This is a genomic window from Aeromonas sp. 2692-1, from assembly GCF_013085505.1.
GTDB lineage: Bacteria > Pseudomonadota > Gammaproteobacteria > Enterobacterales > Aeromonadaceae > Aeromonas > Aeromonas hydrophila.
The window spans coordinates 1,810,001-1,867,060 of record NZ_CP038513.1 but is presented as its reverse complement, the minus strand read 5'-3'; the positions used below and the strand labels follow the sequence as shown (position 1 = coordinate 1,867,060).

Annotated in this window: 45 protein-coding genes, 2 rRNA genes, 4 pseudogenes and 1 riboswitch (1 of these 52 running past the window's edge); of the genes and pseudogenes, 22 read left to right on the top strand and 29 right to left on the bottom strand. The window is 61.9% G+C overall.

Going from position 1 to position 57,060, the window contains the following annotated elements; translation table 11 throughout:
* Window positions 1-4 precede the first annotated feature (4 nt).
* Window positions 5-1,516, bottom strand: coding sequence for an NAD(P)H-hydrate dehydratase (locus E5E97_RS09085; protein WP_171280187.1), 1,512 nt, complete (start codon window positions 1,514-1,516; stop codon window positions 5-7).
* Between the two features lie 174 nt (window positions 1,517-1,690).
* Between E5E97_RS09085 and queG the strand changes: the two genes are divergently transcribed.
* Window positions 1,691-2,818: a tRNA epoxyqueuosine(34) reductase QueG gene (gene queG / locus E5E97_RS09080; protein ID WP_162902017.1), complete on the top strand. Its 1,128-nt coding sequence runs from the start codon at window positions 1,691-1,693 to the stop codon at window positions 2,816-2,818.
* Between the two features lie 83 nt (window positions 2,819-2,901).
* A complete protein-coding gene (gene ppgK, locus E5E97_RS09075; RefSeq protein WP_011704857.1) occupies window positions 2,902-3,660 on the top strand; it encodes a polyphosphate--glucose phosphotransferase in 759 nt (252 codons plus the stop codon).
* A 106-nt stretch (window positions 3,661-3,766) separates the two neighbouring features.
* Here the strand turns inward: ppgK and E5E97_RS09070 are convergent, their stop codons facing one another.
* Window positions 3,767-4,222: a hypothetical protein gene (locus E5E97_RS09070; protein WP_162902018.1), complete on the bottom strand. Its 456-nt coding sequence runs from the start codon at window positions 4,220-4,222 to the stop codon at window positions 3,767-3,769.
* A 471-nt stretch (window positions 4,223-4,693) separates the two neighbouring features.
* Between E5E97_RS09070 and metN the strand changes: the two genes are divergently transcribed.
* The 5 genes and pseudogenes from metN to E5E97_RS23500 all read left to right on the top strand — a co-directional run.
* Window positions 4,694-5,737, top strand: a complete 1,044-nt coding sequence (gene metN, locus E5E97_RS09065; RefSeq protein ID WP_011704855.1) for a methionine ABC transporter ATP-binding protein MetN — start codon at window positions 4,694-4,696, stop codon at window positions 5,735-5,737.
* Window positions 5,718-6,371 carry a methionine ABC transporter permease gene (locus tag E5E97_RS09060; protein ID WP_118881832.1) on the top strand — a complete coding sequence of 218 codons (654 nt, stop codon included), beginning with the start codon at window positions 5,718-5,720 and terminating at the stop codon, window positions 6,369-6,371. The genes metN and E5E97_RS09060 overlap by 20 nt, the downstream gene beginning before the upstream one ends.
* A gap of 25 nt (window positions 6,372-6,396) precedes the next feature.
* Window positions 6,397-7,197: a methionine ABC transporter substrate-binding lipoprotein MetQ gene (gene metQ / locus E5E97_RS09055; RefSeq protein WP_171280186.1), complete on the top strand. Its 801-nt coding sequence runs from the start codon at window positions 6,397-6,399 to the stop codon at window positions 7,195-7,197.
* Window positions 7,198-7,293: 96 nt separating this feature from the next.
* Window positions 7,294-7,794, top strand: coding sequence for a transcription/translation regulatory transformer protein RfaH (gene rfaH / locus E5E97_RS09050; RefSeq protein WP_016349600.1), 501 nt, complete (start codon window positions 7,294-7,296; stop codon window positions 7,792-7,794).
* A 34-nt stretch (window positions 7,795-7,828) separates the two neighbouring features.
* A pseudogene (locus tag E5E97_RS23500) lies at window positions 7,829-7,900 on the top strand (transcription/translation regulatory transformer protein RfaH); the annotation flags it as partial.
* A 119-nt stretch (window positions 7,901-8,019) separates the two neighbouring features.
* On the opposite strand, the gene E5E97_RS09045 reads toward E5E97_RS23500, so the two are convergent.
* The 6 genes and pseudogenes from E5E97_RS09045 to arcB all read right to left on the bottom strand — a co-directional run bounded on the left by E5E97_RS09045 (window position 8,020) and on the right by arcB (window position 19,894).
* Window positions 8,020-9,996, bottom strand: coding sequence for a methyl-accepting chemotaxis protein (locus tag E5E97_RS09045; protein WP_171280185.1), 1,977 nt, complete (start codon window positions 9,994-9,996; stop codon window positions 8,020-8,022).
* Window positions 9,997-10,034: 38 nt separating this feature from the next.
* A complete protein-coding gene (locus E5E97_RS09040; protein ID WP_168966419.1) occupies window positions 10,035-11,246 on the bottom strand; it encodes an EAL domain-containing protein in 1,212 nt (403 codons plus the stop codon).
* Window positions 11,227-15,503 (bottom strand): annotated as a pseudogene (locus E5E97_RS09035) (transporter substrate-binding domain-containing protein). The gene E5E97_RS09040 and the pseudogene E5E97_RS09035 overlap by 20 nt, the downstream one beginning before the upstream one ends.
* Window positions 15,504-15,652: 149 nt before the next feature.
* On the bottom strand, window positions 15,653-15,856 hold the full coding sequence (locus tag E5E97_RS09030) for a hypothetical protein (protein WP_011704847.1): 204 nt from the start codon (window positions 15,854-15,856) through the stop codon (window positions 15,653-15,655).
* A gap of 320 nt (window positions 15,857-16,176) precedes the next feature.
* Entirely contained in the window at window positions 16,177-17,553 is a 1,377-nt protein-coding gene (dgt, locus tag E5E97_RS09025) for a dGTPase (RefSeq protein ID WP_171280184.1), read from the bottom strand.
* Between the two features lie 28 nt (window positions 17,554-17,581).
* The gene (gene arcB, locus E5E97_RS09020) at window positions 17,582-19,894 is read right to left on the bottom strand and encodes an aerobic respiration two-component sensor histidine kinase ArcB (protein WP_171280183.1); all 2,313 of its coding nucleotides are present in this window, start codon (window positions 19,892-19,894) and stop codon (window positions 17,582-17,584) included.
* 207 nt (window positions 19,895-20,101) lie between these two features.
* On the opposite strand from arcB, the gene E5E97_RS09015 reads away from it, so the two are divergent.
* Window positions 20,102-21,100: a DUF2860 family protein gene (locus E5E97_RS09015; protein ID WP_010634959.1), complete on the top strand. Its 999-nt coding sequence runs from the start codon at window positions 20,102-20,104 to the stop codon at window positions 21,098-21,100.
* Between the two features lie 67 nt (window positions 21,101-21,167).
* Here the strand turns inward: E5E97_RS09015 and E5E97_RS09010 are convergent, their stop codons facing one another.
* The 4 genes from E5E97_RS09010 to E5E97_RS08995 form a co-directional block, all read right to left on the bottom strand.
* Complete coding sequence (locus E5E97_RS09010; RefSeq protein ID WP_043171987.1) at window positions 21,168-21,866, bottom strand: DUF3334 family protein; 699 nt, start codon at window positions 21,864-21,866, stop codon at window positions 21,168-21,170.
* A gap of 98 nt (window positions 21,867-21,964) precedes the next feature.
* Window positions 21,965-22,402 (bottom strand): HIT domain-containing protein, encoded by a 438-nt coding sequence (locus tag E5E97_RS09005; protein WP_171280182.1) that lies wholly within the window; start codon window positions 22,400-22,402, stop codon window positions 21,965-21,967.
* A 72-nt stretch (window positions 22,403-22,474) separates the two neighbouring features.
* The gene (locus E5E97_RS09000) at window positions 22,475-23,116 is read right to left on the bottom strand and encodes a DUF2057 domain-containing protein (protein ID WP_162902020.1); all 642 of its coding nucleotides are present in this window, start codon (window positions 23,114-23,116) and stop codon (window positions 22,475-22,477) included.
* Between the two features lie 72 nt (window positions 23,117-23,188).
* Entirely contained in the window at window positions 23,189-24,088 is a 900-nt protein-coding gene (locus E5E97_RS08995) for a LysR family transcriptional regulator (RefSeq protein WP_118881837.1), read from the bottom strand.
* Window positions 24,089-24,186: 98 nt separating this feature from the next.
* On the opposite strand from E5E97_RS08995, the gene E5E97_RS08990 reads away from it, so the two are divergent.
* Entirely contained in the window at window positions 24,187-24,789 is a 603-nt protein-coding gene (locus E5E97_RS08990; RefSeq protein WP_171280181.1) for a short chain dehydrogenase, read from the top strand.
* Between the two features lie 142 nt (window positions 24,790-24,931).
* Here E5E97_RS08990 and E5E97_RS08985 read toward each other — a convergent pair whose 3' ends face one another.
* The 3 genes from E5E97_RS08985 to dapA all read right to left on the bottom strand — a co-directional run bounded on the left by E5E97_RS08985 (window position 24,932) and on the right by dapA (window position 28,105).
* On the bottom strand, window positions 24,932-26,035 hold the full coding sequence (locus tag E5E97_RS08985; RefSeq protein WP_024944314.1) for a phosphoribosylaminoimidazolesuccinocarboxamide synthase: 1,104 nt from the start codon (window positions 26,033-26,035) through the stop codon (window positions 24,932-24,934).
* 65 nt (window positions 26,036-26,100) lie between these two features.
* Entirely contained in the window at window positions 26,101-27,225 is a 1,125-nt protein-coding gene (bamC, locus tag E5E97_RS08980; RefSeq protein ID WP_011704837.1) for an outer membrane protein assembly factor BamC, read from the bottom strand.
* The gene (gene dapA, locus E5E97_RS08975; RefSeq protein WP_011704836.1) at window positions 27,218-28,105 is read right to left on the bottom strand and encodes a 4-hydroxy-tetrahydrodipicolinate synthase; all 888 of its coding nucleotides are present in this window, start codon (window positions 28,103-28,105) and stop codon (window positions 27,218-27,220) included. The genes bamC and dapA overlap by 8 nt, the downstream gene beginning before the upstream one ends.
* A gap of 283 nt (window positions 28,106-28,388) precedes the next feature.
* Between dapA and E5E97_RS08970 the strand changes: the two genes are divergently transcribed.
* The 3 genes from E5E97_RS08970 to E5E97_RS08960 all read left to right on the top strand — a co-directional run bounded on the left by E5E97_RS08970 (window position 28,389) and on the right by E5E97_RS08960 (window position 30,322).
* The gene (locus tag E5E97_RS08970; protein WP_146054394.1) at window positions 28,389-28,922 is read left to right on the top strand and encodes a glycine cleavage system protein R; all 534 of its coding nucleotides are present in this window, start codon (window positions 28,389-28,391) and stop codon (window positions 28,920-28,922) included.
* 21 nt (window positions 28,923-28,943) lie between these two features.
* A complete protein-coding gene (gene bcp, locus E5E97_RS08965) occupies window positions 28,944-29,408 on the top strand; it encodes a thioredoxin-dependent thiol peroxidase (RefSeq protein WP_024944312.1) in 465 nt (154 codons plus the stop codon).
* Between the two features lie 413 nt (window positions 29,409-29,821).
* Window positions 29,822-30,322 carry a YfbU family protein gene (locus E5E97_RS08960; protein WP_171280180.1) on the top strand — a complete coding sequence of 167 codons (501 nt, stop codon included), beginning with the start codon at window positions 29,822-29,824 and terminating at the stop codon, window positions 30,320-30,322.
* 55 nt (window positions 30,323-30,377) lie between these two features.
* Here the strand turns inward: E5E97_RS08960 and yfbV are convergent, their stop codons facing one another.
* The gene (gene yfbV, locus E5E97_RS08955; protein WP_011704832.1) at window positions 30,378-30,818 is read right to left on the bottom strand and encodes a terminus macrodomain insulation protein YfbV; all 441 of its coding nucleotides are present in this window, start codon (window positions 30,816-30,818) and stop codon (window positions 30,378-30,380) included.
* Between the two features lie 302 nt (window positions 30,819-31,120).
* On the opposite strand from yfbV, the gene E5E97_RS08950 reads away from it, so the two are divergent.
* A complete protein-coding gene (locus E5E97_RS08950) occupies window positions 31,121-32,323 on the top strand; it encodes an acetate kinase (RefSeq protein WP_171280179.1) in 1,203 nt (400 codons plus the stop codon).
* A gap of 51 nt (window positions 32,324-32,374) precedes the next feature.
* Entirely contained in the window at window positions 32,375-34,546 is a 2,172-nt protein-coding gene (pta, locus tag E5E97_RS08945; RefSeq protein WP_017410280.1) for a phosphate acetyltransferase, read from the top strand.
* 405 nt (window positions 34,547-34,951) lie between these two features.
* Here the strand turns inward: pta and ilvN are convergent, their stop codons facing one another.
* From ilvN to E5E97_RS08915, 6 genes and pseudogenes are all read right to left on the bottom strand, one after another.
* Window positions 34,952-35,446: an acetolactate synthase small subunit gene (ilvN, locus tag E5E97_RS08940; RefSeq protein WP_011704829.1), complete on the bottom strand. Its 495-nt coding sequence runs from the start codon at window positions 35,444-35,446 to the stop codon at window positions 34,952-34,954.
* Window positions 35,446-37,164 carry an acetolactate synthase 3 large subunit gene (locus E5E97_RS08935; RefSeq protein ID WP_011704827.1) on the bottom strand — a complete coding sequence of 573 codons (1,719 nt, stop codon included), beginning with the start codon at window positions 37,162-37,164 and terminating at the stop codon, window positions 35,446-35,448. Before E5E97_RS08935 ends, ilvN begins: the two co-directional genes overlap by 1 nt.
* Window positions 37,165-37,553: 389 nt before the next feature.
* Window positions 37,554-37,706 carry a hypothetical protein gene (locus E5E97_RS08930; RefSeq protein WP_011704826.1) on the bottom strand — a complete coding sequence of 51 codons (153 nt, stop codon included), beginning with the start codon at window positions 37,704-37,706 and terminating at the stop codon, window positions 37,554-37,556.
* 36 nt (window positions 37,707-37,742) lie between these two features.
* Window positions 37,743-38,851 (bottom strand): annotated as a pseudogene (locus tag E5E97_RS08925) (MJ1255/VC2487 family glycosyltransferase).
* Window positions 38,848-39,351: a phosphatase PAP2 family protein gene (locus tag E5E97_RS08920; protein WP_043125038.1), complete on the bottom strand. Its 504-nt coding sequence runs from the start codon at window positions 39,349-39,351 to the stop codon at window positions 38,848-38,850. Before E5E97_RS08920 ends, E5E97_RS08925 begins: the two are co-directional and overlap by 4 nt.
* A gap of 127 nt (window positions 39,352-39,478) precedes the next feature.
* Window positions 39,479-40,102: a TetR/AcrR family transcriptional regulator gene (locus E5E97_RS08915; RefSeq protein WP_011704823.1), complete on the bottom strand. Its 624-nt coding sequence runs from the start codon at window positions 40,100-40,102 to the stop codon at window positions 39,479-39,481.
* Between the two features lie 407 nt (window positions 40,103-40,509).
* On the opposite strand from E5E97_RS08915, the gene leuA reads away from it, so the two are divergent.
* The 5 genes from leuA to E5E97_RS08890 all read left to right on the top strand — a co-directional run bounded on the left by leuA (window position 40,510) and on the right by E5E97_RS08890 (window position 46,260).
* Window positions 40,510-42,084, top strand: a complete 1,575-nt coding sequence (gene leuA / locus E5E97_RS08910) for a 2-isopropylmalate synthase (protein WP_171280178.1) — start codon at window positions 40,510-40,512, stop codon at window positions 42,082-42,084.
* Between the two features lie 2 nt (window positions 42,085-42,086).
* Window positions 42,087-43,172, top strand: a complete 1,086-nt coding sequence (gene leuB / locus E5E97_RS08905; RefSeq protein WP_216368138.1) for a 3-isopropylmalate dehydrogenase — start codon at window positions 42,087-42,089, stop codon at window positions 43,170-43,172.
* A gap of 32 nt (window positions 43,173-43,204) precedes the next feature.
* On the top strand, window positions 43,205-44,602 hold the full coding sequence (leuC, locus tag E5E97_RS08900; RefSeq protein WP_171280176.1) for a 3-isopropylmalate dehydratase large subunit: 1,398 nt from the start codon (window positions 43,205-43,207) through the stop codon (window positions 44,600-44,602).
* A 12-nt stretch (window positions 44,603-44,614) separates the two neighbouring features.
* Entirely contained in the window at window positions 44,615-45,214 is a 600-nt protein-coding gene (gene leuD / locus E5E97_RS08895) for a 3-isopropylmalate dehydratase small subunit (protein WP_118881846.1), read from the top strand.
* Between the two features lie 116 nt (window positions 45,215-45,330).
* On the top strand, window positions 45,331-46,260 hold the full coding sequence (locus E5E97_RS08890; protein ID WP_118881847.1) for a transglutaminase-like domain-containing protein: 930 nt from the start codon (window positions 45,331-45,333) through the stop codon (window positions 46,258-46,260).
* A 101-nt stretch (window positions 46,261-46,361) separates the two neighbouring features.
* Here E5E97_RS08890 and E5E97_RS08885 read toward each other — a convergent pair whose 3' ends face one another.
* Window positions 46,362-46,652: a PilZ domain-containing protein gene (locus E5E97_RS08885; RefSeq protein WP_017410271.1), complete on the bottom strand. Its 291-nt coding sequence runs from the start codon at window positions 46,650-46,652 to the stop codon at window positions 46,362-46,364.
* 91 nt (window positions 46,653-46,743) lie between these two features.
* A riboswitch (TPP riboswitch) is annotated at window positions 46,744-46,834 on the top strand.
* A gap of 51 nt (window positions 46,835-46,885) precedes the next feature.
* Between E5E97_RS08885 and thiB the strand changes: the two genes are divergently transcribed.
* The 3 genes from thiB to thiQ all read left to right on the top strand — a co-directional run bounded on the left by thiB (window position 46,886) and on the right by thiQ (window position 50,258).
* A complete protein-coding gene (thiB, locus tag E5E97_RS08880; RefSeq protein WP_171280175.1) occupies window positions 46,886-47,866 on the top strand; it encodes a thiamine ABC transporter substrate binding subunit in 981 nt (326 codons plus the stop codon).
* Entirely contained in the window at window positions 47,863-49,485 is a 1,623-nt protein-coding gene (gene thiP / locus E5E97_RS08875; protein WP_171280174.1) for a thiamine/thiamine pyrophosphate ABC transporter permease, read from the top strand. Before thiB ends, thiP begins: the two co-directional genes overlap by 4 nt.
* 65 nt (window positions 49,486-49,550) lie before the next feature.
* Window positions 49,551-50,258: a thiamine ABC transporter ATP-binding protein gene (thiQ, locus tag E5E97_RS08870; RefSeq protein ID WP_171280173.1), complete on the top strand. Its 708-nt coding sequence runs from the start codon at window positions 49,551-49,553 to the stop codon at window positions 50,256-50,258.
* Between the two features lie 67 nt (window positions 50,259-50,325).
* Here thiQ and E5E97_RS08865 read toward each other — a convergent pair whose 3' ends face one another.
* The 6 genes and pseudogenes from E5E97_RS08865 to E5E97_RS08840 form a co-directional block, all read right to left on the bottom strand.
* Window positions 50,326-51,696, bottom strand: coding sequence for a PhoH family protein (locus E5E97_RS08865; RefSeq protein WP_011704812.1), 1,371 nt, complete (start codon window positions 51,694-51,696; stop codon window positions 50,326-50,328).
* Window positions 51,697-51,904: 208 nt separating this feature from the next.
* Window positions 51,905-52,584: pseudogene (locus tag E5E97_RS08860) on the bottom strand (NrdJb).
* Window positions 52,585-52,594: 10 nt separating this feature from the next.
* Entirely contained in the window at window positions 52,595-54,742 is a 2,148-nt protein-coding gene (locus tag E5E97_RS08855) for an adenosylcobalamin-dependent ribonucleoside-diphosphate reductase (RefSeq protein ID WP_171280172.1), read from the bottom strand.
* A 208-nt stretch (window positions 54,743-54,950) separates the two neighbouring features.
* The gene (locus E5E97_RS08850) at window positions 54,951-55,403 is read right to left on the bottom strand and encodes a pullulanase (RefSeq protein ID WP_011704809.1); all 453 of its coding nucleotides are present in this window, start codon (window positions 55,401-55,403) and stop codon (window positions 54,951-54,953) included.
* Between the two features lie 288 nt (window positions 55,404-55,691).
* Window positions 55,692-55,806: ribosomal RNA gene (rrf, locus tag E5E97_RS08845) — 5S ribosomal RNA — on the bottom strand.
* 83 nt (window positions 55,807-55,889) lie between these two features.
* A 23S ribosomal RNA gene (locus tag E5E97_RS08840) occupies window positions 55,890-57,060 on the bottom strand (it continues 1,718 nt past the right edge of the window).

Below are 57,060 nucleotides of genomic sequence, written 5' to 3'. Positions count from 1 at the left end.
TTCTTTAACTTGTTATGGTGTCGGGATTTACCAGTCGACGGATAAAGGGCAGCAGGTCGGATGCCAGCATGCCCCGCTCTCCGTCTGCAGCGGCCAGATCGGCCGCTTCCCCGTGGATCACGGCGCCCAGTCGGGTTGCCTCGGCGGCAGACCAGCCCTGGGCCAAAAGGGCGGCGATTATACCAGATAACAGGTCGCCCATGCCGCCACTGGCCATGCCGGGATTGCCCTCGTCGCAGAGCGCGATCCCCTTGCCGTCGTGGATCAGCGTCCCCGCCCCCTTGAGCAGCACCACACCGCCGAAACGCTGCTGCAGACGCTGCGCCGCGGCAAAACGATCCGCGGCAATCTCGGCAATGGTGCAGCCCAACAGGCGGGCTGCCTCGCCCGGATGGGGCGTGAGCACCCAATTATCCTGATGACGGGGACATTGCGCCAGCCAATTCAATCCATCGGCATCCAATACCAGTGGCACCTGCTCGTTAACAAATGACTCAAAATGGTGCCGACCCCACTCATCCCGACCCAGACCGGGTCCCACCACCCGCACCGAGGCCCAGCGCTCCTCGTCCCCGCCCTGACTGCCCATCAATTCGGCCTGGTAGAGGCTGGCAGGCAGCTGGTCAGGATGCTGGCACACCCGCACCAGGCCGGCACCGGCTCGCAGGCAGGCACGAGCGGCCAGCACGATGGCCCCCTGCATCCCCGCATTGCCCCCCACCATCAGCACCTTGCCGTGGGAGCCCTTGTGGGACGAGCGCTGGCGCGGGGTCAGTCGGGTGTGCAGGGAGGGATAATCGATGCGCTCGGCGGCCGCCTGCCACCCGGGCGGGACACTGACACCGAGGGGATCGCAGTCGAGCCGACCGACACAATCCACCCCGTCGGCGGTGAGCATGCCCTGCTTGATACCGATGAAGGTGAGGGTGCGGCTGGCACGCACCACGGCCCCCATGGCGCAGCCGGTGTCGGCATTGAGGCCGGAGGGGAGATCCACCGATAGCACAGGCACCTGCAAGCCATTGATTGTTGCGACGATCTTTGTCATAAGCGGTGAGAGCCGGGTATGGACACCGGTGCCGAGCAGTGCGTCGACCACCAGGTCCGGCGCCGGCAACCGGTCGAGCTCGCCCGCCTCGGCCGACACCACTGTGCCCCCCGTCGCCAGCCACTCGTCGGCGGCCCGCCTGGCGTCTCCCGTCAGCTCGGCGGGAGTCCTCAGCGCTATCACCTGGGGCTCCAGCCCCAACTGCTTCGCAAGGCGGGCCAATACATAGCCGTCGCCACCGTTGTTGCCGGGGCCGGTGAAGATCCACCAGCATCGGCTGTGCGGCCAGTGGTGGGTGGCGTAGGTGCGCAGTGCCGCCCCGGCCCGCTCCATCAGGGTATAGAGTGCCAGCCCTTCGCGCTCAGCCCACTCCCGCTCCAGGGCACGGATCTGTTCAGCCCGCCACAGTGATTGTGGTAAACTGCGCACCTCTTTCCCGCTGATAGCATCCCCGATGATCTGTACCATGACGGCTCCTGACTCTCATCCATTCATCCGGGCCTGCTGGCACCGGGCACATGATGCAGTATGACGGCAACCGCCATGCCCGTCGGTCAACCTTGGCAACAAGACCCCAGAGATGCGATACAGCATGACAGTACACCTCCATCCCGGTCAGCACCCGGGCAGGCAGACGGCCCCATGACCACCACCGAACTCCATCAACTGGCCCAAGATATCAAGCTCTGGGCGAGCGAGCTAGGATTCGACCAGGCCGGTATCACCGACACGGATCTCACCCTCGAGGAGCCCAGGCTGCAGGCCTGGCTCGATGCGGGCCATCACGGCAGCATGGATTACATGGCGCGCCACGGCATGATGCGGGCTCGCCCCCACGAACTGCTGCCGGGCACCTTGCGGGTGCTGTCGGTGCGGATGAACTATCTGCCGTTCGAGGCGGGCTTTGCCGCCACCCTGCGCGACCCCACCCTCGGCTACATCAGCCGCTATGCCCTGGGTCGCGACTACCACAAGCTGCTGCGCAGCCGGCTCAAGCAGTTGGGGGAGCGCATCGAGCAGCGCTGCGAGGCGCTGGGCTGGCGCCCCTTCGTCGACTCGGCCCCCATTCTGGAGCGGCCGCTGGCGGCCAAGGCAGGCCTCGGCTGGGTGGGCAAGCACTCGCTGCTGCTCAACGAGTCGGCGGGCTCCTTCTTCTTTCTGGGGGAGCTGCTGCTCAGCCTGCCGCTGCCGCTGGATGCCCCGGTGGAGAAAGAGCAGTGCGGCAAGTGTGTGGCCTGCATCAACATCTGCCCCACCGGCGCCATCATAGCCCCCTATGTGGTGGACGGTCGTCGCTGCATCTCCTATCTCACCATCGAGAATGACGGCCCCATTCCCGAAGAGTTCCGGCCGCTGATGGGCAACCGCATCTATGGCTGTGACGACTGCCAGCTCATCTGCCCCTGGAACCGCTATGCCAACGCCAGCCCGGAGCCCGACTTCAGCCCGCGCCCCAATCTGCATCGCCCGCCGCTGTTGACCTTGTGGGGCTGGAGCGAGAGCGAGTTCCTCAAGCACACCGAAGGCAGCCCCATCCGTCGCATCGGCTATCAGCGCTGGCGCCGCAACCTGGCGGTGGCCCTTGGCAACGGCCCGGCCAGTCCGCAGGTCATGGCGGCCCTGCAGCAGGCGCTGGCAGCAGCCGAGCCCATGGTGGCCGAACATATCGAATGGGCGCTGGCCACCCTGGCCAAACGCCAGCAGGATGACAACAAAAAGACGCGCTTGCTGATCCGCTGCATCGAAAAAGGTCTGCCGGATCACGCATAGACGATCTGCCCCTTGCCGGATCGAAGCCATTTTTTCATGCTCTGCCGACGGTCGATCGTCGGCACTATAAAAGGAACAAGCTGATGCAGATGTTGGGAGTGGATATCGGTGGCTCGGGGATCAAGGGATGCCTGGTCGACACCGCAACGGGCGAGCTGATTGGCGAACGTCACCGGCTGGTGACGCCGCAGCCGGCCACCCCGGCCGCCGTGGCTCATACCCTCAAGGCACTGGTGGAACACTTCGACTGGAAGGGCCCGGTAGGCTGCGGCTTTCCCGCCACCATCCACAACGGCATCGCCAAGAGCGCGGCCAACATCGACAAGAGCTGGATTGAGACCGACGTCGCCCACCTGTTCGCCGACGTGACCGGCCAACCCTGCCACGTGCTCAACGACGCCGATGCGGCTGGCCTGGCCGAGATGCGCTTCGGCACCGGCAAGGATCGCAGCAAGGGGGTGATCATCCTCGTCACAGTCGGCACCGGCATCGGCACCGCCGTGTTCGTCAATGGCCAGCTGCTGCCCAACACCGAGCTGGGTCATCTGATGCTGGAAGGCATGGTGGCCGAGCACTACTGCTCGGACGCGGTGCGCAAGCGCGAGGATCTCTCCTGGGGCCGCTGGGGCAAGCGCTTCAACAAGTACCTGGCCCGCCTCGAGTTTCTGTTCTCCCCCGACCTCTTCATCCTGGGCGGCGGCAGCGCCGCCAAGCTCGACAAGTTCATCGACAAGATTGAGACCCGGGCCCCGCTGGTGGCGGCCGCCAACCTCAATCAGGCCGGCATCATAGGCGCCGCCCTGCACGCCGCCGAACTGACCGCCGCCCGTCAGTCGGCATGATGCCGTTGTGAAAACAAGAGGCCCGGCATTGCCGGGCCTCTTGTTTTTACCGCCCATTTTTCACCCTACTTGTCGCCGGGCGACATGTCCCCCGGCCTGCTATTTCCTATAAGTCGTCGAGCCGATGGGCGCCGTGTACCAAGCGGGTCAGGCGGGCCTGCTCCTGCTCGGCCAGGCCGCCGAGCAGCCGCACCGTCTCTTCGGTCGGACACTCCCGGGCCAGATGGCTGAGCTCGCCGATGAGCTTCTCCTCCTGACGGCACACCAGCTGCACTATGTCCTGGGTCTGGGCCGTGGCTGGCAGGCTCAGGCGCCGGATCCCGGGCAGCAGATCCTCGCTGAAGCCTCGCTCCAGCCAAGTCTCCTTCACCCCTTCGCCAAGTTCACTCAGGTAGTCATCCAGCTGGCTCTTTGCCGCCTCCTCCCGCTGCTGCAGATAGGCCAGCAGCAGCCGGCTGCGCTCGCCATCCACCTGTGCCATGAGACGCCCGTAACCGAGCCCAAGCTGGTGATGCACCTGCTCCAGATAGAGCAGCAAGTCTTTGATTTGTTGAAATCGCATCAGGTTGCCCTCCTGTATATCGTGCCCTTTAAGTATAAAAAACAGGCAATTGCAATCCAAGCCAAAGCGCGGCCCTTGTTGTGCTGCATCAAGCCAGTGGCCAAGAAAGCAGCGATCGATACAAAGTGGAATGATTTGTGCCAACCCGGAGGCAATAAAAGGATGAGCAGGTGAATCCGGTTGGTGGCTAATAAAGGAGGTTGTAAGAGGATATTTACCATGTGATATTCGGCAATCATGCCATACCACCAAATACAATATTGATGTGAGCGAGATCACCGTCGGCGTTAGTCGGCAGGCGGGAATCCTTAGCACTTTTTTAGACGTCTAGATGTATAAACACGCGTTGACACGGCCATCCAGACATCTTAGCATCATCCTCCATGATGGCAGAGCAACCCAGTGAAACCTCTGCCCAATTCACCCGCCTGTAGCGCCCTGTGCTTTAAGGCTGTTAGCACGGAAGAATCCATGATTAAGTTGATCGGTCTCAACAAAGTCTACGGTAAAGGCAGTGATGCCGTGCACGCCCTGCGTGACGTGAGCCTGCATGTGCCGCAAGGCAAAATTTTCGGGGTGATTGGCGCCTCCGGTGCCGGCAAGAGCACCCTCATCCGCTGCGTCAACCTGCTGGAGCGCCCGACGGAAGGCCAGGTGATTGTCGACGGCCAGGATCTGGTCGCCCTGAGCGAGCGGGACCTGACCCAGGCTCGCCGCCAGATCGGGATGATTTTCCAGCACTTCAACCTGCTCGCCTCCCGCACCGTCTCCGCCAACATCGCCTTCCCGCTGGAGCTGGCGGGCTGGAGCAAAGAGAGGATCCAGCAACGGGTCGAAGAGCTGCTGGCACTGGTCGGGCTGGAAGCCCGCGCCCACGCCTATCCGTCCGAGCTCTCCGGTGGCCAGAAACAGCGGGTCGCCATCGCCCGGGCACTGGCGCCGGCCCCCAAGGTACTGCTGTGCGACGAGGCCACCTCGGCCCTCGACCCGCAGACCACCCGCTCGATCCTGACCCTGCTCAAGGAGATCAACGTCAAGCTGGGGCTCACCATCCTGCTCATCACCCACGAGATGGACGTGGTGAAGGGGATCTGTGACGAAGTGGCCATCATCAGCGACGGCCGGCTGATCGAACAGGGTGAAGTGGCCTGGTTCTTCAGCAATGCCAAGACCCAGCTGGCGCGAGATTTCATCCACTCCACCATCCATCTGGAGGTACCGCAGGAGTATCAGGATCGGATGAGTGCGGAGCGGGTCCCCGGCAGCTATCCGCTGGTGAAGCTTGGCTTTACCGGCAGCACGGTCGACACGCCGCTCATCTCCGAGGCGAGCCGCCGTTTCAACATCGACATCAGCATCCTGAGCGCCGACATCGAATACGCCGGGGGCGTCAAGTTCGGCTTCCTGCTGGCAGAACTGTTCGGGGATGAAGCCCAGTGCGAGGCGACCCAGCAGTTCCTCATCGACAACCATATTCAGCTGGAGGTAATGGGTTATGTCCGAAGCCATGATTAATCTGCTGTTCACAGCCCTGGGCGACACCCTCATCATGGTGTTTGCCTCCGCCCTGTTCGGCTGCCTGCTCGGTCTGCCGCTCGGTGTGGCACTGCACGTGACCAAGGCTGGCCAGATCCTGGCCAACCCGCTGCTCAACCGCACCCTGGGCATGGTGGTCAACGTGGGTCGCTCGGTGCCCTTCATCATTCTGCTGGTCGCCATCATCCCGCTGACCCGGCTGATCGTCGGCACCAGCATCGGCACCATCGCCGCCATCGTACCGCTGACCGTCGGTTGCATTCCCTTCATCGCCCGCTTGGTAGAAGGGGCCCTGATGGAGGTGCCGGACGGCTTGCTGGAAGCGGCCAAGGCCATGGGCGCCAAGCCCCTGCAAATCATCACCAAGGTGCTGCTGCCCGAGGCCCTGCCCGGCATCATCAACAGCGTCACCATCACCCTCGTCACGCTGGTGAACTACTCCGCCATGGCCGGTGCCATCGGGGGCGGTGGTCTGGGCGATGTGGGTATTCGTTACGGCTATCAGCGCTTCGACCCGACCGTCATGCTGGTGACCGTGGTTATTCTGGTCGTACTGGTTCAACTCATCCAGAGCGCGGGTGAGCGCCTGGTCAACAAATGTGATCATCGTTAATCGTCGATTTCTGACAGGAGGTTTTATGAAATTTGGCATCAAATCCGTTGCGGCAGCCCTGCTGGCCACTCTGGTACTGGCCGGTTGCGGTCAAAAAGAAGAGAACAAGACCCTGAAAGTAGGCGCCATCGCCGGCCCCGAGACCGAACTGGTTGAAGTGGCCGCCAAAGTGGCCAAGGAGAAATACGGCCTGACCGTCGAGGTGGTCAACTTCTCCGACTACGTCACCCCGAACGTGGCGCTGAACGATGGCAGCATCGACGTCAACGCCTTCCAGCACAAGCCCTATCTGGATGCCCAGATCCGTGATCGCGGCTTCAAGCTGGTGCCGGTCGGCAACACCTTCGTCTACCCGATCGCCGGTTATTCCAAGAAGATCAAGGCGCTGAGCGAGCTGAAAGATGGCGCCCAGATCGCGGTGCCGAACGATCCGACCAACCTGGGCCGCTCCCTGATCCTGCTGGAGAAGCAAGGTCTGCTGAAGCTGAAGGAAGGCGCCGGTCTGGAAGCGACCGTGCTGGACATCGCCAGCAACCCGCGCAACTTCAAGATGGTCGAGCTGGAAGCTGCCCAGCTGCCGCGCTCGCTGGAAGACGTGGACTTGGCCATCATCAACAACACCTTCGCCGGTCAGATCGGGCTGACCCCGACCGAGAACGGTCTGTTTGTTGAGGACAAAGAGTCCCCCTACGTCAACCTGATCGTCGCCCGCGACAACAACAAGGACGACGAGAAGGTCAAACAGTTCGTACAGGCTTTCCAGACCGACGACGTCTACAAGAAAGGGCTGGAACTGTTCAAGGGCGGCCTGGTGAAAGGTTGGTAATCACTCACTCGGCAAAAAAGGCCACGCAATGCGTGGCCTTTTTTTTTGCTGCCGTTATCATATCGGCGAGCACGGCAACACGAACATATTCAGCACATGAAAAAATGGTATCTGGCCTACTGCAAGCCAAAAGAAGAGGCCCGCGCCCGCGCCCATCTCGAAGCCCAGGGGATCGAGTCCTACTACCCCATGGTGGAAATTGAAAAACTGCGGCGGGGCAAGCGTGTCCCGGTGCGGGAGCCCATGTTCCCCAACTACCTGTTCATCTATGTGGATCTGGAAGAGGTCACCCCGGTCACCCTGAAGTCGACCCGCGGCATCAGCCGGATCATCCACTTCGGTCGGGAGTGGACCTCCATCAGCAGCCAGCTGGTCTATCAGCTGATGAGCCGGGACGACAGCGACGAGGCGCGCGCCAGCTATGCCAGCCTGCCGACTCAGGGCGACAAGGTGCTGATAGAATCCGGTCCGCTGGCCGGTTTCGAGGCCATCTATCTGGAGCCGGACGGCGACAAGCGGGCGATCCTGCTGGTGAGCCTGCTCAACCAGGAGACCAGCAGCAGCTTCGACAACCAATCCTTCCGCCGACTGGACTGACGTGCAGACTACCATGGCGAGAAGCGCCTGATTCCTGCTGGTGAGCCTGCTCAATCAGGAGACCAGCAGCAGCTTCGACAATCAATCCTTCCGCCGGCTGGACTGACCCGGCAATCAACGTCGAACTCCCGCTGGCTGGCCAGGGCAATCCTCTCTTACGCCAGCGAGGCTAAAAAAACGGGGCAGGCCCAGCGGCCTGCCCCGTTTTCATACGCCTTGTCCGCCTCAGGCATCCAGTTCGAAGCGGCTGATCACCGCCGTCAAGCGACCGGTATCCTGCGCCAGCCGGGCCACAATCTCCTCCCCCTGCTGGCTGCGCTGGCTCGACTGCCGGCTCAGGCCGGCGATCTCCTCCACCGTTCCCGCCACCTCCTGGGCCACCCGTGACTGTTGCTCGGTCGCGGTGGCGATGGCCCCCAGCTGACCCGACAGATCCTGCACCAGCTGCAACATGGCATTCAGGGTCCCGGTCACCGAGTCGACTGCGCCGCGCCCCTCCTCCACCAAGCGGGTGCCGCTGCCGACCGTGTTGACGGTCTGGCGGGTCTGCTGCTGGATGCTGGCGATGGTCTGGCTGATCTCCTCGGTGGACTGGCTGGTGCGGCTCGCCAGCAGCCGCACCTCGTCGGCCACCACGGCAAACCCGCGCCCCTGCTCGCCAGCCCGCGCCGCCTCGATGGCGGCATTGAGCGCCAGCAGATTGGTTTGCTCGGCGATGGTGGCGATCACCTCGGTGATGCGTCCCACCTGCTCGCTCTGGCTGCTGAGCTGCCCCATCGCCTCGTTCGCCTCGCCAATCATGGCGGCGATCTGCTGCATGGTGGCGGTCATGCGGGCCAGCTCGTGGCCGCCCTGGCGAGTCTGCTGCTCGGCCTGCTGAGCGGCCCGCGCCGCTTCGGCGATATTGCCCGCCACATCCCGGGTACTGACCGACATCTGCTCGATGGCTGCCGCCACCGTATCGACCCGCTGATTCTGGCTCGCCAGATCGGTGACGATGGCGCGGGTGGTGCTGCCCACCTCACCGCAGGCCCCGTCCACCTGCCCCACCGCCCCCTGGATCTCCCCCACCAGCTGGCGTAGCTGGCCGGACATCTGGTTGATGGAGCCCGTCAGCCCACCCAGCTCATCCTGACTCTGTACCGGCAGGGGGCGGGCCGGCAGCCGGCCGTTGGCCACCAGATCGGCCCGCAGCACCAGGCTGGCGATGTCCCGGGTCAGCCGGCGACTGAATAGCAGCGCCACCAGGGTACCCAGCACGATCACCGTCAGGGTAGCCAGCAGCAGGGTACGATTGATGGCCTGACCGGCGCTGGTCATCTTCTGACCCATGCTTTCCACCTCGGCGCGGGTCTGCGTCACCTGGCCGGCCAGCTGGGTCGCCAGCTGACCGAGAGCTGGTTCAATCTCGGTCGCCATCAGATGGTTGGCCTGATCCCAGTCGGGTGCCTGCCGCTTGCTGATCACCTGCCCCACCAGTTCGGCGAAGGGGGCCGACATCTCCTCGAACAGCGACCAGATCCCCTTCTGCGCCTCGGTAAAGTTGGCCTCCTGCTGCTTCAGCTCGGCCACCCGCTGCTGGTGGAACTGGTAATAATCCTGGTATTTGGTGCGATAGTCCGGATCGCCGGAGATGAGGAAGTCGCGCAGGGCGGAGAGCGCATTGGAGAGACCGTTGTAGGCATCCCCTACCTGCTTGAGCAGCAGGCGGCGATCACCGGGCAGCTGATCCTGCGGGGTGGCCACCTCTTCGTTGGCAAAGGACTGCAGCTGATCGAGGGCCGACTCCGCCAGCGGCCCGGCCTCCTGCAGCATCAGGGTATGGGCGGGCAGGTTCTCGTCGGTATGGGCGATGTCCCACACCTTCTGCTGACTGGTCTTGAAGGCCTTGAGCGAGCGGGCCAGCTCGGTGGTGAACTGCTGATGCTCGATCACCTGCCAAGCCCCCTCCCACTCCTGTTTGAGGCGGGCGGCCTGCGCCGGATCCTTGCCCAGGATGAGATAGGCCCGCAGGGAGGAGATGGTCGCCACCAGCGCCTTCTGGCTGGCCTCATCCCGTTGCAGAGCGGGTAGAGCCTGCTCCAGCAGGGCGTTGCCGGCCTGTCCGATGCGGCCGAGCTGGTGGTAGACGAGGCTGGAAGAGAGGATCACCAGCAGATTGATAAAACAGAAGCTGAGCAGCAACTTGCTTGAAATTTTCATGAACATCCTTGTTTCGTTGCGGGCATCCTGCCCGACATTCACGCTCCGAGCAGCGCCGGTAGCCGTTCACGCCAGGAGTCATGCCATCCCATCAACTCCTCACGCGGCATGGGCCGGGCCGAGAAGAAGCCCTGGCACACGTCGCACCCCAGCCGCGCCAGCAGCCGCCAGGTGAGTTCATCCTCCACCCCTTCGGCGACGGACTTGAGCCCCAGTTTGCGAGCCAGCTCGATACTTGACTCTATTATGGCCAAGCGGGAGGGGTCCTCAAAGCAGCGATCGACGAAAGAGCGATCCAGCTTGAGCTCGGTGAAGGGCAGCAGGGCCAGCTGCTGCATGGAGGAGTAGCCGGTACCGAAGTCGTCGATGGAGAGGCCGAAGCCGTGCATGCGCAGGCGGGTCAGCACCTCCAGCGACTTGCCCAGATCCTTCACGAACGAGCTCTCGGTCACCTCCAGGGTGATGAGCTCGGGGTTGATACTCCAGCGCTGGCACTGGTTGATCAGGGTATTGCACAGATCCCCCTCGATGAGGGAAGTAGTGGAGAGGTTCATCGACAGGTTGAGAGAGAGCCCGGTCTGCTCCCACAGATGGCCATCGCGCAGCGACTTGCTGATGATCACCTCGGTCAGCTGATCGATGAGGCCGTTGTGTTCCGCCAGCGGAATGAAGCGGGCCGGCGAGATGAGGCCGTACTCCGGGTGCTGCCAGCGCGCCAGCGCCTCCATGCCGACCCACTGGCCGGAGCCGAAGCTCACCTTGGGCTGATACCAGGGCAGCAGCTGATCCTGCTCCAGCGCCAGGCTCAGCTCGTCCAGGGTCAGGCGGTGGCCGTCCTCCTCCTGGGCGCGCTCCTGCTGCGGGCGCCAGGCGCCGATGAGCTGGCTGATCTGCTGCTGGCTGGAAGGCTTCTCGATGCGCCCCAGCACTTGCAGACCATAGGCGGCACTCATGCGCAGCACGGCCTCGACCACGTCATCCTCCAGCGCGCTGGAGAGGATGATGCCGCCGCGAAAACCACCCAGCGAGAGGCGACGCAGCAGCGCCATGCCGTCCATGCCCGGCATGCGCAGATCGCAAAACAGGATGTCGACCTGATGACGCTGACACATGGCCAGCGCCTCCACCCCGTCCTGCGCCTCCAGCAGGGAGCCGTAACCGAGCCCGCGGATCTGGTGCATCAATGCCTTGCGCTGGAACGCGTGGTCTTCCACCACCATGATCACCAACTCATGCTGTGTCTTGTTCATCGAGCCATAATCCAATTTCGCATGTAATAGAGTTCATCAGCGCCAGTACCGTCTGACTCAACTCGGTAAGTTCGTCCAGCTGCTTGAGGCGGGCCGCCGCTTCGAGCCGGGCCGCCTCCTCCGCCAGAGCCTGCTGCCCCACCATGCGGGCAGCCCCCTTGATGCGGTGTGCCGTCTCCACCAGGGCATAGGTGTCCTGCCTGGCCAGTGCCTGCATCATGTCATCGCCGTCCTGGCGATTGGAATCGAGATACTCCCGCGCCATGCTGCGCGCCACCGCTTCATCGCCAAACAGCGAGATCCAGCACTCCCCCTGCTCGCTGGCCGATGGAGCGGGCTGGTCCGGCTCTTGGGTCTGAGGGCTCACCGGCAACCAGCGCATCAGCATCTGATGCAGCGTCTCCAGGGTATAGGGTTTGAACAGCATGTCGTTCATGCCGGCTTCCTGCATCTGCAGGCTGGCCTCTTCGGATGTATCAGCCGTCACCCCGATGACGGGAGCCGACTCCCCCTGTGCCCGCAGGGCCCGGGTCAGACTGTAGCCATCCATCACCGGCATGTGGCAGTCGGTCAGCAGCAGGGCGAATGCCTGCCCCTGCCAGGTACGCAAGGCCTTGTCACCGTCGTCCACCACCTCGGCATCCACCCCGAGGATCGCCAGCTGGCGAGCCAGCAGCGCACGGTTGATGGGGTGATCGTCGGCCACCAGCACCCGTCCCTGCAATTTGGGGGCATTGGCTTCGACCGGGCTGATCGCCGCCTCTCCCAGCAGCTGGTGACAGGTCTCCAGCAACAGATCGGGATAGAGCGGAGACTGCCCCAGCCGCCACCAGGCACCCGACCCCATGCGGCCGCGCAGGGCCTCCTGCGGGGAGAGCACTATGCCCTTGAGGGCCGAGCGCTGCAAATGTGTCAGCCACTCGCTGCCCAGGGCCTGCTCGAGCCAGCTCTCCTCTGCTAATAACAAACCACTCACCGGCTGCTGCCACTGCTGTGGATCCAGACGATGCAGCCTGGCCCCCAGCCGCTGCATCGCGCTCTGCAGGGCCGCATCCTCGCCAAACAGCCACCAATCGTGGCCTGCCAGCGGCGGGGCATCCCACTGACACGCCGCCAGCGGGAAGTCGAAGGTGAGCCGGGTACCGTGCCCTGGCTTGCTCTCGAGCACCAGCGTGCCCCCCATTTTCTGGGCCAGTTGGTGGCAGATGGCAAGGCCGAGCCCGGTACCACCGAAGCGTCGGGTTATGTCGGACTCCACCTGCTCGAACGGGGTGAACAGGCGATCCTGCTTGTCTTCGGCAATGCCGATGCCGGTGTCGCTGACCGCGATGGCGAGCCGCTCCTTCTCAAAGCTGACCTGGATACGGATCTCGCCCCGCTCGGTAAACTTGACCGCATTGTTGAGCAGGTTGGAGAGCACCTGCCCCACCCGCACCGCATCGATGCGGGCCTGATCCGGCACCTCCGGCGCCCACCCCAGCGTCACTTTGAGCCCCTTGCCATGGGCCAGAGTCGCGTGACCGCGGATCACGTCGCAGATGACGGAGGCGAGGCGGCAATCCTGATAGTGCAACTGCAGCTGGCCTGCCTCTATCTTGGAGAAATCGAGCACGTCGTTGACCAGATAGAGCAGGTTGTTGGTGGAGGTCACCACGTTGCGCAGCAAATAGCGCTGGTCATCGTTCAGCTCGCTCATCTGCAGCAACTCCAACATGCCGTGCATGCCGGAGATGGGGGTCCTCAGCTCGTGGCTCATGGTTGCCAGGAAGCGGCTGCGCACCTGCATCGCCTGCTCGGCATAGGCGCGCGCCTCCCTCAGGTCGTGCTCCTGGTGCTTGAGGGCCGTGATGTCCTGGATCACTCCGTTGAGGATCAGGTGCCCCTCCTCCTGCGGCACGAAGCTGCCGCGCACCTGCAGATAGCGGGCCCCCTCCGGCCGCTCCACCCGCACTTCCAGATCGAGCGGGGCCAGGGTCTCGGCATGATTAGCCACCTTGCTGACGAAATCCTGCAGTGCCTCCTCGGTAAAGCCGAACACCTCGCCGCCCGACTCGGCCGACAATATCTCCTGCCGGCTGGTGCCCAGGATCTCGCTCGCCCCCTGCGAGGCATAGAGGAAGCGCCCCTTGCCGGGGCCGAGCCAGAGGTACTGATAGACGATGCCCGGCATGCTGTCGGTGATCTGGGTGAGCCGGGTCTCCGCCTTGCGGGCCCGCGCCTCGGCCTCCTTGATGCGGGTCACATCGGTCAGCACCGTCAGTACCCCCAGCATGTCGCCCTTTGGCGAGCGATAGGGGCGCTTGGTGTAGATGACGTGGAACATGGCGCCATCCTGACGGCGGCTGTTGCCCGCCCCTTCCAGCTGTTCGCCGCTTTGCCATACCCCCAACTCTTCGCGCAACACCCGCTCCCGCTCTCTGGCCGGCATGCGGTCCAGATCGTCGCCATCATCCTGGCTCAACTCACCGATGAAGGTGTCCCGATAGGCCTGGTTGCAGAGGGTGATACGCTGCTCGCGATCCCGCAGCACCACCATGTTGGGCAGGGAGTTGAGCAGGGTCTGCACGAAGGTCAGCTGCTCGCTTAACTTGTGCTCGGCCAGCTTGCGCTGCACTATCTGGCGGCGCAGGGTCCGGTTCCAGCCCATGAACAGCAGCACGCAGAGCAGGAAAGCGCCCACGCCGACCGCGGACCAGAGCGCCACCGTGGCAGGGTTGATGCCGGTCTGGATGGTCAGAGCCAGCCACTTGTGCTCCAGCTTGGTCATCTCTTCCGGGCGGATAGAGAGCAGCACCTTGGTGAGGATCTGCTGCAGCATGGGGTCCTGCTGGTGCACCGCCATGGCGACCGGCACCCGCAGCTCGTTGCCGGAGAACACCACCTGATAGCGGTTGTTGAACCCCTTTTGCAGCGCCTGTTCAAGGGTGGTCATGCTCATCAGCACGTAGTCGACCTGATGCCCGTCCAGCAGCGGCAGTAGCTTGGTATCGCTGCTCACCGTCAGCGGATGGGCCCCCACCTCGTTGAGTACCAGCTCCTCCACCGAGCCGCCGACAATCCCCACCCGTCGCCCCTTGAGCTCGTTGAGGTTGTCCAGCTCCTCGCTCCCCTGTCTGGCGGCGATCACCCGGTGGATGAAGGCGTAGTCAGGAGTAAACAGGGAGTATTGACGCCGCTCCGCGGTCGGCGTGATGGCTGGCAGAAAGTCCAGCTTGCGTGCCTGAAACAGCGCCTGGGTCTCGGCCCAGCTGCTGGTGGGCACCAGGGTAAACTGCAGGCCGGAGCGCAGGCTCACCAGCTTGAGCATGTCGGCGATGAACCCCTTGAGCTGGCCATTGCCGTCGATCTCGCTCACCGCCGGCCAGTCCGGCGCCACCCCGAAGCGCAGGGTCGGATGGCGGGCCAGCCAGTCGAGCTCGCTCTGGTTGAACACGATCTGGCGGGGACCGTTGGCCAGCTCGTAGTCGACAATCCCGCCGGTCTCCAGAATGCGGCGCCGCTCATCCAGCGGAATGTCGTTGAGGGCCAGCTCCAGCAGACCGAGCAGTCCCTGGTTGTCGGGTCCCACCGCCATGGCCAGCGAGGTGTCAGTCACCCACTCCGGGGTGATCACCTTGAGCCCGGCCTGCTGCTGCAGGCGCTGCAGGCGAACCAGAGAGGGCAGATCGGAGAGATAGGCATCCGCCAACCCCTTCTTCACCATGAAGACCGCCTCGTCGCTGCTGTCCGCCTCGGTGAGCTGGGTCATGCCGAGCTCCGCCAGCTCTTCACAGGAGCTGAAACCATGCTCGCACACCCAGCGCAGCTGGCGCGCCGTTGCCAGAGTCGGCTCCCCTTCCTCTCGCGCCAGCAACACGGCGCGCGGCAAGGTCATCAGATCCGAGGTAAAACGCATCTTCTGCTGACGCGACTGGCTGGGCGTCACGCCGATCAGCATATCCACCTCGCCATCGAGCAGCGCCTGCTGGGTATCGGCATAGTAGGGATAGGTCTTGTAGCGCACGGTCAGCCCCAGCCGGCCGGCAATCTGGGTGGCAAAGTCGTCGAGCGGACCGTTGAAGCCGCCCCGGCCATTGGCATAGATGTAGGGGGCCAGGCCATCGAGGGCATGCCGACCACCAGGTCATTGCGCGAGGCGAGCCAGAGCCGCTCCGCCAGCCCCAGCTGATCCTTGTCCAGGGAGGTTTCTGCCGCAGCCACCAGGCTCCAGCAGGTAAACCAGCACAACAAAATGGCGCGATAGCAGAGGCGCAGCATGGGTAACTCCTGAACGGCTTGGAGAGCGATCATAGGGATTTTGGCAAAATGTGCGAATAGAAATTCGTAACAGAACTCGTCCGGATACGAAAAACGGCAGGCTTACGCCTGCCGTTTTCTAGCAAGAAGGGGGCCAAGACCCCCTCTTGTCAGGTTATTCGGTTCCCGAGTCGGAAGCCGGTTTGATATTCCCGCTCACGGATGTGGGCGATCTGCACATTTTGCCCTTCCAGACCGATGTCCTTGAGCAGAGCTGGCGACAGATGCAGGTAGCTGACACGACGCTCCAGCCGGGTAATCCGTTTCTGGACCAGGGTTTCGACGGTGCGCAGCAGGGTCAGTTCGATAGACATAATATTCTCCAGTTGAACGTGCGGTTCCCCCGGAGAGAGGAGATCACCCTGCGGGACAACCGCGGGTGATGAAAAAGCAGGTGTTACCTGTTTCCTCCACGCGGCAGAAAAAGAGCACGAGTCTTCGCGCTGCTGATGCAGCGGTCGAACGCAACGTTTAGCATTGAATGTTGCATATCCGTCTCCTTACCGAGTGAAAGTTGAACAAGTTGCCACAGTCTAAAAAAAGACCGAATTTTATACAAGAACCTCACCCCCATATGGGGAGGTGAGTCATCTATCAATACTCATCCGGCACAGAGATCCTGACGTCGTCCCGCTCAGATCCCGGACAGTAGCCGGAACTCCTCCAACGCATAGGTGTCCGTCATGCCGCTCACGTAATCCAGCAGCAGCCGCACCCGATAGTACCACTCCTGCTCCGCCTCCTCGCCAAAACGGGGATCCCGGCTGGCCACCGCCAGTCGATAGGCCTTGAGATGGCGGGCCGACAGGCGATGGTAAAGCCGGCGGGCAAAGAACAGCTCGCTGTCCCCCTGCCCCGCCAGCAGGCGCTCAAACTGGCTGGCTGGCTGGGCCAGCAGGCAGGCGTAGGTGGAGAGCACGCCGCGCAAGGCGGCATAACCCTCCAGCTCCAGCGCCTCCACCTCGGGACGCATGAACACCAGCTCGCGAGCGACCCGCTTGAGGATGTCGAGCACCCGTGCCGCCGGCGCCTGGCCGTGCAGCAGGGCCTGAGGATAGGCGCCGCTCAGGATCTGGGCGTGCTCGCTCACATAGGTGCTGGCGGCCAGCGCCACCAGATCCCGGGTCAGCTGTTGGCGGAAATGGGGAAAGAAGCCGCGATCCGAGTCGACGGCCGCACTCAGCAACGCCGCCATGTAGTCACCGCCATCCGCCTCCCGCAGCGCCTGCAGTAGCTCGCCGAGGCCGAGGATGCGCCGATCCACCGCATCCTCCAGATCCGCGATGCAGTAGGAGATGTCGTCCGCCGCCTCCATGATGTAGACCAGCGGGTGACGGCATCCGGCGGCCAGCCCCAGGCTCTGGCCGAGGGCGCTGTAGAGGGGTTGTTCGCTGAAGAAGATGCCGCGTTTGCTGCTCCAGCCATGATGCTGGCCATAGTAGGGGGTTGCCTGCCGGCTCGCCGGCGGTTGCTGCGGATATTTGCACAGTGCCGCCAGCTGCCCCAGGGTCAGATTCAACTCGTGCAGGCTGTGTACCAACCGCAGGCTCTGGGCATTGCCGTCAAACACCAGCAGATCCTGGCGAAGCTCGGCCCACTGCGGGCTGGGCGCCTTGCCCAGCGCAACGGCAAACAGGCCGTCCAGCTCCTGCGCCAGCCACTGGCTCATCACCTGCTCGCCAAAGTGGCCGAACGGCGGGTTGCCGACGTCGTGCAACAGGCAGGACATCTCCACCAGATTGACGAAGGCCCCCTCGCACACAGTGCCTGCCGGCAGGGCCGCCAGAACGCGGCGGCTGATCTGGCGGCCGGTCTCCTGTACTTCCAGCGAGTGGGTCAGTCGGCTGCGCACCGAAGCCTTCACGTCGAGCGGGAAGACCTGGGTCTTCTGCTGCAGCCGGCGCACCGGCGCCGCCTGCACGATACGGGCGCGATCCTGCTCGGTCGCCTCCAGCAATTCTTCGTCACCCCAGGGATGGATCCGCTCAGGGGTAATCAAACGGCTATACATGTTGCAGCTCCTTGCCAGCGCAGCGCGTTTATGAGAGCAACCAGCGCCGCAAACGGGCGATATCGCCCGGGTACTCCCGGCGCAGCGTCTCAATCCAGTCTTCCACGTTCTCCCACCAGGCCGGATGATCCGGACTCTGGATCAGCTGGGCCGTCTGCTGCAGCCGGCGCAGGCCGATGGAGCCCGCCGCCCCCTTGATCTTGTGCGCCTCCTCCACCACGCCGGCCTGATCCCGGGCAATCATGTTGGAGTCGAGCACCGCCATGTAGTCGGGCATCATCTTCTCGAACAGATCGACGCTGGAGAGCAGCACCGGCTTGCCCACGGTATCGGCATAATCGGTGAGGAAGGGCAGGTCCAGCAGCGCATCCTGGCTGACGGTGTCGGCCTGCTCGTCCGCCTCGTCCCCGGCCAGATCGGCAAACAGGTGACCAATCACCTCCCGCACCGCCTTCGAGCCGAGCGGCTTGTTGATCACATCCTGCATGCCGTGATCCCGGTAGTACTGGCGATCGCCGGTGGCGTTGGCGGTGAGTGCCACCATGGGCGGCAAACTTTCGCCGTAGCGCTTGAGCAGCTGTTCCGCCACATCAAACCCCGTCATGTCCGGCAGCTGGATGTCGAGCAGGATCAAGTCAAAATCATCCGGGTTGGCCATGGCCAGCGCCTGGGCGCCATCCCGCGCCACCTTGACCTGATGGCCAAGCTTGCTCAGCAGGGCGCAGGCCACGGTCACGTTGAGCTCGACGTCCTCCACCAGCAGGATGTCGAGGGACGGCATCTCGGGCTCGAGGACGGCAACCTCTCCTTCGATACACTCCACCTCCAGCTCGGCGGTGAAGCAGGATCCCTCGCCCGGATCGCTGTCCACGTAGAGCTGGCCACCCATCGCCTGCACCAGCTGGCGGGAAACCGCCAGCCCGATGCCAGTGCCGGTGGCGTGCTTCTTGCCCTGTACCTGATAGTACATGGCGAAGATCTTCTCCTGCTGGGCGCGCGGAATGCCGATGCCGGTATCCTCCACCTCGAAGTGCAGCGCCAGCTTGCCCGGCGCGTCGGCGGCATGGGCGAGGCAGCGAACCGTCACCCCGCCTTCGTCGGTGAACTTCACCGCATTGCCCACCAGGTTCCACAGCACCTGGCGCAGCCGGGTACCGTCCGCCATCACGAACTGCGGCACCTCGCCATCCCGATCGAAGTGCAGATAGAGCCCCTTCTGCTCCGCCTGGATGCGCGACAGCGTCTCCAGCTCGTCGAGGAAGGCGGGCAGATCGATGCGGGTCGGCGCAATCTCCAACCGGCGCCGATCCAGTTTGTCCAGATCGATGATGTCGTTGAAGATGTTGCCGAGCGTCACCGCGCTCAGGTGAATGGTCTTGAGCTGCTGATGCCGCTTGGGATCGAGCGGCGTATCCATCAGCATCCGGCTCAGGCCGACGATGCCGTTCAAGGGAGTGCGCAGCTCGTGGCTGATGGTGGAGATGAAGGTGGTCTTGTCGCGGCTCGCCTTCTCCAGCTTGTCCTGGTACTGCTTGCGCTCGGTGATGTCGCGGCCAAAGCCAAGCAGGCCGAGCCGCTTGCCGAAGCGGTCGAAGAAGGGCACCTTGCGCAGCTCGAAGTAGGCCTTGCGGCCATCTGGGTACTCCAGCCACTGCTCATAGGTGAGCGGCTCATTGCTGGCGAAGACCTGCTTGTCGGTCTCCACCACCTTGCTGGCAATGTCGTGCTTGTAGACGTCGAACGGAGTCAGCCCGATGAGCTCCGCCTCCACCTTGCCGGTCAGCTCCTCCATGGCGCGGTTGCAGCCGGAGAACTGCTCGTCTTCGTTGCGGTAGTAGACCAGATCGGGGGAGCAGTCGATGAAGGAGCGCAGCAGGGCGGTGCGCTCGCCCAGGTGCAGCTGGGCCTTCTCGCGCTGGAACACCTCGTTCTCCAGATCCTCGATGGCCTGCTGACGCAGGGTCTCGGCCCGATTGGTCTCGGCGATCTGGGCGTTGAGGCGGCTGATGTTCTCCTGCAGCTGGCTGTTGAGCTCGAGATCCCGCTCGCGCATGTCCTGCAGCTTGCGCACCATGCGGGTCAGCCGCTGGCGGGAATCCTCCAGCTGATCCACCACGATGGAGAGAAAATAGACGGCCCAGGGGGTGACCAGCAAGCCAAAGAAGACCGAACGCACCAGGTCGACGATATCCACGGTGCCGCGCAGAAACAGGGTGACTCCCATCTGGATGGAGACGGCCAGCACTATGATGCCGGTGGCCAGGAACATGCTGAATCGCACCAGCCCCAGCTTGGTCATCAGGTCGACGTAATATTGCGCCCAGGATTTTATTTGTTTCATCTTATTGTTTTCTCCCCGATATTCGCCGAACAGAATACCAGCACGACGCGCCGAACTCTTCTGCCGTCGCACGATAAATTATCGATTAACCTCCTCCGCCCGCTGGGGTAGCATGCCGGAGTCAATTCGGTCAGCCCGGATTAAGCCTGGCTGGCTATAATGCCAGGCCGTTCAATTCAACCAACTGATAATTCAGGAGTCTCATCGATGCGCAATCTCACCCTGCTGAGTCTTGGCCTGCTGGCAGCCAATGCCGCCCACGCCGACCTGGGCGAGATCCCCAAGCAGTCAGGCTGGTCCGGCTTTCTGCTGGGCGGGGTCAACGCCGTCAGCTACCAGTCCAACTTCTACGCTGGCGATGACAACCACAGCCGTATCAATGATCTCGGCTCGCCCGACAGCGAGAGCGGATTGACGCCGCTGCTCAACGCCGACATCCGCTATACCTTCGCCGATACCCGCACCCAGATCTTCCTCGGCAACCTGATCCAGGATGCGGTGCGTTTCGACTTCACCCAGCAGCTCGGCCTGCGCCAGGAGATGGGCGACAAGGGCATAGTCGCCACCTCGCTGGTGTTCAACGTCATGCCGGTCGAGCTGTGGAGCGATCCCTTCGCCACCGGCGTGGACCGCAGCTCGACCGACCTGAAGTCAAAAGGGGCCCGTTTCGCCTGGGACAAGATCTGGGGCAGCAACTTCTACGGCAACCTGACCACCCGGGAGGTGGACATGGACGAGGAGCGCAGTGGCCAGCAGTATGATCAGAGCCACGGCACCCACTACGCCGGCATGCTGGATCGCAACGGCAAGGTGCACGACATGGAGCTCTCCTACCAGTTCCATTTCGGCGGCAACCAGCTGCTGGAGCCGGCCATCCTCTACAAGGAGGCTCGCCTGGACGGCAGCGCCGAGAGCTTCAAGAACACCGGCCTGAAGCTGACCTACGCCAAGCGCGGCCCCCAGTGGTCCTTCGTCAGCAACCTCTACACCGGCAAGCGCAAGTACGACGAGGCGAACCCCATCTTCGGCCAGCATGCCGACGCGGACGAATTCGCCGTCAACGGCACCTTCTTCTGGCACAACCTGTTCGGCGTCAAGGCCCTGGCCGCCACCTTCACCGCAGCCTACTCCAATGCCGACTCGGACATCGACTTCTACGACAGCCAGTCCACCCGTTTCAGCACGGGTCTTCTTTACAACTTCTAACGGCGAGCAACACCAACAAACGAGGCCACCCCATGGGTGGCCTCGTGCATTGCGGACGGCGGGAAAATCAGATCCCGAGGGAGTCCAGCAGATCGTCGTGATCGTTGGCTACCGGGGCGGCGGCCGGAGCCGGCTGGGCAGACTCGCGCTTGGTCTGGGCGATCAGGGCATCCGGATCCAGCTCCTCCTGATCCATGCCGTCGTTGTGGATGCGGATGAACTCGGTCTTGTCCATCGCCAGCTCCAGATAGAAGATGTTGTTGCGGGCGGTGAAGAAGGTGACCCGGCGCGACTCCGGGCTGTCGAGATTGGTATCGACGCTCAGCATCACCTGCTTGTTGAGAGCCAGCATCTTGGGCTGGTTCTGGGTGATGTGGGTCTGCAGATCCCGGCCCACCTTGACGGTGAAACTGCCGACGATCTGGTTCATCAGCTCGCCCATGACGTTGCTCACCTCGTCCGAGGTGTGGGAGATGGCGAGATCTTCCTTGGAGAGCCCCATGCTGAGCATGTAGCTCTCGTACAGCTCCATGGCGGCGGAGGCGGAGAAGTTGATCACCACCAGGCCGGAGAAGCCGCCGTCAAACAGCACGAAGCAGCCGATATCCGGCTTGAGGCAGGTCTTGCTGATCCGCTGCACCATGCCGGAGAAACGCACCTGACTCTGGGTTGCCGCACTCAATACATCCGTCACCGAATGGCACAGGCTCAACAGCACGTCCTCTGTGGTCAATACGGTATCATCGTCGGCTCTTGTCACTATCATGGGACCTTCCTGAACATCGAAAATGGGCTTATCTATACCATAACTCTAACAGATAGCGCGGCCCGGGCGTCGAAATAGCGAGCCGCCTCTCAGTTGATTCAACTGTCAGTTTCAAGGGGAGTGAATCCGGCCAGATTGGCCAGCTTGCGTCGCCAGCCGGCGGCTTCCCGCTGCAGGGTCGATTCATCATAGGGCAAGGAGGGATGAGCCCCCCAGATGGGACCAGGCCAGGCCTTGTCGGTACTGAAACGGGCCACGTGGTGCAGATGCAGCTGGGGAACCAGGTTGCCGAGCGCCGCCACGTTGATCTTGTCCGGGCGCAGCGCCTGCTCCATCAGGGTCGCCACCGCGCAGGACTCCTGCATCAGCTGCTGTTGCTGGGCCGGCGCCAGGTGGTGGATTTCCCGCAGATTGACCACTCTCGGCACCAGGATGAGCCAGGGATACTGGCTGTCCTTGGCCAGCAGGACGCGGCAGAGAGGCAGATCGCCGAGCTGGCGGGTATCCGCCTGCAGGCGACTGTGCAATTCAAACATGAAGACCTCGTTGCAATAAGATGGGCGCTAGACACGATGAGAGCCCCCACGTTACTGCAACGGACGGCAAACTTAAAGCCGCGGCACGGCCCAGCTGACAAAGCGCTTGCGCAGGGCCGGATCCGCCTTGAGGAAGAGTTGCTGCAACTGGCCCTCCAGCGCGCTGGCCGTCACCGGTTCAACCACACCGGCGGTTGCGGTGACAGGCACTGCCGTGCTCAATGCCGCCCTGCCGCCGCTCTGGTTGTATTCGGCGAGTTTGGCCCGCCAGTCCATGCCAATCAGCATGCCGCTGGTGATCAGCGCATCCTGCTGGCTGGCAATGCTCTGGCCACCGGCCTGCAAGCTCATGACGGGAGACTCGGCATATTGCGCCATGCCCCTTTCATCGCTCGGCAAGTTGGCGACCAGCCGCACCTGCTGCTGACTGGCTTGATAACGCAGCACCTGCGGCGCGGAGCGCAACTGGCGGTCATTCTCGCTGCTGCTGCGACTCGGGATCACCCCTTCATAACGCACCAGCAACTGCTGCTCCCCATCCGGCAGAGTGGCATGCAGCTCGTCGTGCAGCGTGCCCGCACTCACCGCCAGGATCTGGAAATCCGCCGGCACCCTCACCTCGACAGCCGCCCAAGCCGCACTGCCCAGTACCATCTTCATGCCCAGCGCTGCCCACAGCAGCGATACCCCACGCCCGTACCGACAACTCTTCATGTTCGCTCATCTTCCTGTTCGCGTTGATGGGCGCAGGCTAGCAGCCGAAGATGACAGAAAAATAACGAGGGCTCAGAGCAGGTAGTGGGGGCGCTCGGCAAACCACTGGGCCAACACCTGCTTGAACAGCCGGATCTTGCGCGGTACCCGCCGCTGCTGGGCGTGCAGGACGTGCAGCGGGTGCAGACCTGTCTGCCACTGATCCAGCACGGCCACCAACTCGCCGCTCGCCAGCCAGGGCTCCACCAGCATCAGCGGACACTTGGCGTACCCCATGCCGGCCCGAGCCAGCTGCAGCACGGTACTGTAGTGGTTGGCCCGCACCTTGCCCTGCACCAGGATGTGCGCCTCCTCCTCCCCCTTGCGAAAGTGCCACTGCTCCCAGGCCGGGTTGTGGCCCTGCAGCAGGCAGGGTCGCCCGCCCAGCTCATAAGGGGTGGCGGGGATCCCCTCCCGCGCCAGCAGGGCCGGGCTGGCCACCACCACGTCCTTGAGCCTGCCGAGCGGCAGCGCCACCAGGTTGTCGGGAATGCTGCTCATGGCGCGCAGGGCGATGTCGTGCTCCCCCTGGCTCATGTCGATCATGGCGTTGGTGAAGTTCAATTCGACCTGGACGCCGGGACAGAGCTCGGCAAACCGGGCCAGCAGATCGTTCACCATGCGATCGCCGGTACTGACCGGGCAGGTGAAGCGCAGCCGGCCGCCATCCTCCTCGGTCAGCGCCTGGATATCCTGCTCCGCCTGGCGAGCCAGCGCGAAGATCTCGCCAGCTTGCTGATAGAGGGTCCGGCCCGCCTCGGTGAGGCTGAGTCGGCGGGTGGTACGCTGCAGCAGCTGGGCATTGAGGGTCATTTCCAGCGCGCTGACGTGACGGCTCAGCATCCCCTTGCTCACCCCCAGACTGTCGGCCGCGGCCGAGAAACTGCCCTTTTGTACCACCTCGTAAAAACTGGCCAGGTGGGAGATGTCCATTCATTAGCTCCAATATGGAAACAATGCGTTTATTTTACGCGCTTTTTCTCTCTTTTCATCGCGCTAGAATCAACACATCCCAACTAGGAGTGAAACAGATGAAGATTGTGATTGTGGGTGCCTCCGGCACCGTCGGCTCCGCCGTCAGCGAGTTGCTTGCCAAAGACCACCAGGTGATCCGGGTCGGTCACAGCCAGGGGGACGCCACAGTCGACATGCGCGATCCCGCCTCCATCAAGGCGCTGTTCACCAAGCTGGGCCAGTTCGATGCGCTGGTGGTGGCCAGCGGCAGCGTGGCTTTCAACGCCCTCACCGAGATGACCGACGAGCAGTGGCAGGTGGGGCTTCAGAGCAAGCTGATGGGCCAGATCAACCTGAGCCGGGCCGCCATCCCCCACCTGAACGACAAGGGCTCCATCACCCTGATCAGCGGTATCCTGAGCGAGGAGCCCATCAACTGGGGGGCGAGCGCGACCACCATCAACGGCGCCATCGATCACTTCGTCAAGGCGGCGGCCTGCGAGTTGCCGCGGGGTCTGCGCATCAACGTGGTGAGCCCGACCGTGCTGACGGAGTCGATGGATAAATACGCCAGTTTCTTCCCGGGCTTCGTTCCCGTACCCGCCGCCAGGGTGGCGCAGGCCTACCAGAAGTCGGTACTGGGGGTGCAGACCGGCCAGGTGTTCAGGGTCAACGGCTGATCGCCGCCCTGCTGCCGCCCAGCCGGCACGGCAACAAAAACGGGCCCCGTGATGGGGCCCGTTCCATTGCAGCCAACATGCCGACTTGCAGTTGGCTGATGGCAAACGTTTGTTTTTACGGCAACAAAAAAGGCGGTGTGCCTCAGTCGATCAGCCCATACTGCGCGCGCAGCACTTCGATGATCTCCTGCTTCGGATTGGCGCTGCGTACCAGCGGCTGACCGATGATCTTCTCGGCAATCCCCACATAGGTGTTGGAGATGTCCATCATCACTTCGGTCGGCAACTTGTTGTCGCGGGCCAGGGCGAAGCGCTCGGGCATGCGGTGCTTGTTGAGCAGGATGTCCGGATCCGGGAAGTGATTGAGCAGCCACTGGCGGAAACCCTCTTTCGACTTCTCGACGATCTGGCCGTCGCGCAGGGCGGCGCCATCCCAGATGCGGGAGCTGTCGGGGGTGCCCACTTCATCCATGTAGATCAGCTTCTCGTTGCCGGCGGCGTCATTGACGTAGCCAAACTCGAACTTGGTGTCGACGAAGATCTGATCCAGCTCGGCCAGCGCGTCACTGATGACGTTGAAGCCCTCCTTGAGCAGCACTTCGTAGCGGTCGATGTCGGCCGGCTTGCTGAAGTTGAAGCCCCGGTAGTGGCGTTCGATGTCGGCACGGGAGACGTTGACGTCGTCGGCTTCCGGCACGCCGTCCAGCCCGGTCAGCACGCCCTTGGTGGAGGGGGTGATGAGGATCTCGGGCAGCTTCTGATCTTTCTTCAGTCCTTCCGGCAGGGTGATGCCGCAGAACTCGCGCTCGCCATCCTTGTAGGCACGCCACATGGAGCCGGTGATGTACTGGCGGGCAATCGCCTCGATCATCACGGGACGGGCTTTTTGCACGATCCAGACGAAGGGATGGGGGATGTCCAGGATGTGGCTGTCGGCCAGCCCCTTCTCCTTGAACAGCTTGAACCAGTGGCTGGAGATGGCGTTGAGCGCAGCCCCTTTGCCCGGCACGCCGTTGAGCCCGTCCACGCCCTGCCAGATGCAGTCGAAGGCCGAGATCCGGTCACTGATCACCATGATGGCGAGCGGCGCATCTGCCGGCACGTCGTAACCCTTCTCGCGGATGAGGCGGGCGCTGTCTGCGGCGGTCAGCCAGTAGACGCTGCGCACCTTGCCGGAATGGACGGGTTTATCGGTACGGATCGGCAAATCGTCGTTCACCGCCAATACTTGATCTGCAAGACTCATGGTAAGTAACACTTCCTGTTTGTGGGGGGTTTACATAACAAAACAGGGGCACAAGGCCCCTGTTTCTATTCTGTTTTTGCAGCTTGGTCAGCCAGACCCTTGGCGAATGCCTCGGACAGACTGATGTACATCTGGGAGATGACACCGGACGACACGGGCTTCTTGTCCTTGTCGAACAGGGTGATGGAGGTCTTGCCCCCCGCCATCTCGCCAAGCTGGAAGCGATACTTGTCTTCGTCCAGCTTGAACGGCTCGCTGCCCTTGGCCTTCCAGAATTCGCTGCCCGGCTCGTCGTACTCCACGTCGATCCAGCCCAGCGACTGCTGGGTATCCTTGATGGTGAAACCGTAGGCCGGCAGCACCTGATTGAGACGGCGCCACACCTGGTCAAACGAACCATCGACGATCCAGGCGCTCAGCTCGTTGTTGTCCAGACCCAGTTCCAGCCCCATGCCGTCGTTGGCCTTGTGCTGTTCGCGGGACTTGAGCTGCTTGTCGTAGTAGAGCGAGAACTGGTTGAGGGCCCGGGTCGCGTAGCGCTGGGCATCCGCCGGGGTCAGCTCCTTGCTGGTCTCACCATCGACGGTCTCTTCATGATCCAGTACCCGTACCGACATGTTGACGGCGTGGCGCTGAGGATCGTTGCGCAGGGTGAACTGGTAGCGCTGACGAATGACGAAGTCATCGTCCTCTTCACTCCAGCCGTCGAGCGCCTTGGTGTTGTCAAACCAGCCGGTCTGCAGCACGCCGGCCTGCTGGTCCAGCTTCTCGGTGGTCACCTTGTACTGGGCGAGGAAGTTCATCAGGAAGGCCCAGGTATCGCGCTCCACGCTCTGGGAGGTGCTGAGCGCATAGAAAGCCATGGTGGGTTCGCCGGCATTGGCCACCACCTGGCTGCCCGGTACCACGGTCAGCAGCTGGGCGGGTGGACGCACGTCAACCTTGGCACCCAGCGCACCGTCACGGCTGCTCTCGGGCAGGGCCGGAATGTCGAAACTGCTGTTAAAGGCGGGGGTATTCAACCCGGCCGGCACCAGAAACGCACGGCCTTCAAGGCGGGCATCCTCGTACTCGAAACCACGGTTGGCCATCTTGCGTTCCTGGGGTGAGCTACAGGCTGCCAGCACGGCAACGGTCGCCACACTCAGCACCAGGCGCACTGCATTTCCCTTTCCATTTGCTTTAAACACTCGCCATCAACTCCGCAGTCGTCAGTGCTCGCGCCATCGCCTGTTCGCCCTCGGGGGTGAGGTCGGTGAGCGGCAGACGCAAGGTGGCCGTCGCAATCAATCCCAGCTGGGCACAGGCCCATTTCACCGGGATAGGACTCGGTTCGCAGAACAGAGTCTGATGCAACGGCATCAATCGATTGTTGATGTCGTGCGCTCGTCCGGCATCACCGGCCAGCGCAGCACGACACATGTCGGCCATCTGGGCCGCTGCAATATTGGTGGTGACCGAAATGACTCCGTCCCCGCCTTGCAGCATGAAATCACATCCACTGGCATCATCGCCACTATAAAGCGCGAATTGTGCGCCGCACAGCTCGCGCAGCAGCGGCGTACGGCTCAGATCCCCGGTCGCCTCTTTCAGGCCTATGATGCCGGGCACCTTGGCCAGTCGGGCTACCGTCTCCGGTTTGAGATCGCAACCGGTACGACCGGGCACATTATAAAGAATTTGGGGCAGACCACTAGCCTCGGCGATCGCACAATAGTGACGATAGAGGCCTTCCTGGGTGGGTTTGTTGTAATAGGGGGTGACCGAGAGACCCGCCACCACGCCGGTTTCGGCGAAGCGCTTGGCCAGGTCGATGGCATGGGCGGTATTGTTGGAGCCACAGCCGGCAATGACCGGAATGCGTCCGGCGGCCAACGCCACGGTTTTCTCCACGACGGCGATGTGCTCCTGCTCGCTCAGGGTCACCGACTCCCCCGTGGTCCCGACCGCCACGATGGCGCTGGTCCCGGCGCTGACATGATAGTCGACCAGAGTGGCCAGACTGGCCCAATCGACTTCGCCTGAAGCCAGCATGGGGGTAACGAGGGCAACAATACTACCGCGCAACATGGATATTTCTCCCGATTTTCAGGGGCGTTATGGTAAAGCTGCCCCCTTGGAAAAACAAGGGAGGCCAGGGGCAAGCCGTGTTACCATCCGGCAAAAACCGCACTGCACGAGCCGTGGTGGAACACGCCGGACTTTGGTCGTGACACCCCGATACCGTGCTCGTTGCAACGAGATTCTCAACAAGGTTGCCATGCAGGATCGCTGGCAGTGGCCCATGGCCAGCCCGTTCGGGCTATGCCACTGCATCCACATTCGCAACCCGCTAATGGACGAGAGAAGATTTATGACTCATTACCTGGTCGTAACGGCCATCGGCACGGACAGGCCTGGCATCGTCAATGAGGTCACCCGCCACGTCAGTGGGTGTGGCTGCAACATTGTCGACAGCCGTCTTGGCATCTTCGGCAATGAATTCACCTTCATCATGCTGCTGTCCGGTGACTGGAACAGCCTGATGCAACTCGAGATAAGCCTGCCCCTGCGCAGCCAGGAGTGGGACCTCATCACCATGATGAAGCGCACCGAACGCCACCAGTCGCTGCAATACGACATCAGCGCCAACGCCGAGATCCTGATCCGGGACCAGCCGGGCATCGTAAGCCAGTGCACCCAGTTCTTCAGCGATCACGGCTGGGACATCCAGGCCATGCAGACCGTCACCCTGGAACAGCAGCCGTTCAACCTGCTCAAGGCCAGCTTTCAGCTCAATCTGGCCAAGCAGGGAGAGGCGGCCGGCTCGCAGACGGCCTTCGCCGGATTCTGTCGTGAACTGGGCGCAGAATCGTTCGAATTCATCGTCAATCACAAACACGCCTGACGGCTCATCCAAGGAGATCCCATGCAACCTTTATCCGCTGGCAGCCTGGCCCCCGATTTTTCCCTGTCCGATCAAGACGGTAACCAGGTACGCCTTGCCGACCTGCGCGGCAAGAAAGTGCTCGTCTACTTCTATCCCAAGGCGATGACCCCGGGCTGCACCACCCAGGCCTGCGGCCTGCGCGACGTCAACGCCGAGCTGGCCGCCCTCAATGTGGTGGTGCTCGGCATCAGCCCGGATCCGGCCAAGCGGCTGAAAAAATTCGAGGAGCGCGACAACCTGAATTTCCGCCTGCTGGCCGATGAAGATCATGCGGTGGCCGATGCGTTTGGCGTCTGGGGCCCGAAGAAGTTCATGGGCAAGGAGTATGACGGTATCCACCGGCTGAGCTTCCTCATCGACGAAGAGGGCAAAATTAGCCATCGCTTCGACAAGTTCAAGACCAGCGATCATCATCAGGTGGTGCTCGACCTGCTCAAGGGCTGAACCCCAGATACCGGTACTGCCTACATGAAAAGGGCCTGCAAGTGCAGGCCTTTTTTTATTCGCATGTCGTTGCCTGCCTCGCGTTGCGGGCAGGAGGCTCGATGCCCGGTCCTTCGGCTCGCCTGCCAGGCAAGTGACTGGCGGCGACGTTCTCGTTTGTCATGAAGGGCGCCGGCTTGCATCCACGATGGGATGCCTTGGTGACGGGTCTTTCGGCACAGGCCAAATGACGCCCTTATTGTTGCGCCAGCGAGCCAGAAAGCAAGCCGCCAGCCGTTACATTTAATTAACCAGCCAGGGCCGACGTTGATTTCCCGCCCCGCTATCTCGCCAACCTCCCCTGCCAGATCAAAAAATTCATCTTATATATGGGTTAACGTGGCCCCAGTTTCATTTTCCAGTGAGAAAAGCCCATGAACATGAGCCACACCGAACGTCTGATCCTGAGCAACCAGTACGAGATCCTGGCCAAACTCAATCCGGAGAAGGCGGCGTTTTACCAACGGGCCAGCACCATCATAGAGCGCGGCTACTGCCTGCAGATCCTCGAACTGGAGAAGAGCTTCGGCCATCTGGATCTGGCCACCTGCCAGGAGGTGATCGACACCCTGGAACTGCACCACGCGCTGGCCATCTCCTGGGGCAACCTGGAAGCGGCCGATCAGGGCGAAATCAATGCCAGCCGGCTGGAGTTCAACGGCTACAGCCGCAGCCAGGAGTGGGAGCTGGCCGACTATGTCTGCTTCCTGCTGGAGGTGGACAAGCGCTTCCCCGAGCTCAAATGCCCGTGCGACGAGCTCTCCAGCGACATCGCCATGCGCGACAAGTACCAGCGCATGCTGGCGGTCTGGCGCCAGTGCCCGCGTCAGTACAAGCTCTCCATTCAGGAGATCCGCAAGGTTCTGGCAGCCTGATAGGCATGAAAAAGGCGCCGCGAGGCGCCTTGGTTCGAGTAATAGGCCACAGGCCTCACTCGTAGAGGAAGGATTTGTCCAGCTGCTTGAAGGCGGCGTTGAGGGTATCGGCCAGCTCTTCGTATCTGGGCTGGGCCACCAGTTGGCGACGACCGCCCTGCTCGTTCATCTTGCCGTTGATCTCGCGATACCAGCTGGCAAGGGAGGGCGGCAGCCGGGTATCGGCGCGCTGACCGAGCCAGTAGTAGCCCTGCAGCGGCAGGCTCAGCAGAAACAGCACCGAGGTCATAACAGAAGGCCAGTAGTGCAGCTCGCCGAACTGGAACTGCAGCATGACGCTGAGCACCGCCAGCGCCGGGATGACCTTGAGGGCGAACTCGGTGGCCTTGATCACCCGATTCTCCGGGAACATGGAATTAAGCTCGGGACGGCGGGGCCAAAGGGTCATATAATGACGGCCTTGCTGTAACTTAGTTCCAAAAATGTTCATGCTCATGCTACCTCCGAGCTCTTTTTGAACGTATTAACGGCAAAACCACGACAATATTTGATGCGCAATAACAAAGGTTGAGGATGACTTTGTTATTTTTCAACAATCGGGTTATCCTTTGTACGCCCAATTTTTGCGCCAACGGCCTGCCGTTGCGCTGTCAGGGACGTCTGGATTTCGGGTCTTGTATCACTATACAAGGGGCAAGCAACAGATTGCCAACCCTCATAAGGATAAGTTGAAAGTTTTTGGACACGGCTCGTCCAACGCATCCTCCTACACAACCCAATCTGCGATAGGATTTATTCATGAGTAAGCTGGTTCTTGTTCTTAACTGTGGCAGCTCGTCCCTGAAGTTTGCTGTCATTGACGCAACCACCGGTGATGACCTGCTGTCCGGCCTGGCCGAGTGCTTCAACCTCGACGACGCCCGCATCAAGTGGAAACTGAACGGTGAGAAAGGCAGTGCCGATCTGGGCGCCGGTGCCGCTCACCAGGAAGCGCTGGACTACATCGTCAACAAGATCCTGCCGCTCAACCCGGAGCTGTCCAAGAACCTGATCGCCATCGGCCACCGTGTGGTACACGGCGGTGAGCGCTTCACCTCCTCCGTGCGCATCTGCGACGACGTCATCGCCGGCATCGAAGCCGCCGTACCGTACGCGCCGCTGCACAACCCGGCTCACCTGATCGGTATCCGTGAAGCCCGTCGCGTGTTCCCGGCGCTGGCCGACAAGAACGTGGCCGTGTTCGACACCGCGTTCCACCAGAGCATGCCGGAAGAAGCCTTCCTGTACGCCCTGCCGTACAAGCTCTACAAAGAGAACGGCATCCGTCGCTACGGCGCCCACGGCACCAGCCACTACTACATCAGCCTGGAAGCCGCCAAGCAGCTGAACAAGCCGGTGGAAGAACTGAACATCATTAACTGCCACCTGGGCAACGGCGGTTCCGTCTGCGCCATCAAGAACGGCAAATCCGTCGACACCTCCATGGGCCTGACCCCGCTGGAAGGCCTGGTGATGGGTACCCGTTCCGGTGACATCGATCCGGCCATCATCTTCTTCCTGCACGACAAGCTGGGCATGAGCGTGGCCGACATCAACACCATGCTGACCAAAGAGTCCGGCCTGCAGGGTCTGACCGAAGTAACTTCCGACTGCCGTTTCGTTGAAGACAACTACGACAGCAAAGAAGAAGCCAAGCGTGCCATGGACGTTTACTGCTATCGCCTGGCCAAGTACATCGGCGCCTACGCCGCCGCCATGGACGGTCGTCTGGACGCCGTGGTCTTCACCGGTGGTATCGGTGAAAACTCCGCCCCGATCCGTGAAATCACCCTGAACAAGCTGGGTCTGCTGGGCTTCGACGTCGATCACGACGCCAACCTGAAGGCTCGTTTCGGCAAGGGTGGCGAGATCACCAAGGCTGGTTCCACCAAAGCCCTGGTTATCCCGACCAATGAAGAGTGGGTCATCGCCCACGACGCGCTGGAACTGGTTGGCGCATAATTTCGCTGTAGAGCAAGGCCGCCCAAGGGCGGCCTTTTCCTGATCCCAAAAATGAACAAGGGGTATAAAGTGGCACGCACTATTATGCTTATCCCGGTCGGCACTGGTGTCGGCGTAACTTCCGTGAGCCTTGGCGTTGTTCGCGCCATGGAGCGTCACGGTGTCAATGTCAGCTTCTTCAAACCGGTCGCTCAGCCGCGTCCGGGTGAAACCGGTACCGAGCGCTCCACCGCCGTGATCCGCGCCGCTGCCAACATCAACCCGCCCGAGCCGTTCGCCCTCTCCTACGCCGAGAACATGATCACCTCCAGCAACACCGATATCCTGCTGGAAGAGATCGTGGCCCGCTTCGAAGAGCACGTGAAGGCCAGCGGTGCCGAAGTGCTGGTCATCGAAGGCATGGTGCCGACCGACAAGCAGCCGTTTGCCAACAAGCTGAACTACGATGTCGCCAAGGCGCTGGACGCCGACATGGTGTTCGTGACCCATCCGGGCAACGACTCCAGCCAGAAGCTGAAAGAGCGCATCGAGCTGGCCTGCTCCAACTTCGGTGGCGTCAACAACCCCCGTATCGTTGGCTGCGTCATCAACAAGGTGGGTGCACCGGTTGACGAGCATGGCGTGACCCGCCCCGACCTGACCGAGATGTTCGAGGCCCACCACCACACCTCCGACGCCGCCCATAACCTGGAAGTGCTGCAGGTATTCGGCAAGAGCCCGCTGCGCATCCTCGGCTGCATCCCTTGGAATACCCAGCTGATCGCCCCGCGCGCCAAGGATCTCGCCAAGCACCTGGCTGCCAAGATCCTGCACAAGGGTGAGCTGGACAGCCGTCGCCTGCAGACCGTGACCTTCTGTGCCCGCTCCATCCACAACATGATCGAGCACTTCCGTCCGGGCAGCCTGTTGGTGACTTCCGGCGACCGCTCCGACGTCATCGTCTCCGCCTGCCTGTCCGCCATGAACGGCGTCAAGCTGGGTGCCCTGCTGCTGACCGGCAACTACCACCCGGAACCGCAGGTGATGGCGCTGTGCCAACAGGCCATGGCCACCGGCCTGCCGATCATGATCACCGGCACCAACACCTGGCAGACTGCGGTCAGTCTGCAGAACTTCAACGTCGACATTCCGGAAGACGACCGCGAGCGGATCGAGCTGGTACAGGACTATGTGGCCGGCCACATCGACAAGCACTGGATCGAGTCTCTCTCCGCCAAGTCCACCCGTTCCCGTCGCCTGAGCCCGCCGGCTTTCCGCTACCAGCTGACCGAACTGGCCCGTCAGGCCAACAAGCGCGTCGTGTTGCCGGAAGGGGAAGAGCCGCGGACCATCAAGGCTGCCGCCATCTGTGCCGAGCGCGGCATCGCCCGTCCGGTCCTGCTGGGCAACCCGGAAGAGATCCGTCGCGTTGCCGAACAGCAGGGCGTGGTACTGACCGACCGCGTCGAGATCATCGATCCGGTTGCCGTGCGCGAGCGCTATGTGGCCCGACTGGTCGAGCTGCGCAAGAACAAGGGCATGACCGAAGTGGTTGCCCGCGAACAGCTGGAAGACAACGTGGTACTGGGTACCATGATGCTGGAGCGCAATGAAGTTGACGGCCTGGTATCCGGCGCGGTGCACACCACTGCCAACACCATCCGTCCGCCGATGCAGATCATCAAGACCGCTCCGGGCTCTTCCCTGATCTCCTCCATCTTCTTCATGCTGCTGCCGGATCAGGTACTGGTCTACGGTGACTGCGCGATCAACCCGGATCCCACTGCCGAGCAGCTGGCCGAGATCGCCATCCAGTCCGCTGACTCCGCTGCCGCCTTCGGCATCGAGCCGCGCGTCGCCATGATCTCCTACTCCACCGGCACCTCCGGCGCCGGCGCCGATGTAGAGAAAGTACGTGAAGCCACCGAGCTGGCCAAGGCCAAGCGCCCCGACCTCATCATCGATGGCCCGCTGCAGTACGATGCGGCCATCATGGAGAACGTGGCCAAGTCCAAGGCACCGAACTCACCGGTTGCCGGTAAAGCCACCGTGTTCGTGTTCCCGGACCTGAACACCGGCAACACCACCTACAAGGCGGTACAGCGCTCTGCGGATCTGGTCTCCATCGGCCCGATGCTGCAAGGCATGCGCAAGCCGGTCAACGACCTGTCCCGTGGCGCCCTGGTGGACGACATCGTCTACACCATCGCCCTGACCGGTATCCAGGCAGCCCAGGCCGAGTAATCGACCGAGCTTATCCCTGTTGAAAAACCCGCCGCAAGGCGGGTTTTTTTATGGCTGACGGGCAGATGTTGATCCGCGAGATCAAATCAGGATCCAGTCCGGATCCCGCATTCTCGTTCAGAGGCCAGCCCGGCAAGGGCGCCGGGATAAGCAAACGCTCACACCCGCCAGAGTCGATTGCACAATTGCGCCCCAGCCGAGATCAGATCCAAATACTTCTTTAAGATCAGCACACTAACGTCAGACCCACCGCTAATCTACAGACTTTTCCACAGCTTTTGTGGATAGTTTACCGATCATTTGAAAGAAAATGACAAACCCGGCCCACTCCCCTGCACCGCCTTGCGCCCATGAAAAAGGGGCCCCGAAGGGCCCCTTTTGACAACAAACCCGCCAGCCACCTACTCAGGGGCGCAGCGCCTTGTCGGCGCGGGAGATACCGCAGACACCGGAGCGCACCACTTCGATGATCTCGTTGGTCTGGGCGGCCGTCTTGATGAAGGCATCCAGCTTGTCGCTGGTACCCACCAGCTGCACCGTGTAGAGCTCGGGGGTGACGTCGACGATCTGGCCACGGAAGATATCCGCCAGCCGTTTCAGCTCATCACGACCACCACCGGCGGCGCGCGCCTTGACCAGCGCGATCTCCCGCTCGATATGCTCACCCTCGCTGAGATCGCACACCTTGAGCACGTCCACCAGCTTGTGCAACTGCTTCTGGATCTGCTCCAGCACCCGCTCGTCGCCCATGGTCACTATGGTCATGCGCGACAGGGTGGGATCCTCGGTGGGGGCCACCGTCAGGGTCTCGATGTTGTAGCCGCGCTGGGAGAAGAGACCTACCACGCGACTCAGGGCGCCGGATTCGTTTTCCAGCAGTACTGAAATGATATGCCTCATCAGGTTCTCTCCGTCTTGCTCAGCCACATCTCGTCCATGGCACCGAACTTTATCTGCATCGGATAGACGTGCTCATCCGGGTCGACCGAGATGTCCATGAACACCAGCCGATCCTTCATGGCGAAGGCCTTCTCCATGGCGCTCTCGAGCTCCGCTGGATCGCTCACCGCGATGCCGACGTGGCCATAGGCTTCCGCCAGTTTGACGAAGTCCGGCAGCGACTCCATGTAGGAGTGGCTGTGGCGACCACCGTAGAACATCTTCTGCCACTGCTTGACCATGCCCAGCGCCCGGTTGTTGATGGAGATGATCTTGATGGGCACCCCGTACTGCATGCAGGTGGAGAGCTCCTGAATGTTCATCTGCACCGAGCCGTCGCCGGTCACGCAGCAGACCACCGCATCTGGGTTGGCAAACTGGGCGCCCATGGCGGCCGGAATACCGAACCCCATGGTGCCCAGGCCCCCGGAGTTGATCCACTGGCGCGGCTTGGCAAACGGGTAGTAGAGGGCGGCAAACATCTGGTGCTGACCCACGTCAGAGGCCACGAACGCCTCCCCCTTAGTCACCTTGTAGAGGGTCTCGATCACCTGCTGCGGCTTGATCAGGGTGGGGTGGGTCTCGTAGGCCAGGCAGTTGCGCGAGCGCCACTGGCCGATCTGGCTCCACCAGTCCGCCAGTACCTGCTTGTCGTTGTCGAAACCACACTCGCGGATCACTTCCAGCATCTGCTCGAGCACGGTTTCCACCGAGCCGACGATGGGCACGTGGGCCTGTACCGTCTTGGAGATGGAGGTGGGATCGATGTCGATGTGGACTATGGTGGCGTTGGGGCAGAACTTGGCCACGTTGTTGGTGACACGGTCATCGAAGCGGGCACCCACGGCGAAGATCAGATCCGCGTTGTGCATGGTCTTGTTCGCTTCGAAGGTGCCGTGCATGCCCAGCATGCCGATGAATTGCGGATGGGTGCCGGAGAAGGCCCCCAGCCCCATCAGGGTGGTGGTCACCGGCAGGTTCAACAGCTCCGCCAGCTTGGTCACCAGGTGATCCGCATTGGCATTGATGGCGCCGCCGCCGACGTACATCACCGGACGCTCGGCCTCCACCAGCAGCTTGGCCGCCCGCTTGATCTGCCCCTTGTGGCCCGACTTGGTCGGATTGTAGGAGCGCAGGGACACCGTCTCGGGATACTGATAGGGAAACTTCTCTTTCGGGTTCTGCACGTCTTTGGGCAGATCCACCACCACCGGCCCCGGGCGGCCGCTGGCAGCAATGTAATAGGCCTTCTTGATGGCGTCGGGAATGTCGCTGGCCTTCTTGCACAGGAAGCTGTGCTTCACCACCGGGCGGGAGATGCCGATCATGTCGGTCTCCTGGAATGCATCCTCCCCGATCATGCTGGTCGGCACCTGGCCGGACAGGATCACCAGGGGGATGGAGTCCATGTAGGCGGTCGCGATCCCCGTAATGCAGTTGGTGGCGCCGGGACCCGAGGTCACCAGCACAGTGCCCACCTTGCCGGTGGAGCGGGCGTAACCGTCCGCCATGTGCACCGCGGCCTGCTCGTGCCGCACCAGGACATGCTCCATCTTGCCGTTTTCAAAGAGAGCGTCATAGATGTCGAGCACTGAGCCACCAGGGTAGCCGAAAACGTGCTCAACTCCCTGATCTTCCAGCGCTCTAACCACCATCTGGGCGCCTGATAACATCTCCATGATAAAGCCCTCCAGGCTTTGCTCCGTTAAGCGAAAGCTATCGGCAGTCCGCTGCTTCCCGGCACCGCCAGTCCGTGCATTGTTGTTGTCTGAATACGGACCCGGCGAGTTCGGCGCTGTCGATAGTAGAAAAATAGGTTTTTTCCATCATTCACCCGAAAAGCGGGTGAAAAACCAACTTAACCCGCTTGTGAACGCTTGTCCACGGCTTTGTCTGACCAGAACAGTCATAAATTTCAAACAGCTATTAACATTCAGTGACTTGAGAAAAAGGGTGGGGACAATGCGGGGAAGTTGGGGGTATGACCAGCGGATCATGCTGCCACGGCGGCCCTGAATGGAAAAAAATAAGCCCACCGCCTGGGTGGGCCCGCAAGCCTGGCAGGGGATCAGTGATCCTCTTCCGGCTCCGCCAGCCAGATCTGCTGATCCGGATCCGTCTCCTCGCAGACCGAGATACTGACTCCCATGTCCAGCAGCTCGTGCAGGGTGAGATTGTCCGCCAGATTCATGGTGTCGCCGTTTTCATTGGTAAAGCGCATGGTGTCCGTCCTCTCCTTGGTGGGATCCCTCTCAGTCTAGTCAAAGGCGCTCACTTGCGATAACCAACTGCTGTTTAGCGGGCTGCCCCCCTCCAGTTCGCTCAGCCGATCACACACCTCTTCCGGAAACAGGGTGCGAGCCCACAGCCGGCGCGAGAGCTCGGCCACGCTCTCCTTTGCCCCGTCCGCCAACCAGCCCGCCAGTTCCCCCGCCACATCGGGATAGAGGATCTGGCCCGGGGCCGAGGCATCCAGCCAGGCCCGCACCGCATTGGCATCGAGTGCATCCATCAGCCGGGCCAGCCCCATCAACTCCAGCGTCTTGGCGTTGGTCAGCTGCTCGAACTGCCCCCCAGCGGCTTGACCAGCAGCTTCTTGCCAAGGGAGAGCGCCTCCGAGGCCAGTTCGAAACCACCGTTGGTGATGACCCCGCGACAGCCGGCCAGCACCTGCTTGAAACTTTCCCGCGCCTGCGGCTCGAACGCTATGTTGCGCCACTGGCTGGCGCTGCGAATGGCCGGATGAAAGCAGACGAAGCGCTGCTGGTTGAAGCGCGACAACAGGGCTGCGATCGCCTCGGTCTGCTCAAACGGCAGATAGACCAGGATCTGCTGATTGTCGGGGGCCTGGGCGATGGGATCTATGATGGGCGGCAGCAGCGGCTGGCCGAAGTGAAACCAGTGCAGTCCGAGGGACTGGCGGACCGGGGCGAAGTGGCGCATCAGCTGGCGATTGAAGCCGCTCTCCCCCCAGCGCGGAATGGGCCAGTCGAAGCTGGCCTGATGGCTGATGGTGAGGCTGGGCTTGCCCCAGCGACGGGCGGCATGGGCACTGAGTGGCTCAAAATCGCTGATCACCAGATCGTAATCGCGGCAATCCAGGCCCCTCATATCGCGCCAGAAGCGCAGGGGCGAGAGCCCCTTGAGGGTACGCCAGCCCGAGATGGCACCCTCGTGGCTGACGAAGGTGATGCCGGCAAAGGTGCGATAATCGCCGAATTCGGCCATCTCGAAATAGCCGTCGGCGGGGCGACCGCTGAACAGATAGTCCACCTCCAGACCACGGGCTCGCAGCGCCCGCGCCAGGGTGCGACTGCGGCTGATGTGACCGTTGCCTGTGCCCTGTACCCCGAACAGTATCCTCATCCCTGACTCCAGCTGAGCGCCAGCAGGGCACAGCCACCGCCGAGCAGGGCACCGGCCACCAGATCGCTCAGGTAGTGCACCCCGAGCAGCAGGCGTGACGCCCCCACCAGTGCGGCCCAGGCAAACAGCAGGGGCGCCCAGAGCGGGAAGCTGGCGGCCAGCACTGTTGCCATCAGGAAGGCGGCTGCGGTATGGCCGGAGGGCAAGCTATAACGATCGGAAGGGGTGATGAAGACCGGCAGGCCTGCCGGACGCTGGCGTTTCAGCGCGTTCTTGAGCAGCAGATAGAGCGGCAGTTCGATGGCAAAGGCAAGCAGGGCCACCCCCACCAGCTCGCGCTCCGCCTCCCCCTGCCACCAGAGCAGGGCGGCCAGCACGGCGTAGAGCGGGCCGTCACCGGTGCGGGAGATGAGTCGGCTGATCCTGGCCTGCGGCCGGTTGTAGGCGTGGAGCAGGCAGATGCGGCACACCTGCAGGTCCCATTGCTGGATCTTGTTCATAACCCCTCCTTCCCTGAAGTCTCAGTGCAGACTAGGGCGGCGAGGTGACACTTGGTTGACGGTCAGATAACAGATTGATGAAAAAAAGGGCCGAATGGCCCTTTTTTACGACAAGCGCGGCAAATGATCAGTTCAGGGTGCCGCGCAGACCGTTTTCCATCAGACGGCAGTTGTGATCCGCCAGGCGAGCCATGAAGTGTTCATCCACGGTCAGGCCGAACACCTGCTCGTAGAGATCCTTCATCACGAACGGCTGCCACATCATGCTGAGGAAGGAGATCTTCAGCATCTCGGGATCCAGGTTGTCACCCAGTTCGCCGTTGTTCTTCATGGACTCCAGCAAGGCATCGAACTGGGGCAGCTGGCGTTCCAGCAGACGGTTCAGCACAAAATCCCGACCTGGGCTTTTCTCGGTCGATAATGCGCTGGAGATGGCGGAGGTCAGCTCGCTGTTTGGCGCCATCACCTGATAGTAGGTGTTGAGCAGGTCGTTGAGGCTGCGGTTGCCGGCCTCATCGTGCCAGGCTTGATCCAGCGGCTCGGCCACATCGCCCAGCACCGCCTTGTAGAGACCCTCTTTGCTGCCGAAGTAGTAGTGGATCATCGCCAGATTGGAGCCAGCCAGCTCGGCGATCTCACGGGTCGTCACCTTACTGTAGGGGGTGTTGAGAAAACGCTCACGGGCGGCAGAGAGCAACTTGTCACGAATGTCAGAACGTCCGACCGGACGACCAGGTCTACGTTTTTCCATTTAATACCTCGGATAATTCAGCAAAAACTGACAAGTCGATCTGATTGCACAGATGATCGAGTACAGCAGGAATGACCAGATAATCGTGCAAGGGCCGAATATGGGACAAGTAAATTTGCACTCCTTTACAATCCGATTAAATAAACCAGCGAAATGAACCGGGTCTGCGCGGTTGACACAGCATAAAAATCTCGATATTGGTAAAAGCGTTATCGACTGGAAGGATTGATTCATCATGCGTATTGCCGCTCCGCTACTACTAATCTCCCTAATCGCGACCAGTCGCGCGGGATCCTTGTAGCCGGGCTCAGGCATAGCCGGAATTTACAAAAACCCGTGCACCCTGCACGGGTTTTTTTATGCCAACGCAGGATGCACGTCACCGAACTTAGGAAGAGGGAAGTCACATGTCAGATCGGGTCATCATATTCGACACCACCCTGCGCGATGGTGAGCAGGCTCTGGCGGCCAGCTTGACGGTCAAGGAGAAGCTGCAGATCGCCCAGGCGCTGGAGCGGCTCGGTGTCGACGTCATGGAGGTGGGGTTCCCGGTCTCCTCCCCTGGCGACTTTCAATCGGTGCAGACCATCGCCCGCCACATCAAGCAGAGCCGGGTCTGTGCCCTCGCCCGCGCCCTGCCCAAGGACATCGACGCCGCCGGCGAAGCCCTGCGGGTCGCCGAAGCCTTTCGCATCCACACCTTCATCTCCACCTCCTCCATCCACGTCGAGAGCAAGCTGAAGAAGAGCTTCGAAGACGTGCTGGAAATGGGGGTCAACGCCATCAAGCATGCCCGCCGCTACACCGACGACGTGGAGTTCTCCTGCGAAGATGCGGGCCGCACCCCGATAGACAACCTGTGCCGCATGGTGGAGGCCGCCATCAAGGCCGGCGCTCGCACCATCAATATTCCGGATACCGTCGGCTACACGGTACCGACCGAGTTCTCCGGCATCATCCAGACCCTGTTCAACCGGGTACCCAATATCGATCAGGCCATCATCTCGGTGCACTGCCACGACGATCTGGGCCTCTCGGTGGCCAACTCCATCGGCGCCGTGCAGATGGGGGCCCGCCAGATCGAGTGCACCATCAACGGCATCGGCGAGCGGGCGGGCAACTGCTCGCTGGAAGAGGTGGCGATGATCCTGAAAACCCGCGCCGACCTGCTCGGGGTGCACACCAACATCCGCCACAGCGAAATTCATCGCACCAGCGCCCTGGTCAGCCAGCTCTGCAACATGCCGGTGCAGCCCAACAAGGCCATCGTCGGCGCCAACGCCTTCTCCCACAGCTCCGGCATCCATCAGGATGGCGTGCTCAAGGCGAAAAACACCTACGAAATCATCACCCCGGAGAGCATCGGCCTCACCCAGAACAACCTCAACATGACTTCCCGCTCCGGCCGCCACGTCATCAAGCACCGGATGGAGTCCATGGGCTACGCCGAGAGTAGCTACGACCTCGACGATCTCTACGGCAAGTTCCTCACCCTGGCCGACAAGAAGGGGCAGGTGTTCGATTACGATCTGGAGGCGCTCGCCTTCTTCAGCCAGATCCACGAAGAGCCGGAACACTTCAAGCTGGAGTACCTCGGCGTACAGAGCGGCAGCTCGGTGATGGCCACCGCCTCGGTGAAATTGAAGGTGAGCCAGGAGATCGTCAGCGAAGCCGCCACCGGCAACGGCCCGGTGGACGCGGTCTACCAGTGCATCAACCGCATCACCGGCTACGAAATCAGCATCGACAAGTACGAACTCAAGGGCAAGGGGGAAGGCAAGAACGCCCTCGGCCAGGTCGACATAGTCGCACAGTACAAGGGCCGCAAATTCCATGGCATGGGCCTGGCCACCGACATCATAGAGTCTTCCGCCCAGGCGTTGATCCACGTGATCAACAGCATCTGGCGCGCCGATCAGGTGGCCGAACAGATGGAACGCAACGTCGCAAAAACAGACAAGATCAATACGGAGAGCGTGTGAGTATGAGCAGTTATCGGATCGCAGTATTGCCGGGTGACGGCATTGGCCCGGAAGTGATGGCCGAGGCCGTCAAGGTGCTGGAAAAGGTGCAGGCCAAGTTCGGCCTCACCTTCGAATATGATCGCCACGACGTGGGCGGCATCGCCATCGACAACCACGGCACCCCGCTGCCCCAGAGCACCATTGCAGGCTGCGAGGCGGCCGATGCCGTGCTGTTCGGCTCGGTGGGTGGCCCCAAGTGGGAGCACCTGCCCCCCAACGATCAGCCGGAACGCGGCGCCCTGCTGCCTCTGCGCGCCCACTTCAAGCTGTTCTGCAACCTGCGTCCGGCCCGCATCTACACCGGCCTCGAGCAGTTCTCGCCGCTGCGGGCTGACATCTCGGATCGCGGTTTTGACATCGCCTGCGTGCGCGAGCTGACCGGCGGCATCTACTTCGGCCAGCCCAAGGGGCGTGAAGGAGAAGGCCCCACCGAGAAGGCATTCGACACCGAGATGTACCATCGCTTCGAGATCGAGCGCATCGCCAAGATAGCCTTCGAGTCGGCTCGTGTTCGCCGTGGCAAAGTCACCTCCATCGACAAGGCTAACGTGCTCGCCTCCTCCATTCTGTGGCGCGAGGTGGTGACGCAAGTCGCCAAGTCCTATCCGGACGTGGCGCTCAATCACATGTACATCGACAACGCCACCATGCAGCTCATCAAGGATCCGTCCCAGTTCGACGTGCTGCTCTGCTCCAACCTGTTCGGTGACATCCTCTCCGACGAGTGCGCCATGATCACCGGCTCCATGGGGCTACTCCCCTCCGCCAGCCTCAACGAATCGGGCTTCGGCCTGTTCGAGCCGGCAGGTGGCTCGGCCCCGGATATCGCCGGCAAGAGCATTGCCAACCCCATCGCCCAGATCCTCTCCGCCGCCCTGATGCTGCGCTACAGCCTGGGCCAGGAAGCCGCCGCCCAGGCCATCGAGCAGGCCGTGGCCCAGACCCTGGCCGAGGGTTACTTCACCGCCGACCTGCATCAGGCCAGCGCCCGTCACCCGGTGCAGAGCACGGCCGAGATGGGCAGCCAGATCGCCGCGCGCATCTGACCCCACGGCATCGATAACAAGGAAACCGAGCAATGGCCAAGACCCTCTATCAGAAAGTATTCGACGCCCACGTGGTCCGGGAAGTGGAAGGGGAGACGCCCCTCATCTACATCGACCGCCACCTGGTGCATGAAGTGACCAGCCCGCAGGCATTCGACGGCCTGCGCGCCATGAACCGCCAGCTGCGCCGCCCGGATCTGACCTGGGCCACCATGGATCACAACGTATCCACCACCACCAAGGACATCGCCGCCTCCGGCGAGATGGCCCGCATCCAGATGGAGACGCTGGCCGCCAACTGCAAGGAGTTCGGGGTCCGTCTGTATGACCTGAACCACCAATACCAGGGCATAGTCCACGTGATGGGCCCAGAGCTTGGCATCACATTGCCCGGCACCACCATCGTCTGCGGCGATTCCCACACCGCCACCCACGGCGCCTTCGGGTCGCTGGCGTTTGGCATCGGCACCTCCGAAGTGGAACACGTGATGGCCACCCAGACCCTGAAACAGGGCCGCGCCAAGACCATGCGCATTTCGGTCAACGGCAAGCTGGCCGAGGGCATCAGCGCGAAAGACGTGGTGCTGGCCATCATAGGCCAGGTCGGCCACGCCGGCGGTACCGGCTATGTGGTGGAATTCGCTGGCGAAGCCATCGAAGGGCTCACCATGGAAGGGCGCATGACGGTGTGCAACATGGCCATCGAGCTTGGCGCCAAGGCCGGCATGATCGCCCCCGACCAGACCACCATCGACTACATCCGTGGCAAGGAGTTCGCTCCCAAGGGCGAGGCGTTGGAACAGGCCATCGCCTACTGGCAGAGCCTCAAGAGCGACACCGATGCCAGATTTGATGCCGAAGTGGTGCTCGACGCCGCCGACATCGCCCCGCAGGTCACCTGGGGCACCAATCCGGGTCAGGTGATCGCCGTCAATGAACCCATTCCGGCGCCGGAATCCTTCAGCGACCTGATGGAGCAGCAGTCCGCCCGCAAGGCGCTCGCCTACATGGACCTGCAGCCTGGCCAGAAGCTCTCCGATGTTGCCATCGACAAGGTGTTCATCGGTTCGTGCACCAACAGCCGCATCGAGGATCTGCGCGCCGCCGCCGCCATCGCCCGCGGTCGCAAGGTCGCCGCTGGCGTGCAGGCGCTGGTGGTACCGGGCTCCGAGCAGGTGAAGGCCCAGGCCGAAGCCGAGGGGCTGGACAAGATCTTCATCGAGGCTGGCTTTGAGTGGCGCCTGCCCGGCTGCTCCATGTGTCTGGCCATGAACAACGACCGGCTGCAACCGGGGGAGCGCTGCGCCTCCACCAGCAACCGCAACTTTGAAGGGCGTCAGGGCCGCGCCGGCCGCACCCATCTGGTGAGCCCGGCCATGGCCGCCGCCGCCGCCGTCACCGGCCGCTTCGCCGACATTCGTGCACTGTAAGAGGGAACGTACATGACAGGTTTCAAACAGCACAAAGGGATCGTCGTTCCCCTCGACAGCGCCAACGTCGACACCGACGCCATCATTCCCAAGCAGTTTCTGCAGAAGGTCAACCGCATCGGTTTTGGCAAACACCTGTTCCACGACTGGCGCTTCCTGGACGATGCAGGTCAGCAGCCCAACCCCGAGTTCGTGCTCAACCAGCCGCAGTTCGCCGGTGCCAGCATCCTGCTGGCCCGCGAGAACTTCGGCTGCGGCTCGAGCCGTGAGCACGCCCCCTGGGCGCTGGCGGACTACGGCTTCAAGACCATCATTGCCCCGAGCTTTGCCGACATCTTCTATGGCAACGCCATCAACAACGGCATGGTGCCGGTGCGCCTGAAGGAGGAAGAGGTAGACGCCTTGTTCCAGCTGGTTGCCGCCCAGCCGGGCATCGAGATCGAAGTGGATCTGGAGGCCAATCAGGTGCGCGCAGGTAGCCTCCGTTTCGGTTTCGAGATCGACGAGTTCCGCCGCTACTGCCTGCTCAACGGGCTGGACGCCATCGGCCTGACCCTGCAACACGAGGCCGCCATCAGCGCCTTCGAGGCGAAGCAGCCGAGCTGGATTTGACCCATCAGGTGCCATAAAACGAGTAGAATCAACAGGGAGCCGCGGCTCCCTGTTTTATTGTCAGGCCAGGCTACACGCATGGCCGGCCACTTCTGCATGCCCGACGGGACACTCGAATGAAGATGACGATCGCCCTCCCCCTGCTCTGCGGCCTCTGGCTGGCGCTGCCGGTCTGCGCTGGACAGACCTATTTCAACAGCAGCGGTGGGCAGCTCAACGTCGGCTGGCAGGGCCAGGACGGCAAGGCGCAGCAGCTCACCTATCGGCTGGAGGCGGGCAAGTTGCCGCCACTCATCGCCTATCGGCCGGCCCGCATGCAGGAGGACGTGCTGCAGAGCCTGCTGCAACAGGGGATGGCCGAGTTCCCTACCGTGCAGTTCTCCCTCTCTCGCCCCCAGATGGAGCTCAAGCTCAAGGGGCGCCAGCCCGAGCAGGTCAACAAGGCCATGGCCTGGCTCACCCAGCAACGGGACAAGCTGGAGTCCGAGTGGCTCAAGCAGCACTACTTCCAGCCCTTCACCGCCCCCGACGGCGCCGCCGCCATCAAGCAGGACCATGTGCGCATCGCACTGGAGAGCCGCAGCGAGCTGGCGCCACTGGCCGAGCAGCTCAAGCAGCAGGGCAGCACCGAGACCGAAGCCCGCCAGAAGACGGTGGCCCATATGCTCGACTTCGTGCAGTCCATCCCCTATCAGCTGCTCGACAGCCAGTCGGGACGCCAGGGGAAGGGCTTTTTAAGCCCGCGCCAGGTGCTGGAGCAGAACCAGGGCGACTGCGACAGCAAGGTGACCCTGATGGCCGCCATGCTGGCCCAGCTTTTTCCCGAATTGAAACAGGCCATGGTGTTCGTGCCGGGCCATGCCCTGCTGGGAGTGGCGCTGCCAGCCAAGCCGGGTGAGGCCACCCTGAACCGGGAAGGGGAAACCTATCTGCTGATGGAGCCCACCGGCCCGGCCCAGCTGGCGATGGGCCAACTGGCCCCCACCAGCAAGACCCTCATCGACAGCAAGCAACTGAGCGTGCAGCCGGTTCGCGCGGATAAATAACGCCGCCCGTCGGGGACGTCGTGAAAACAGGAGGAAATACGCCAGAATGAAATCGACCAGCGCGGGGCTGGTCGATGCATGACGAAGGGTGTGACGGTCGGTCAGGCGAGGGCCTGGAACTCGATGGCCAGCAGCAGTCCATCCTCTTCTTCCAGCACCCGGATGATGCGGGCCTGCGCCTCGAAGGGGGGCAGCAGGTTGTTGTTGGTGGCCAGGCTCACCCGGATGGGTTGGCTCACATCGAGCTGATGCTCGGCGACGGCGATCCCCATGCCGTTGGCGCTGAGATCCCGGCAGACCCCTTCCAGTACCTGCTGTTGCTGAAAGATGGTGACGGGGGCATTGATTATCATGCGCTGGAAGGCGCGTCTTTCCTTGGTGCTGGTGATCACGCGAACATCCTCTGTTGTCTGACGCCGTCTCGCTGGCCCGCAGGAACAATTGTGCTGGCCTCCCCCCAAGAACGTTAATACAATGCGGTTCGTTTCTCAAACGGGGTGCGGTTTACCGCTGAGATTATACCCGTGAACCTGATCCAGATAATGCTGGCGGAGGAATTTGAGGCATGGCGCTCATTTTTTGCGCCCTCATCCGCTGGCACCTCATTGCTAAGGGAGTGCCGCTCATGAAAACCCTGCTGCTGGTCGCCACCAGCCTGCTCAGTGCCCAGGCCTTCGCGGCCGACACCCTCACCGTCTACACCTACAACTCCTTCACCGCTGAGTGGGGACCCGGTCCCAAGATCAAGCAGGCCTTCGAGAAGGAGTGCGGCTGCACCCTCAAACTGGTGCCGCTTGAAGATGGCGTGGCCATCCTCAACCGGCTGCGACTGGAGGGCAAACACAGCAAGGCCGATCTGGTGCTGGGGCTGGACGATGCGCTCGTCAGCGAAGCCAAACAGAGCGGCCTGTTCGCCCCCCACGGCAGCAAGCTGAACGGGGTCAAGGTGCCGGGCGGCTGGCAGGACGATACTTTCGTCCCCTACGACTACGGCTACTTCGCCTTCGTCTACGACCAGAGCAAGCTCAAGAACCCACCCAAGAGCCTGAAAGAGCTGGTAGAACGCCCCGATCTCAAGGTGATCTATCAGGATCCGCGCACTTCCACCCCGGGTCAGGGGTTGATGCTGTGGATGAAGTCGGTCTACGGGGATGAGGCACCAGCCGCCTGGGCGCAACTGGCCAAGAAGACGGTCACCGTCACCAAGGGCTGGTCCGAGGCCTACGGCATGTTCCTCGACGGCGAGGCGGACATGGTGCTCTCCTACACCAGCTCCCCGGCCTATCACCTGATTGCCGAAAACAAGCCGCAGTATCAGGCTGCAGCGTTTGAAGAGGGTCATTACCGCCAGGTGGAAGTAGCCGCCAAGCTCAGCAGCGCCACCCAGGGCAAGCTGGCGGATAAGTTCCTGCAGTTCATGACAAGCCCCGCATTCCAGAACGAGATGGCGACCGGCAACTGGATGTATCCGGTGATCGACACGCCGCTGCCCAAGGGCTTCGAGCAGATGATCACCGTAGCTAAGCCGCTCGCCTTCAGCAGCGATGAGGTGGCCGCCAACCGCAAGAACTGGATCCGCGAGTGGCTGCAAGCCGTCACCCAGTGAGCCCTATCTTCGCCAGAGCGCAGGCTCGCCCCCTCTGGTGGCTGCCGGGCAGTGCAGCCACCCTGATCATCCTGCTGCTCTCCCTGGGGCCGCTGGCGGCCCTGTTGTGGCAGGCCGGGGCGCTGGCGCCCCGTACCCTGCTGGCCGACCCCTACCTGCGCCACGTGCTGGGCTTCAGCCTCTGGCAGGCGCTGCTCTCCACCCTGCTGAGCCTGGGGCTGGCCATTCCGGTGGCCCGCGCGCTGGCGCGGCGCCGTTTCATCGGTCGCCGCCTGCTGCTCAAACTGTTCGGCCTTTCGCTGGTCTTGCCGGTCATCATCGCCATCTTCGGCATCGTCGCGGTACACGGCAAGCAGGGCTGGTTGCCACAGCTGCTGCACGGGCTGGGGCTCGCCCCCGGCAATTACCTTTATGGCCTGCTCGGCATCCTGCTGGCCCACGTCTTCTTCAACATGCCGCTGGCGGCGCGCCTGTTGCTGCAGAGCATAGAGAGCATTCCCGAGTCCTCCTGGCGCCTCGCCAGCCAGCTCGGCATGCGCTCTTCCCATATTTTCCGGCTGCTGGAGTGGCCGCTGATCCGGGCCCAACTGCCAGGCCTGGCCAGCCTCATCTTCATGCTCTGCTTCACCAGCTTCACCACAGTGCTGGCGCTCGGGGGCGGCCCCAAATCCACCACCCTGGAGGTGGCCGTCTATCAGGCTCTGCGCTTTGACTTCGATCTCGCCACCGCCGGCGGGCTGGCGCTGGTGCAGTTGATCCTGACCGCGGGTCTGTTGATGCTGCAACACAAGTTGCAGAGCAGCCCGGCCAGCCGGATCAGCGCCCGCCGTCCCTGTCTGCGCCCGGATCGCCATCAGCCGGGAACCGGTCTGGTGGACGCCCTCGCCCTCGGGATCGGGCTGGCAGTATTCCTGCCCCCCTTGCTGGCCATCGTGGTAGCCGGCCTCAACCCCGGCCTGCCGGGTGCACTGACCTCAAGCAAGTTGTGGCTGGCCAGCGGCCAGTCGCTGCTGATCGCGCTGGCGGCTGGCAGCCTGGCCACCCTGCTCGGCAGCGCGCTGCTGCTCACCAGCCGTCACCTGCGCGTGCGGGATCGCAAGCGGCGGGCCGCCGCCCTGTGGGAGGCCAGCGGCTCGGTGATCCTGATGATCCCGGCGGTAGTGCTCTCCACCGGCCTGTTCATCCTGTTCATGCCGTTCGCCGACGTGTTCGCCCTCGGCCCCTGGCTGGTGGTGCTGGTCAATGCCCTGATGGCGCTGCCCTATGTGCTGCGTACCCTCTCCGCCCCCATGCAACTGGTGGTGCGCCAGTACGACCGGCTGGCCGACAGCCTGGGGGTACGCGGACTGCATCGCCTGCGGCTGGTGGAGTGGCCCCTGCTGCGCCGCCCGCTGGCCCAGGCGGCCGCACTCTCGATGATCCTGTCGCTGGGAGATCTCGGCGCCATCGCCATGTTCGGCAGCCAGGAGCTCACCACTCTGCCCTGGCTGCTCTATCAGCAGCTCGGCAGCTATCGGTTGACCGAGGCGGCCGCCACAGCCCTGCTGTTGCTGATCCTCTGTTTCTCCCTGTTCTGGCTGATTGAACGTGGCCTGGGAGGCAAGCATGCCGAACATTGAAGCGCACGCCCCAACCGTTTATTCGGCCGCTCCGGTTGGTCGAGCTGCCCCTTGGAGAAGAGAACATGCTGAATATTGATCAGCTGGTCACCAGCTACCCGGACTGGCGCGTCAGCTTCAGCGCCACCCTGCCCAAGGGGGAGATCACCGCGCTCATCGGCCCGAGTGGTGCAGGCAAGTCGACCCTGCTCGGCATGATCGCCGGTTTCGTGCCGGTAGAGTCCGGTACCCTCGACTTCGATGGCGAGGATCTGCTGCCGCTGGGCCCAGCCGCGCGGCCGGTCACCACCCTGTTTCAGGATCACAACCTGTTCCTGCATCTGTCAGTGTTCGACAACATCGCCATCGGTCTGCACCCCGGTCTGCGCCTGAATGCAACCCAACGGGCCCAGGTGAAGGATGCCGCGTGCCGGGTCGGCCTCGGTGAGATGCTCACCCGACTGCCGGAACAGCTCTCCGGCGGGCAGCAACAGCGGGTCGGGCTGGCCCGCGCCCTGGTGCGGGGCAAGCCGCTGCTGCTGCTGGATGAACCCTTCTCGGCGCTCGATCCGGCCCTGCGCCGGGAGATGCTGGCGGAGGTGGCGAGGCTTGCCTGCGAGCAAGGCATTACCGTGCTGATGGTCTCTCACAACCCGGAAGATGCCCAGCTCATCGCTGATCAGGTATTGTTCGTCGACGAGGGGCGCATCGCCCTGCAGGGTACGCCGGACATCCTGCACAACAGCGATCACCCCGGTCTGCTGCGCTACCTTGGCCGCACGCAGGAACCATGACCGGCGACGGGATCAAAAAAGGGAAGCCGCCTGGCTTCCCTTTTTCATACGAAGATAGTCAGTCAAATCAGAGATTTTCCTCGGCGAAGGAGGCGAGCTTGCTGCGCACCACCCCGTTCAGGAAGATGTTGGCACTGCCGTCGAAGTCTTTGAAACGCTCGACGATGTAGGTGAGACCCGAGGTCACCGGGCTCAGGTAGTTGGAGTCGATCTGGGCCAGGTTGCCGGAGCAGACGATCTTGGTGCCCTCGCCACAGCGGGTGATGATGGTCTTGATCTGGGACGCGGTCAGGTTCTGGCACTCGTCCAGCAGCACGAAAGTGTTCTGGATGCTGCGCCCACGCATGAAGTTGACCGATTTGAACTGGATGTTGGCCTTCTCCATGATGTAGCTGAGGGACCCGCTCATGTTCTCGTCCTGCTTGTGCAGCACCTCCAGGGTGTCGGTCACCGCCGCCAGCCAGGGCATCATCTTCTCTTCTTCGGTGCCAGGCAGGAAGCCGATGCTCTCGGCGATTTCCGGGGTATTGCGGGTGACGATCACCTTCTCGTAGATCCCCTTCTCGATCACCAGCTCCAGTGCGGCAGCCATCGCCAGCAGGGTCTTGCCGCAACCCGCCGGGCCGGTCAGGATCACCAGGTCGATGTGCGGATCGAGCAGCGCATCGAGCGCCATCCCCTGATAGACGTTCTTGGGATGTACCCCCCACGCCTTGCGGGACATCAGCCGTTCGCGCCCCAGATCCTTGATGCGGATCTTCTGGCTGTCGTGGCTGAGCACCCGGGCGGCGAAGAAGTTCTCTTCATCGATCAGGTACTGGTTGACGTGAATGCCCTCCAGCAGGTTGGCATCGATGACGTGAACGGTATCGCGGCCATGGGTCTCGCTGTCGCACTCACCGACCCGCTCCCAGAAGCTGCCTGGCACCACCTGGAAGCCCTTGGCCAGTAGGCGGATGTCATCGATCAGCTGGTCGCTGCGGTAATCCTCGACGTGGGCAAGCCCGGCACCCTTGGCCTTGAGCCGCATGTTGATGTCTTTGGTGACCAGCACCACCTGACGTTTCAACTCGTGCTTTTGCAGGTAGAGGGCCGCGTTGATGATGCGGTTGTCGGCCTCCTTGTCGGTGAACACCTCGGCATCCTGCGGCAGATGGTGGTCACTGAAGATGGAGATGTGCCCGCTCGCCTCACCGGCCAGCGCTACCCCTTGCGCAATCTGTTCCGGCGTTGCATCGCGAAATACATCCTCCAGCGCCCGGATGGCTACTCGCGCATCGCGGCTGACGTCCTTGTGGCGATCCTTGATGTTGTCGAGCTCTTCCAGCACCGTCATGGGGATGAGCACGTCGTGCTCTTTGAAGGAGTAGATGGCGAGGGGTTCGTGAAGCAGAACGTTGGTATCCAGGATAAACAGCTTTCGGTCCGTGTTGTCCATAAGCATCCTCCTTGGCACTGAAGGTGCCACGTGTGTGAATCTCAGATGTCATTGAAACCACACGGCCGTGACAGTTTTATTACCCCCAACGCTACGCCCGATTTTACTATCGCGCAACAAATCGCGTGTGCCGCCGGTGCGTTCGAACAGAAAAGCAGCAATGCAAAAGGCCGGCACCAAGGCCGGCCTTTTGCCTGCGCTCAATCACTCAACCGCACTTGGAATCGCCGCAGTTGAGGCAGGTCATGCAGCCATCCTTCTGCACCAGTGCCTTGCTGTGGCACTTGTAGCAAAGCGCCGCACCGGGCGGGAAACCGCTCCCGGCCTGCTGCTCGTCGGCATGTTGCCGGGCTTGCAGCTCGGCCTGCTTGTCGGCCAGGAACGCCTGCTGGTGTTCATCCAGCCCGGCCACCTTGAGCATGCCGATCTCGGTGAGATGGGTTTCGATCACGTTGCCAATTTCGGCGATAAGCGAGGGTACGTACTTGCCCTTGTTCCAGTAGCCCCCCTTGGGATCGAACACCGAGCGCAGCTCCTCCACCAGGAAGGTGACATCCCCCCCTTGCGAAACACCGCCGAGATGATGCGGGTCAGCGCCACGATCCACTGGTAGTGTTCCAGGCTCTTGGAGTTGATGAAGATCTCGAACGGACGGCGCGTCTCGTGCACCGTGCCCTCGTTGAGAATGATGTCGTTGATGGTGATGAACAGCGAGTGCTCGGAGACATGCTCCGGCGTCTTCAGCTTGTAGGTAGTGCCCATCAACCGCTCCGGCCGCAACACCGTCTCGTGCATGTGAACCACGTCATCTTGCACAGGGGGTTGCTGCGGTTCATCCCGGGTTTTCACCTGGTAGGCGACGATTTTTCTGTCGATTTTCTTGACCATGCGCGCGTCCTCAGAATTTACCGTAATAGCCTTCTTTCAAGGCATCATAGAGGTTGGCAGCGGTATGCAGCTCGCCATCGTATTCGATCTCTTCGTTCCCTTTCGCCGTGACGACCGAGCCATCCTCCAGGGTGAACTCGTAGAGGGTGTTCTCCAGATCCTGCTCCTTCACCAGCACCCCCTGGAAGGCTGCCGGGTTGAACCGGAAGGTAGTGCAACCCTTGAGCCCCGAATCCGACGCATAGAGGTAGATGTCCTTGAACTGCTCGAACGGAAAATCGGTCGGCACGTTGGCCGTCTTGGAGATGGAGGAGTCGATCCAGCGCTGGGCCGCCGCCTGAATGTCTACGTGCTGGGCCGGGCTGATGTCGTCGGCGGTGATGAAGTAATCCGGCAACCGGGTCGCCTCATCCTCGGCATAAGGCATGGCAGCCGGATTGACCAACTCGCGGTAGGCCAGCAGCTCATAGGAGTAGACGTCCACACTCTCCTTGCTCTTCTTGCCCGGCTTGATGACGTTGCGGCTGTAGTGATGGGCAAAGCTCGGCTCGATCCCGTTGCTGGCGTTGTTGGCCAGCGACAGCGAGATGGTGCCGGTCGGCGCAATACTGCTGTGATGGGTGAAACGCCCCCCCACCTCGGCCAGCTCGGCAACCAGGCCGGGATCCACCTTGGCCACCTGCTGCATGTAGCGGCTGTAACGGGCGTGCAGCACCTTGCCCTTCACCTTGTCACCGAGCTTGATGCCGTCTGCCGCCATCTCGGGGCGCAGCCGCAGCAGCTTGCCGGTCACCTCGAACTCCTGTTCCATGATGGGGGCCGGGCCCTTCTCCTTCGCCAAGGCCAGGGACTCGCGCCAGCCGGTCATGGCCAGCTCCTGAGATACCTGCTCGGTAAAGGCGACGGCGGCGGCAGAACCGTATTTTATCCGCAGCATGGTGAGGGCCGAGCCGAGGCCGAGGAAGCCCATGCCATGACGGCGTTTGCTGATGATCTCCTCACGCTGCCTAGCAAGCGGCAGCTGGTTGATCTCCACCACGTTGTCCAGCATGCGGGTGAAGATGGCCACCACCTTGCGAAACGCGGACCAGTCGAAGGCGGCCTGTTCGGTGAAAGGGTCGCGCACGAACCGGGTCAGGTTGACGGACCCCAGCAGGCAGGCCCCATAGGGGGGCAGAGGCTGCTCACCGCAAGGGTTGGTGGCGCGGATCTCCTCGCAGAACCAGTTGTTGTTCATCTGGTTGACCTTGTCGATCAGGATGAAACCGGGCTCCGCATAGTCATAGGTGGAGGTCATGATGACGTTCCACAGCTTGCGGGCAGGCAGGGTCTTGTAGACCTTGCAGGCCACCTGCCCCAGCTCGTTGAACACCACCCCTTCCCTGTTCGGCCAGTCGGCCCAAAACACCTGAGCGGGATCGTCCAGCGCTATGCCGTCCTGCTCCACCTCCCTGGCGGTGTAGGGGAAGATTAGCAGCCAGGGGGCATCCTCTTTTACCGCCTTGACGAACTCTTCGGTGATGAGCAGAGAGAGGTTGAACTGGCGCAGACGACCGTCCTCCCGCTTGGCCTGGATAAACTCGACAACATCGGGGTGACGGATATCCATGGTGCCCATCTGGGCGCCGCGACGACCACCGGCTGACGAGACGGTGAAACACATCTTGTCGTAGATATCCATGAAGGAGAGCGGGCCCGAGGTATAGGCCCCGGCACCGGAGACAAAAGCCCCGCGCGGGCGCAAGGTTGAAAAGTCATAGCCGATGCCACAACCGGCTTTCAGGGTCAGTCCCGCTTCGTGCACCTTGCCGAGAATGTCGTCCATTGAATCCTCGATGGTACCGGAGACGGTGCAGTTGATGGTCGAGGTCGCCGGCTTGTGCTCGAAGGCTCCCGCATTGGACGTGATGCGTCCCGCCGGGATGGCTCCGTTGCGCAGCGCCCACAGGAAGGGCTCATACCAGGCGTCTGGCTGCGACTCCTGGCCAGCCAGGGCAAGGGCGACCCGCTGGTAGGTTTCATCGATCGTGCCATCAATGGGGACGCCATCCTTGCTCTTGAGACGATACTTGCTATCCCAGATCTCGAAGGAAGTCTCCTGCAGGGGGATCAGGCGAGAGGTGCTCTCACTCTCCTGCACCGGGTTGGATTTAGCCATGTTCAATCAACCTCATGTGAATGGAACAACGTCACGACAGTAGCAATAAACACAACCAATAGCGAACCAACAAAATAAAAAACACTATATGTAGTATTTTTAATGACGAGACATCCTGTCCCATCCTAAAAAAACGCCCCGGCCAGCAGTGTGCTGGGCCGGGGCATTGACCGATTCATCGCCCGGGAAACGTGCTTCCCGGTCCAGATCAGGGTTTCTTGACGTACACGGTCGGGGTATCGCCCGCCATGTTCAGATAGAACTCATAGACGCCATCCGCATCCGGCGAGAACTTCATGTCTTCATACTTGGAGCAGGGGTTGACCGGCACGGCTTCACCACCCAGCACGGCAACACCGTCACTCGGGCTCTTGTAGCCGAAGTTGGTGCCACAGCTCCAGCCTGAGTCGGCGAACTTGAACTTGTAGGGAGCCCACTCTTTCTTGAGCGTTCCCTTGGCCATGTAGAGCTTGTCGGCGACCTTGACCACCTTGCTCGCGTCGGTTGCCATCCAGTCGTTCATCTCCCCACGCAGGTAGATGGACTTGCCACCGAAATCGCTGTTGTCCGCAGCCGCTTGTTCAGCTCCACCGTGAGATGCGCAACCGCCTAATACCAGGGTTCCCGCCGCCAGCATCATCGTTACTGTTCTTTTGAACATGTGTCCATTCCTCAGATTATTGTGATTCCTTGGCCCATCAAACGTGGGCAGACGAATTAAAGCAGAGCGGGCATCACAAGAAAGGTAGAGGCATCACATTCTGTGCTTTTTCTGTTCAGCAATTGAATTGATGGACAAATATCAGCCAGACAAGAGGTAGACCATATAAGAAACGAGGTCAGAAAAGATGACCTTGAGCGACCAGATAAATGGGGTTCAGAGAGGAAAAGGCTGAATTTCAGACAATAAAAAACCCCGCTCAAATGAGCGGGGTTTCTCGTGTTGGGTGCCTGGCAGTGTCCTACTCTCGCATGGCGAATGCCACACTACCATCGGCGCTACCGCGTTTCACTTCTGAGTTCGGCATGGGTTCAGGTGGTTCCACGGCGCTATGGCCGCCAGGCAAATTCTTCAATCTAAGAAAGCTGATTTTGTTGTTCGTTCTCGGTATCTGCTACAAGCCTTAGAACACTTCTTGGGTGTTGTATGGTTAAGCCTCACGGGTAATTAGTATGGGTTAGCTCAACACGTCGCCGCGCTTACACACCCCACCTATCAACGTTGTGGTCTCCAACGGCCCTTTAGGACCCTCAAGGGGTCAGGGATGACTCATCTCAGGGCTCGCTTCCCGCTTAGATGCTTTCAGCGGTTATCGATTCCGAACTTAGCTACCGGGCAGTGCCACTGGCGTGACAACCCGAACACCAGAGGTTCGTTCACTCCGGTCCTCTCGTACTAGGAGCAACTCCCTTCAATCATCCAACGCCCACGGCAGATAGGGACCGAACTGTCTCACGACGTTCTGAACCCAGCTCGCGTACCACTTTAAATGGCGAACAGCCATACCCTTGGGACCGACTTCAGCCCCAGGATGTGATGAGCCGACATCGAGGTGCCAAACACCGCCGTCGATATGAACTCTTGGGCGGTATCAGCCTGTTATCCCCGGAGTACCTTTTATCCGTTGAGCGATGGCCCTTCCATTCAGAACCACCGGATCACTATGACCTACTTTCGTACCTGCTCGACCTGTCCGTCTCGCAGTTAAGCTGGCTTATGCCATTGCACTAACCTCCTGATGTCCGACCAGGATTAGCCAACCTTCGTGCTCCTCCGTTACTCTTTGGGAGGAGACCGCCCCAGTCAAACTACCCACCAGGCACTGTCCGCGACCCAGATTCATGGGCCTGCGTTAGAACATCAAACATACAAGGGTGGTATTTCAAGGACGGCTCCAGCGCAACTGGCGTCACGCCTTCAAAGCCTCCCACCTATCCTACACATGTAGGTTCAATGTTCAGTGCCAAGCTGTAGTAAAGGTTCACGGGGTCTTTCCGTCTAGCCGCGGGTACACCGCATCTTCACGGCGAATTCGATTTCACTGAGTCTCGGGTGGAGACAGCATGGCCATGGTTACACCATTCGTGCAGGTCGGAACTTACCCGACAAGGAATTTCGCTACCTTAGGACCGTTATAGTTACGGCCGCCGTTTACCGGGGCTTCGATCAAGAGCTTCGCTTGCGCTAACCCCATCAATTAACCTTCCGGCACCGGGCAGGTGTCACACCCTATACGTCCACTTTCGTGTTTGCAGAGTGCTGTGTTTTTGATAAACAGTCCCAGCCATCTGGTCACTGCGACTCCCAACTGCTCCAT

What these genes read in the sequence shown, in the direction of transcription:
- E5E97_RS09085 (WP_171280187.1), bottom strand. Translation starts at nt 1,516, where the DNA reads ATGGTACAGATCATCGGGGATGCTATCAGCGGGAAAGAGGTGCGCAGT.
- queG (WP_162902017.1), top strand. Translation starts at nt 1,691, where the DNA reads ATGACCACCACCGAACTCCATCAACTGGCCCAAGATATCAAGCTCTGG.
- ppgK (WP_011704857.1), top strand. Translation starts at nt 2,902, where the DNA reads ATGCAGATGTTGGGAGTGGATATCGGTGGCTCGGGGATCAAGGGATGC.
- E5E97_RS09070 (WP_162902018.1), bottom strand. Translation starts at nt 4,222, where the DNA reads ATGCGATTTCAACAAATCAAAGACTTGCTGCTCTATCTGGAGCAGGTG.
- metN (WP_011704855.1), top strand. Translation starts at nt 4,694, where the DNA reads ATGATTAAGTTGATCGGTCTCAACAAAGTCTACGGTAAAGGCAGTGAT.
- E5E97_RS09060 (WP_118881832.1), top strand. Translation starts at nt 5,718, where the DNA reads ATGTCCGAAGCCATGATTAATCTGCTGTTCACAGCCCTGGGCGACACC.
- metQ (WP_171280186.1), top strand. Translation starts at nt 6,397, where the DNA reads ATGAAATTTGGCATCAAATCCGTTGCGGCAGCCCTGCTGGCCACTCTG.
- rfaH (WP_016349600.1), top strand. Translation starts at nt 7,294, where the DNA reads ATGAAAAAATGGTATCTGGCCTACTGCAAGCCAAAAGAAGAGGCCCGC.
- E5E97_RS09045 (WP_171280185.1), bottom strand. Translation starts at nt 9,996, where the DNA reads ATGAAAATTTCAAGCAAGTTGCTGCTCAGCTTCTGTTTTATCAATCTG.
- E5E97_RS09040 (WP_168966419.1), bottom strand. Translation starts at nt 11,246, where the DNA reads ATGAACAAGACACAGCATGAGTTGGTGATCATGGTGGTGGAAGACCAC.
- E5E97_RS09030 (WP_011704847.1), bottom strand. Translation starts at nt 15,856, where the DNA reads ATGTCTATCGAACTGACCCTGCTGCGCACCGTCGAAACCCTGGTCCAG.
- dgt (WP_171280184.1), bottom strand. Translation starts at nt 17,553, where the DNA reads ATGTATAGCCGTTTGATTACCCCTGAGCGGATCCATCCCTGGGGTGAC.
- arcB (WP_171280183.1), bottom strand. Translation starts at nt 19,894, where the DNA reads ATGAAACAAATAAAATCCTGGGCGCAATATTACGTCGACCTGATGACC.
- E5E97_RS09015 (WP_010634959.1), top strand. Translation starts at nt 20,102, where the DNA reads ATGCGCAATCTCACCCTGCTGAGTCTTGGCCTGCTGGCAGCCAATGCC.
- E5E97_RS09010 (WP_043171987.1), bottom strand. Translation starts at nt 21,866, where the DNA reads ATGATAGTGACAAGAGCCGACGATGATACCGTATTGACCACAGAGGAC.
- E5E97_RS09005 (WP_171280182.1), bottom strand. Translation starts at nt 22,402, where the DNA reads ATGTTTGAATTGCACAGTCGCCTGCAGGCGGATACCCGCCAGCTCGGC.
- E5E97_RS09000 (WP_162902020.1), bottom strand. Translation starts at nt 23,116, where the DNA reads ATGAAGAGTTGTCGGTACGGGCGTGGGGTATCGCTGCTGTGGGCAGCG.
- E5E97_RS08995 (WP_118881837.1), bottom strand. Translation starts at nt 24,088, where the DNA reads ATGGACATCTCCCACCTGGCCAGTTTTTACGAGGTGGTACAAAAGGGC.
- E5E97_RS08990 (WP_171280181.1), top strand. Translation starts at nt 24,187, where the DNA reads ATGAAGATTGTGATTGTGGGTGCCTCCGGCACCGTCGGCTCCGCCGTC.
- E5E97_RS08985 (WP_024944314.1), bottom strand. Translation starts at nt 26,035, where the DNA reads ATGAGTCTTGCAGATCAAGTATTGGCGGTGAACGACGATTTGCCGATC.
- dapA (WP_011704836.1), bottom strand. Translation starts at nt 28,105, where the DNA reads ATGTTGCGCGGTAGTATTGTTGCCCTCGTTACCCCCATGCTGGCTTCA.
- E5E97_RS08970 (WP_146054394.1), top strand. Translation starts at nt 28,389, where the DNA reads ATGACTCATTACCTGGTCGTAACGGCCATCGGCACGGACAGGCCTGGC.
- bcp (WP_024944312.1), top strand. Translation starts at nt 28,944, where the DNA reads ATGCAACCTTTATCCGCTGGCAGCCTGGCCCCCGATTTTTCCCTGTCC.
- E5E97_RS08960 (WP_171280180.1), top strand. Translation starts at nt 29,822, where the DNA reads ATGAACATGAGCCACACCGAACGTCTGATCCTGAGCAACCAGTACGAG.
- yfbV (WP_011704832.1), bottom strand. Translation starts at nt 30,818, where the DNA reads ATGAGCATGAACATTTTTGGAACTAAGTTACAGCAAGGCCGTCATTAT.
- E5E97_RS08950 (WP_171280179.1), top strand. Translation starts at nt 31,121, where the DNA reads ATGAGTAAGCTGGTTCTTGTTCTTAACTGTGGCAGCTCGTCCCTGAAG.
- pta (WP_017410280.1), top strand. Translation starts at nt 32,375, where the DNA reads ATGAACAAGGGGTATAAAGTGGCACGCACTATTATGCTTATCCCGGTC.
- ilvN (WP_011704829.1), bottom strand. Translation starts at nt 35,446, where the DNA reads ATGAGGCATATCATTTCAGTACTGCTGGAAAACGAATCCGGCGCCCTG.
- E5E97_RS08935 (WP_011704827.1), bottom strand. Translation starts at nt 37,164, where the DNA reads ATGGAGATGTTATCAGGCGCCCAGATGGTGGTTAGAGCGCTGGAAGAT.
- E5E97_RS08930 (WP_011704826.1), bottom strand. Translation starts at nt 37,706, where the DNA reads ATGCGCTTTACCAATGAAAACGGCGACACCATGAATCTGGCGGACAAT.
- E5E97_RS08920 (WP_043125038.1), bottom strand. Translation starts at nt 39,351, where the DNA reads ATGAACAAGATCCAGCAATGGGACCTGCAGGTGTGCCGCATCTGCCTG.
- E5E97_RS08915 (WP_011704823.1), bottom strand. Translation starts at nt 40,102, where the DNA reads ATGGAAAAACGTAGACCTGGTCGTCCGGTCGGACGTTCTGACATTCGT.
- leuA (WP_171280178.1), top strand. Translation starts at nt 40,510, where the DNA reads ATGTCAGATCGGGTCATCATATTCGACACCACCCTGCGCGATGGTGAG.
- leuB (WP_216368138.1), top strand. Translation starts at nt 42,087, where the DNA reads ATGAGCAGTTATCGGATCGCAGTATTGCCGGGTGACGGCATTGGCCCG.
- leuC (WP_171280176.1), top strand. Translation starts at nt 43,205, where the DNA reads ATGGCCAAGACCCTCTATCAGAAAGTATTCGACGCCCACGTGGTCCGG.
- leuD (WP_118881846.1), top strand. Translation starts at nt 44,615, where the DNA reads ATGACAGGTTTCAAACAGCACAAAGGGATCGTCGTTCCCCTCGACAGC.
- E5E97_RS08890 (WP_118881847.1), top strand. Translation starts at nt 45,331, where the DNA reads ATGAAGATGACGATCGCCCTCCCCCTGCTCTGCGGCCTCTGGCTGGCG.
- thiB (WP_171280175.1), top strand. Translation starts at nt 46,886, where the DNA reads ATGAAAACCCTGCTGCTGGTCGCCACCAGCCTGCTCAGTGCCCAGGCC.
- thiQ (WP_171280173.1), top strand. Translation starts at nt 49,551, where the DNA reads ATGCTGAATATTGATCAGCTGGTCACCAGCTACCCGGACTGGCGCGTC.
- E5E97_RS08865 (WP_011704812.1), bottom strand. Translation starts at nt 51,696, where the DNA reads ATGGACAACACGGACCGAAAGCTGTTTATCCTGGATACCAACGTTCTG.
- E5E97_RS08855 (WP_171280172.1), bottom strand. Translation starts at nt 54,742, where the DNA reads ATGGCTAAATCCAACCCGGTGCAGGAGAGTGAGAGCACCTCTCGCCTG.
- E5E97_RS08850 (WP_011704809.1), bottom strand. Translation starts at nt 55,403, where the DNA reads ATGTTCAAAAGAACAGTAACGATGATGCTGGCGGCGGGAACCCTGGTA.